This is a genomic window from Rhodanobacter spathiphylli B39, assembly GCF_000264295.1.
Classification (GTDB): domain Bacteria; phylum Pseudomonadota; class Gammaproteobacteria; order Xanthomonadales; family Rhodanobacteraceae; genus Rhodanobacter; species Rhodanobacter spathiphylli.
Genome location: NZ_AJXT01000036.1, coordinates 1 through 42,443, shown reverse-complemented (window position 1 = coordinate 42,443; position 42,443 = coordinate 1). Strand labels below are relative to the sequence as shown.

At 68.0% G+C, this 42,443-nt stretch carries 40 protein-coding genes; 13 read left to right on the top strand and 27 right to left on the bottom strand.

Features of this window, described 5'->3' with window-relative positions:
• The coding region (locus UU7_RS11825) for an Lhr family helicase (protein ID WP_083845980.1) at positions 1–658 on the top strand (658 nt) is incomplete at its 5' end.
• A gap of 4 nt (positions 659–662) precedes the next feature.
• Entirely contained in the window at positions 663–821 is a 159-nt protein-coding gene (locus tag UU7_RS18835; protein ID WP_193385073.1) for a hypothetical protein, read from the top strand.
• On the opposite strand, the gene UU7_RS18995 is transcribed toward UU7_RS18835, so the two are convergent.
• From UU7_RS18995 to UU7_RS11805, 4 genes are all read right to left on the bottom strand, one after another.
• Positions 818–1,033, bottom strand: coding sequence for a hypothetical protein (locus UU7_RS18995; RefSeq protein WP_040673353.1), 216 nt, complete (start codon positions 1,031–1,033; stop codon positions 818–820). The two genes, UU7_RS18835 and UU7_RS18995, sit on opposite strands and share 4 nt — an antisense overlap.
• A 52-nt stretch (positions 1,034–1,085) precedes the next feature.
• Positions 1,086–3,389 carry a beta-N-acetylhexosaminidase gene (locus UU7_RS11815; RefSeq protein WP_007808558.1) on the bottom strand — a complete coding sequence of 768 codons (2,304 nt, stop codon included), beginning with the start codon at positions 3,387–3,389 and terminating at the stop codon, positions 1,086–1,088.
• 132 nt (positions 3,390–3,521) lie between these two features.
• Positions 3,522–6,224, bottom strand: a complete 2,703-nt coding sequence (locus UU7_RS11810) for a TonB-dependent receptor (RefSeq protein WP_007808556.1) — start codon at positions 6,222–6,224, stop codon at positions 3,522–3,524.
• Positions 6,225–6,335: 111 nt separating this feature from the next.
• Positions 6,336–7,433 (bottom strand): glucokinase, encoded by a 1,098-nt coding sequence (locus UU7_RS11805; protein ID WP_007808555.1) that lies wholly within the window; start codon positions 7,431–7,433, stop codon positions 6,336–6,338.
• A gap of 420 nt (positions 7,434–7,853) precedes the next feature.
• On the opposite strand from UU7_RS11805, the gene UU7_RS11800 reads away from it, so the two are divergent.
• Together UU7_RS11800 and UU7_RS11795 are read left to right on the top strand one after the other, a co-directional pair.
• Positions 7,854–9,158: a sugar MFS transporter gene (locus UU7_RS11800; RefSeq protein ID WP_007808553.1), complete on the top strand. Its 1,305-nt coding sequence runs from the start codon at positions 7,854–7,856 to the stop codon at positions 9,156–9,158.
• A 92-nt stretch (positions 9,159–9,250) separates the two neighbouring features.
• The gene (locus tag UU7_RS11795) at positions 9,251–10,330 is read left to right on the top strand and encodes a LacI family DNA-binding transcriptional regulator (protein ID WP_040673361.1); all 1,080 of its coding nucleotides are present in this window, start codon (positions 9,251–9,253) and stop codon (positions 10,328–10,330) included.
• Positions 10,331–10,408: 78 nt separating this feature from the next.
• Here UU7_RS11795 and UU7_RS11790 read toward each other — a convergent pair whose 3' ends face one another.
• Positions 10,409–11,284, bottom strand: coding sequence for an NmrA/HSCARG family protein (locus UU7_RS11790; RefSeq protein WP_007808549.1), 876 nt, complete (start codon positions 11,282–11,284; stop codon positions 10,409–10,411).
• Between the two features lie 102 nt (positions 11,285–11,386).
• Here UU7_RS11790 and UU7_RS11785 point away from each other — a divergent pair, with 102 nt between their 5' ends.
• Complete coding sequence (locus UU7_RS11785) at positions 11,387–12,289, top strand: LysR family transcriptional regulator (protein ID WP_007808547.1); 903 nt, start codon at positions 11,387–11,389, stop codon at positions 12,287–12,289.
• Between the two features lie 18 nt (positions 12,290–12,307).
• On the opposite strand, the gene UU7_RS11780 is transcribed toward UU7_RS11785, so the two are convergent.
• The 9 genes from UU7_RS11780 to UU7_RS11740 all read right to left on the bottom strand — a co-directional run bounded on the left by UU7_RS11780 (position 12,308) and on the right by UU7_RS11740 (position 21,992).
• Positions 12,308–13,165, bottom strand: coding sequence for a DMT family transporter (locus UU7_RS11780; protein ID WP_007808545.1), 858 nt, complete (start codon positions 13,163–13,165; stop codon positions 12,308–12,310).
• Positions 13,166–13,235: 70 nt separating this feature from the next.
• Positions 13,236–14,000: a sulfite exporter TauE/SafE family protein gene (locus tag UU7_RS11775; protein ID WP_040673360.1), complete on the bottom strand. Its 765-nt coding sequence runs from the start codon at positions 13,998–14,000 to the stop codon at positions 13,236–13,238.
• A gap of 235 nt (positions 14,001–14,235) precedes the next feature.
• A complete protein-coding gene (locus UU7_RS11770) occupies positions 14,236–14,652 on the bottom strand; it encodes a protein tyrosine phosphatase family protein (protein ID WP_007808542.1) in 417 nt (138 codons plus the stop codon).
• Between the two features lie 33 nt (positions 14,653–14,685).
• Positions 14,686–15,552: an MBL fold metallo-hydrolase gene (locus UU7_RS11765; protein ID WP_007808540.1), complete on the bottom strand. Its 867-nt coding sequence runs from the start codon at positions 15,550–15,552 to the stop codon at positions 14,686–14,688.
• A gap of 113 nt (positions 15,553–15,665) precedes the next feature.
• Positions 15,666–18,929: an efflux RND transporter permease subunit gene (locus UU7_RS11760; RefSeq protein ID WP_007808538.1), complete on the bottom strand. Its 3,264-nt coding sequence runs from the start codon at positions 18,927–18,929 to the stop codon at positions 15,666–15,668.
• Positions 18,922–20,013 carry an efflux RND transporter periplasmic adaptor subunit gene (locus tag UU7_RS11755; RefSeq protein WP_007808536.1) on the bottom strand — a complete coding sequence of 364 codons (1,092 nt, stop codon included), beginning with the start codon at positions 20,011–20,013 and terminating at the stop codon, positions 18,922–18,924. The genes UU7_RS11760 and UU7_RS11755 overlap by 8 nt, the downstream gene beginning before the upstream one ends.
• A gap of 29 nt (positions 20,014–20,042) precedes the next feature.
• Positions 20,043–20,249, bottom strand: a complete 207-nt coding sequence (locus UU7_RS11750; protein ID WP_007808534.1) for a YgaP family membrane protein — start codon at positions 20,247–20,249, stop codon at positions 20,043–20,045.
• A 46-nt stretch (positions 20,250–20,295) separates the two neighbouring features.
• Positions 20,296–20,679 (bottom strand): DUF302 domain-containing protein, encoded by a 384-nt coding sequence (locus tag UU7_RS11745; protein ID WP_007808533.1) that lies wholly within the window; start codon positions 20,677–20,679, stop codon positions 20,296–20,298.
• 23 nt (positions 20,680–20,702) lie between these two features.
• Complete coding sequence (locus UU7_RS11740; protein ID WP_040673352.1) at positions 20,703–21,992, bottom strand: NAD(P)/FAD-dependent oxidoreductase; 1,290 nt, start codon at positions 21,990–21,992, stop codon at positions 20,703–20,705.
• Between the two features lie 194 nt (positions 21,993–22,186).
• Between UU7_RS11740 and UU7_RS11735 the strand changes: the two genes are divergently transcribed.
• On the top strand, positions 22,187–22,480 hold the full coding sequence (locus UU7_RS11735; RefSeq protein ID WP_007808530.1) for an ArsR/SmtB family transcription factor: 294 nt from the start codon (positions 22,187–22,189) through the stop codon (positions 22,478–22,480).
• A 63-nt stretch (positions 22,481–22,543) separates the two neighbouring features.
• On the opposite strand, the gene UU7_RS11730 is transcribed toward UU7_RS11735, so the two are convergent.
• From UU7_RS11730 to UU7_RS11705, 6 genes are all read right to left on the bottom strand, one after another.
• Positions 22,544–23,395: an alpha/beta fold hydrolase gene (locus tag UU7_RS11730; RefSeq protein WP_007808528.1), complete on the bottom strand. Its 852-nt coding sequence runs from the start codon at positions 23,393–23,395 to the stop codon at positions 22,544–22,546.
• Between the two features lie 151 nt (positions 23,396–23,546).
• Positions 23,547–24,479: a c-type cytochrome gene (locus UU7_RS11725; RefSeq protein ID WP_007808526.1), complete on the bottom strand. Its 933-nt coding sequence runs from the start codon at positions 24,477–24,479 to the stop codon at positions 23,547–23,549.
• Positions 24,476–25,138: a c-type cytochrome gene (locus tag UU7_RS11720; protein WP_083845979.1), complete on the bottom strand. Its 663-nt coding sequence runs from the start codon at positions 25,136–25,138 to the stop codon at positions 24,476–24,478. Before UU7_RS11720 ends, UU7_RS11725 begins: the two co-directional genes overlap by 4 nt.
• Positions 25,139–25,148: 10 nt before the next feature.
• Positions 25,149–26,084, bottom strand: a complete 936-nt coding sequence (locus UU7_RS11715) for a substrate-binding domain-containing protein (RefSeq protein ID WP_007808521.1) — start codon at positions 26,082–26,084, stop codon at positions 25,149–25,151.
• 24 nt (positions 26,085–26,108) lie between these two features.
• Positions 26,109–26,654, bottom strand: coding sequence for a DsrE family protein (locus tag UU7_RS11710; RefSeq protein WP_007808519.1), 546 nt, complete (start codon positions 26,652–26,654; stop codon positions 26,109–26,111).
• Positions 26,655–26,783: 129 nt separating this feature from the next.
• Positions 26,784–27,581, bottom strand: a complete 798-nt coding sequence (locus UU7_RS11705) for an AraC family transcriptional regulator (RefSeq protein WP_007808517.1) — start codon at positions 27,579–27,581, stop codon at positions 26,784–26,786.
• Between the two features lie 151 nt (positions 27,582–27,732).
• On the opposite strand from UU7_RS11705, the gene UU7_RS11700 reads away from it, so the two are divergent.
• The 5 genes from UU7_RS11700 to UU7_RS11680 all read left to right on the top strand — a co-directional run bounded on the left by UU7_RS11700 (position 27,733) and on the right by UU7_RS11680 (position 32,937).
• Positions 27,733–28,002: a hypothetical protein gene (locus UU7_RS11700; RefSeq protein WP_007808516.1), complete on the top strand. Its 270-nt coding sequence runs from the start codon at positions 27,733–27,735 to the stop codon at positions 28,000–28,002.
• A gap of 71 nt (positions 28,003–28,073) precedes the next feature.
• Entirely contained in the window at positions 28,074–28,553 is a 480-nt protein-coding gene (locus UU7_RS11695; RefSeq protein WP_040673355.1) for a MarR family winged helix-turn-helix transcriptional regulator, read from the top strand.
• Between the two features lie 38 nt (positions 28,554–28,591).
• Positions 28,592–30,058, top strand: coding sequence for an efflux transporter outer membrane subunit (locus tag UU7_RS11690; RefSeq protein WP_007808512.1), 1,467 nt, complete (start codon positions 28,592–28,594; stop codon positions 30,056–30,058).
• A gap of 9 nt (positions 30,059–30,067) precedes the next feature.
• The gene (locus tag UU7_RS11685) at positions 30,068–31,267 is read left to right on the top strand and encodes an efflux RND transporter periplasmic adaptor subunit (protein WP_040673350.1); all 1,200 of its coding nucleotides are present in this window, start codon (positions 30,068–30,070) and stop codon (positions 31,265–31,267) included.
• Positions 31,268–31,410: 143 nt separating this feature from the next.
• Positions 31,411–32,937, top strand: coding sequence for a DHA2 family efflux MFS transporter permease subunit (locus UU7_RS11680; protein WP_007808509.1), 1,527 nt, complete (start codon positions 31,411–31,413; stop codon positions 32,935–32,937).
• 66 nt (positions 32,938–33,003) lie between these two features.
• Here UU7_RS11680 and UU7_RS11675 read toward each other — a convergent pair whose 3' ends face one another.
• The 3 genes from UU7_RS11675 to UU7_RS11665 all read right to left on the bottom strand — a co-directional run bounded on the left by UU7_RS11675 (position 33,004) and on the right by UU7_RS11665 (position 36,573).
• Positions 33,004–33,531, bottom strand: a complete 528-nt coding sequence (locus UU7_RS11675; protein ID WP_007808507.1) for an acyloxyacyl hydrolase — start codon at positions 33,529–33,531, stop codon at positions 33,004–33,006.
• A gap of 175 nt (positions 33,532–33,706) precedes the next feature.
• Positions 33,707–35,182 (bottom strand): M16 family metallopeptidase, encoded by a 1,476-nt coding sequence (locus tag UU7_RS11670; protein ID WP_007808505.1) that lies wholly within the window; start codon positions 35,180–35,182, stop codon positions 33,707–33,709.
• On the bottom strand, positions 35,179–36,573 hold the full coding sequence (locus UU7_RS11665) for a M16 family metallopeptidase (RefSeq protein WP_007808503.1): 1,395 nt from the start codon (positions 36,571–36,573) through the stop codon (positions 35,179–35,181). The genes UU7_RS11670 and UU7_RS11665 overlap by 4 nt, the downstream gene beginning before the upstream one ends.
• Positions 36,574–36,722: 149 nt before the next feature.
• Between UU7_RS11665 and UU7_RS11660 the strand changes: the two genes are divergently transcribed.
• Positions 36,723–37,310 (top strand): DUF2239 family protein, encoded by a 588-nt coding sequence (locus UU7_RS11660; protein ID WP_007808501.1) that lies wholly within the window; start codon positions 36,723–36,725, stop codon positions 37,308–37,310.
• Between the two features lie 60 nt (positions 37,311–37,370).
• Entirely contained in the window at positions 37,371–38,663 is a 1,293-nt protein-coding gene (locus tag UU7_RS11655; RefSeq protein WP_007808499.1) for an MFS transporter, read from the top strand.
• Between the two features lie 20 nt (positions 38,664–38,683).
• Here the strand turns inward: UU7_RS11655 and UU7_RS11650 are convergent, their stop codons facing one another.
• From UU7_RS11650 to olsF, 4 genes are all read right to left on the bottom strand, one after another.
• Positions 38,684–38,899, bottom strand: a complete 216-nt coding sequence (locus UU7_RS11650) for a hypothetical protein (RefSeq protein ID WP_007808498.1) — start codon at positions 38,897–38,899, stop codon at positions 38,684–38,686.
• A complete protein-coding gene (locus UU7_RS11645) occupies positions 38,896–39,321 on the bottom strand; it encodes a VOC family protein (protein WP_007808496.1) in 426 nt (141 codons plus the stop codon). The genes UU7_RS11650 and UU7_RS11645 overlap by 4 nt, the downstream gene beginning before the upstream one ends.
• A complete protein-coding gene (locus UU7_RS11640; protein ID WP_007808494.1) occupies positions 39,318–39,797 on the bottom strand; it encodes a helix-turn-helix domain-containing protein in 480 nt (159 codons plus the stop codon). The genes UU7_RS11645 and UU7_RS11640 overlap by 4 nt, the downstream gene beginning before the upstream one ends.
• Positions 39,798–40,062: 265 nt before the next feature.
• Positions 40,063–41,784 (bottom strand): bifunctional ornithine lipid synthase OlsF, encoded by a 1,722-nt coding sequence (gene olsF / locus UU7_RS11635; RefSeq protein ID WP_007808492.1) that lies wholly within the window; start codon positions 41,782–41,784, stop codon positions 40,063–40,065.
• Between the last annotated feature and the right edge of the window lie 659 nt (positions 41,785–42,443).

The window sequence follows — 42,443 nt, the reverse complement described above, 5'->3', positions numbered from 1 at the left end:
CCGGCACACCTTCGGCGGCATCGAGGATGCGGGGCGCTGGTCGCTGGCGCGCAGCACGGCGAAGAGCACCCCCCCCCAACCCTCCCCTGCTCGCAGGGGAGGGAGCACAACCGCTCCTGCTCCTCCCCCTGCAAGCAGGGGGAGGTTGGGAGGGGGTGAAGCTCTTGATCCTGACGCCATCGAACACATCGCGCGCACCCTGCTTCGTCGCTACGGCGTGGTGTTCTGGAAACTGCTGGAACGCGAGGCACCGTGGCTGCCGTCGTGGCGCGAACTGCTGCGCGTCTACCACCGGCTGGAAGCACGCGGCGAAATCCGCGGCGGCCGTTTCGTCGAAGGCCTGGTCGGCGAGCAGTTCGCCCTGCCCGAGGCGATCGCGCCGCTGCGCGCGATTCGCCAGCGCGCGGATGACGGCGAGCTGGTCTGCGTCAGCGGCAGCGATCCGCTGAACCTGGTCGGCACCGTGCTGGTCGGCGACAAGGTGCCGGCGCTGGCCGGCTCGCGCGTGCTGTACCGCGACGGCATGCCGATCGCCGCGCTGGTCGGCGGCAAGGTCGTGCCATTGATCGAGTTGTCGGCAGTCGATGCCCGGCTGGCGAAGCAGGTGTTGCTGCGCCATCCCCCCTCGCAGCCGGAAGCCGTGGCTGCGGCGCGCTGACGCGATGGGCTGCCTGCCCGTGCTGCTGCTGTTTCCGCTGGGTTTCGGGCTTGGCTATCTGGTGGGCGGCGACATCGGCGGCATCTGGGGCGGCGGCATCGGCCTGACGCTTGGCCTGGCCTTGATGATCCTGCTGGTCCGGGCGATGCGGCGGCGGCGCTAGAGCTTGAGATGGATGTGCCGGCGATCCATCGCCTGAACGATCAGCCACCACACCGCCACGAACGCTGCGGCGAACGCCAGCGACGGCAGGTACGGGCCGAAGCGCGGCTTCATCCAGCCGGCGAACCGGATGCGACTCCACGTCGCCCGGCCCAGCGCGGGCAGAGGGAGGAGGTAGCTCAGGGTCGCGCGGGCGATCAGGGGCGACCCCAACCTTCCCCTGCTTTGCAGGGGAGGGAGCGCGATGCCACCAGTCGACCGGGACTCACGGCTGCAACGCCACGCGGCCCAACGCGTACAGCGGCCCGTCGATCGGCGCGGTGTAGATCAGGCACAACGCGCGTTCACCCTGCTGCGCGGGCAGCGCCGCGTCCAGGGTGAAGTTGCGGGCGCTGTGCGCGGGATCGGGCAAGGCCATGCTGGCCAGCACCGGGCCGGCGCAGGTGTCCAGGTGCACCACCAGTTCGCCGAACGGCGTCTCGTTCGGATGCGACGCCACCAGCTTCTGCTCGTGCGCCAGCGCATAGTTGCGTTCGAGTCGCACTGCGTCGACATGGATGCGGCGCAGCCCTTCCAGCGGCGTGGCGGGATACAGCTGGCAGCTGTTGAACACGTTGATGCTGTAAACCGGCGACGCCGAGGCGGCATCGGGCAGCGGTTGCACGCGCAGGCGGAAATCGCTGCCGGGACAGTTCGGCAACGCATTGCCGTCGAGGTCGAGCAGGCTGGCCCGATCCAGCACGCGCTGGCGCGAGGTGGCCAGCACGCTGCCATCGGCGGCGAAGCTGGCCGCGCGCACGGTGGTCGGCAGGGTCACGTTGAACGGTGCGTCGTAGCGCGGCGAAGCCTGCGTGGGCGCGCTGTCGTCCAGCGTGTAGCGGATGGTGCCGAAATCCGTCTGGTTCGACAGCGTGACCGTGGCCTTGCCGGTGGCCAGGGCAAGCGTGCGATCGATGGCGACGTCCACCGCGAACGCGCTGTCGGCATAGCCGACATGCTGTGCGCGGTAACGTGCGAGCTGCGCCGGCAGCCGGGCGAGGAAGCCCGGCCAGTCGCTGCTGGCCGGCGACCACGCCACTTCGCTGAGCGCATCCAGCCGCGGGAATACGGCATGCTCCGCATGCGCGAAGGTGGGAATGTGCTCGGCCCACACGTTGGCCTGCACGCCCAGCACATGCGCGGCTTGCTTCGGGCCCAGCACGGCAGGCACCACCTGGAAGCCGTAGACGCTGCGCAGCGACTCCACGCCCATGCGGCCGGCGTATTCGTCGGCCAGATCACCTTGCACGTGATCGAAGTACAGCGCCGGCGCGGGCGACATCACCACGTCGTGGCCCATCATCGCCGCCTTGATCGCGCCGTCGGTGCCGCGCCAGGACATCACCGTGGCGTCGGCCGGCAGGTGCTCGCCTTCGAGGATCTCGTCCCAGCCGATCAGCTTGCGGCCATGCCGGTCGAGGTACTGGCCGATGCGATCGATGAACCAGCCCTGCAGCGCGTCTTCGCTGGTGATGCCCAGCGCGCGCATCTTCGCCTGCACGGCGGGCGAGGCCTGCCACTGGTCCTTGATCGCCTCGTCGCCGCCGACGTGGATGTATTTGGAGGGGAACAGCGCCAGCACTTCGTCGAGCACGTTGTCGATGAAGTCGAAGGTGGCATCGTCCACGTTGTACAGATACGGATTGACGCCCCAGTCGACCGACACGTCCGGTCGCTTTCCGGTGACGCCGAGCTGCGGATACGCGGCCACCGCGGCCTGTGCGTGACCGGGCATGTCGAGCTCCGGCACGATCGTGATGTGGCGCGCGGCGGCGTAGGCAACCACCTCGCGGATCTGCGCCTGCGTATAGAAACCGCCGTAGCGTTTCGGCTCGCCACCCTTGCCGGCGTCCGGCGGCGTGCGCCACGCACCGACGCGGGTGAGCTCGGGATAGCGTCTGATCTCGATCCGCCAGCCCTGGTCGTCGGTGAGATGCCAATGGAACACGTTGAGCTTGTGCTGGGCCATCTGGTCGAGCAGGCGCTTCACCTCGTCCACGCTCTGGAAATGGCGCACCGAATCCAGCATCAGGCCGCGCCAGGCGAAGCGCGGCCGGTCGCGGATGGTCAATGCGGGAACGGCCACGGCGCCGTGTTTCGCGTCGGGCGTCAGCAACTGGTACAGCGTCACCGCGCCGTGGAACAGGCCCGCCTCATCGCTGGCGGCGATGTGGATGCCCTGCGGCGTCACCGTCAGCACGTAGCCTCCGGCCGCAATTTGCGGGTCGCGTTGCAGCACGATGGCAGCCGCGGCCCTGGCGTTGTCGCCGACACGAAGGTGCAGGCCCCGGGTGCGGGCCAGCAGGTCGATCAGATAGCCGGCGGTCTGTTTCGTGGCGGCGCTGCGCTCGGCAAGCACGATGGGCGTGCTCGCATCCACGGTGAAACTGCCGGACTGCCGCTGAAGCTGCGCCGGCAACGGGATCAGGGAGGGTGGCGCCACCTCGGCGGCGCCGGCCACGCGCAGCGGCAGCAGGGCAAAGGCCAGCAGCAGGCAGCTGCAGCGGGACAGGATCGAACGGCGATTCATCGGTATCTCCTGCGCGGTGGTTCCGCCAGCCATCGTCGAGGACGTCCGGACAAAAAGACGGGCCCGCAGAATCCACCGGGCCCGTTCGGGGAGAGTGCAGGCCGTCCCTGGCCTGCGCGTGGTTGCCGCGGATCAGAACGAGAGGTGCGCGTTCAGATAATACTGACGACCGTTCTCGTAGAACGAGGTCGGGATGACCGAGCTCTGGTAATACTTGTAGGTCGGGTTGTTGAGGTTCAGCCCGTCCAGGCTGAAGCTCAGCCAGTCGGTGGCCTTGTAGCTGAGCGACACCGCCAGCGTGCCGAACTTGTCCTGGTAGTATGGGTTGGCACCGGACAGGCCGATCAGGAACGCCGAGCGGGCGGTGTAGCTCACCCGGGCGCCGAAGGTGTCGTTCTCGAAGTAGGCGCCCACGTTGTAGGTGTTCTTCGACGTGCCCAGCAGGTGGTTGCTGCCATCGGCCCAGGTGTGGTCGGTCGACCCATCGGCATAGGTGTAGTTGGTGGTGAAGCCGAAGTATTTGCCGATCGGCTGCTCGTAGGCCAGTTCCACGCCGGTGACCTGTGCATCGGCGTTGATCGGCATGGCGACCTGGTAGGCCTCCAGCTGATGGGTCAGCTCGCTGAACAGCATCTGCGTCTGGGTGCCGTAGGCGACGTAGTCCTTCATGTTCATCGAGTACGCCGTCGCCGATACCAGGCCGCGCGGCATGAAGTACCACTCCAGGCCGGCGTCGAAGTTGGTCGACAGCACCGGCTTGAGCAGCGGGTTGCCGCCACCGCCGGTCTTGTTCAGATCCGAGCCCCAGGAGGAGGCGCCCAGCGCGGAATAGTCCGGCAGGGTCTGGGTCTGCGACGCGGCGAAGCGGAACACCAGGTTCTCGGACATGTTGAACTTGAGGTTCGCACTGGGCAGCACGCGGTGGATCTTGTTGTTGACGTGCTTGCGATCCCAAGCGCCGAACAGGCTGCTCACATCGGGGCTGACGGTATCGGCGAAATAGGTGGCGATGTCCTGGTCGATGTTGACGTAACGCAGGCCGACATTGCCGCTCCAGTTTTCGCCCTCGAAGTTGGCCTGGAAATAGGCCGCGAGGTTCTTCTCGTCGACGGAATACTCCGCACCGTAATTGTGGCGCCCGGTGGGACCGTCGTTGTTGGACAGCCAGGTGGAGTTGTTCACGATCGCGTTCTTCAGCGCGTCCGGGGTGAAGTACCACAGGTCGCGCGGGAAGTTGCCGCCGATGCCTTCGGCAAAGCCGCCCGGGTAGTTGGCGGTGGCGCCGTTCTGCAGCGTGGACCAGATGTCACCCGGGCTGGCGCCCTCGGGCGACTGCGCCTCGCGCTTGTGCTTGGCGTAACGCAGGCCATAGTTGAACGAGCTCAGCACGCCGGCGTTGAAGTACTGGGTGAAGTCGGCCGTGCCCCAGTTTTCCTTGTCGATCGCCTTGACCTGCTGGTTGCCCCAGGTGCCGAAGCTGGTGACGCCCGCGGGGGTGATGTCGCCGCCCACGTTCCAGTCCACCGGGGAACCGTTGCCATGCGTGGTCCAGCCCGCGCCGCCACCGTTCGCCGCGGTCACCTCGGCGATGAACTGGCGTGGCGTTTCGCCCACGCCCTTGGTGGTACCGGCCTGGAACTTCGCCGAGACGGAGTCCGAGACCAGCCAGTCCGCATCCAGCGTGTAGTAGGAAGTCTTGGACGAGGCCTCGCGGTAGATCATGTCGTAGACGACGTAGTTGGTGCCCGGCACGCCGGCATAGGTGGCATGGGTCAGTACGCCGTTCTGCACGGTGTAGCCGGGATCGGGCGCCTGGCTGGTGGCGAAGTTGCCGCCCCACAACATGAAGTTGCGGTTGTAGTTGTTCGCGTCCATGTCCGAGCGGAAGCCGCTGGCGCCAAGGGTCAGCGTGTCACTGGGCTTGAACTGCACCTCGACCAGGCCACCCTTGCGGTCGCGGGTCTGCTCGAACAGGGTGGCACCCAGCAGGCCGGGAACCTTCACCCCGGCAAGGTCGGGGTTGCTCTGCGCCAGCGCGGAATCGGGGGCGATGGTGGCGAAGCCGCCGGGAATCTCCTGCGCTTCGCGGCGCAGGTGACGCTTCTGCTTGAACACCTGCACCATCACGCCGAAGGTGCCGTCGGTGTTCTTGTAGTTGAACAGGCCCGAAAGCTGCGGATCGTTCGAATCCGGCAGGCTGGAATGGACCGCGCCGAGGCTGAGGCTGGTGGTGAACTGCTTCTCGAAATCCAGCGGCTTGCGCGTGATGATGTTGACGTTGCCGGTGGTGCCGCCATCGGCGAGGCGGGCCTCGGACGACTTGTGGATCTCGACCCGGCTGACCAGCTCGGACGGCAGCAGCGTGTAGCTGACGCTGCGGCCCATGGTGCCGCCCTGGCTGAGCACGAACCAGTCGGCCGTGCCGACGCTGTGGCCGTCGATCAGGGTCTGGGTCAGGCTGGGGCTGGTGCCGCGCAGGCTGACGCGATCGGCTTCGTCGAAGCCGCCTTCGTCGGCGCTGGACGAGCTGATGTTGACGCCCGGCAGGCGCTGCAGCGTGTCGGCCACGTTGTGCGCCGGCAGCTTGCCGACGTCTTCGGCGGTGACCACCTCGAGATTGGCCGTGGCATCGCGCTTGATGTCGAGCGACTTCTCCACCGCGCCACGGATGCCGGTGACCACGACCGTGGCCAGCTCCTTGGCCTTGGCCTTCTCGGTCTGGCTGGTGCGGCTGCTGCTGTCGGTGGCCTGGGCGCTGTCCTGTGCATAGAGCACGCCGGATACGCACAGACCGGTGATGATGCTCGCGGCTAGCAATGTCTTGCGGTAATTCATGATCTCCTCCCCTCAGAGGCTGGCTTGAATCAGGACCGGCTGATGACGGTCGCGGACGTTGGTTGTGACTTGCTTGGCGCCGTGTCGCCGGATGGCGGACGGAATCTCATCTCAATCTCCCTTGTGCTCATCCAGAAACCAGCCGGCGGCGCCAATGACACCAAGCTGGCCGTGCTCGATCAGTCGAACCGGAACCTGTTGCAGCCAGGCGCGCATCACGCCCTTGTTGAAATAGCGTTCGGCAAACGTGCTGGCCAGCAGGAACGGCTGGATCTGCGGCAGGATGCCGCCGGCCAGGTACACCGCGCGGGCGCCGTACAGCAGCACCAGGTCGCCGACGAAACTGCCCAGCAGTCCGCAGAAGACCTGCAGCGCCTCCACCGCGGCGGCATCGTTGCCGGCCAGTGCGGCGGCAGTGATCTCGGCCGGGGTCAGCTGGCGCTCGGTGCAGCCACGCAACTCGCACAGCGCGCCGTAAAGCTTGAGCAGGCCGGGGCCGGACAGCGCGTCCTCGAATGACACGTGCGAACGCTCGCGGCGGAACAGGCGCAGGATCTCGATCTCGCGCTCGGTGCCCGGCGCCAGCGAGATCTGGCCCGCCTCGGTGGCCAGCACCTGGGCGCGCGGCTGGCCCGGCAGCAACACCGCCGAACCCAGGCCGGTGCCCGGGCCCATCACCAGCACCGGTCCGCGGGTGGCGGGCCGGCTGCTCTCGATGATCGACATCGCGTCGTCGGCGCCGATGAACTGGGTGGCGTAGGCGACCGCCTCGAAGTCGTTGATCACGGCCAGCTGGCGGATGCCGAGCGCGGCGCGGATCTCGCCGATCGACACCGGCCACGGCAGGTTCTCGTTGACGATGGCGTCGTCCAGCACGTAGCCGGCGCAGGCCACCGCGCAATCGCTGAGCTGGCTGCACAGCCCCGCGTGCGGTGATGCCTCGAGCTGCGCCACGAAGTCGCCGAGCATCGCGGGCAGGCCGGACCAGTCCGCGCAGCTGTAGCGGTGGTAGTGCAGCACCTTGACCGACTGCCCACCCGGCGCCGCGACCACCAGGCCGATGCGCGCGTGCGTGCCGCCCACATCGGCGGCCAGGAACGGCTGCGCCGCAACGGGGCCGGCACGACCGACGCCTGTCGACGACAGGCCGCCGCCCAGCGACGTGCCGGTTGCCGCGGATGCATGGCGCTGGTTGGCGCGTTCCCCCACTGCCCTCTCCCGTGTCTGGCCCGCTGGCGAAAGCGGTGCGATGGACGCACCCGGCCGGGGCTGATGGGGGCCGAGTCTGCTGTCAAAATGACAACGTTGTCAACAGGGTGCCCGACAGTTTTTTCAAAGCGCCCTGCGGCGTCGCAACATAGCTGTCGCGACACTCCTGCGCCGGCGTTGAACTTTGCCCGCTGCGGCCTTGCTGCACGGCGATGGCGCGAGTTGGAACCGACCTTCCGGGCGCTGACGCAACGCCACACGAGGCTTCGTTTCGGACGTCTGGACGGCCGCCCCGGAGACGCCTGGCCATGGCGTACGCCCGGCCATAATTGACAACGTTGCACTTTTCAGCGAATAAAGAGACATTCCAGCCAGCCCGATCATCCGATCGGCGCACGCGGCGACTCGGGGAAAACATCCATGGCAACGACGCTGACGGCGGCACCGTCCCAACGCGGCTATTTCGGTCCGATGCTGATCATCGGCGTGCTGTTCTTCATCTTCGGCTTCGTCACCTGGCTGAACGGCCCGCTGACGATCTTCGTGAAGCTCGCCTTCAACCTCGACGACGTCAGCGCCTTCCTGATCCCGGTGGCGTTCTACCTGTCGTACTTCTGCCTGGCCCTGCCCTCGTCGGTGGTGCTGCGACGCACCGGCATGAAGAAGGGCATGGCGCTGGGCCTGTTCGTGATGGCGATCGGCGCGGTGCTGTTCGGCGAATTCATCAACATCCGCGTCTACCACGGCGCCCTGGTCGGGCTGTTCGTGATCGGCGCGGGGCTGTCGCTGCTGCAGACCGCGTCCAATCCCTACATCAGCATCCTGGGGCCGATCGACAGCGCGGCGCAGCGGATCGCCTTCATGGGCATCTGCAACAAGGTGGCCGGCGCGCTGGCGCCGCTGGTGTTCGGCGCGCTGGTGCTCAGCGGCATCGACACGCTGGACCAGCAGGTGAAGGACGCGCCCACCGCGGCGGCGCGCGAGGCCCTGCTCAACGGTTTCGCGGCGCGCGTGTACTGGCCGTACATGGCGATGGCGGCGCTGCTGGTGCTGCTGGCGATCTGGGTGGTGCGCTCGTCGCTGCCGGAGATCAAGCCCGCCGGCGCCAACGACGAAAGGGCGATCGGCCATGCCGGCCGCAGCATCTACAGCTTTCCGCACATGTGGCTGGGCGTGCTGTGCCTGTTTCTCTACGTCGGCGTGGAGGTGATGGCGGGCGACGCGATCGGCATCTACGGCCAGGGCTTCGGCCTGCCGCTGGACGCCACCAAGCATTTCACCTCGTACACCATGCTCGGCATGCTGGCCGGCTACGTCGTGGGCCTGCTGGTGATCCCCCGCTTCATCTCGCAGCAGCGTTACCTGGCGGTGTCGGCGGTGCTGGGCGTGCTGTTCGCGATCGGCGCGTACGTCACCCGCGGCTACGTGTCGGTGGGCTTCGTCGCCGCGCTGGGCTTCGCCAACGCGATGATGTGGCCGGCGATCTTCCCGCTCGCGATCAAGGGGCTGGGCCGGCACACCGAGGCGGCCTCCGCGCTGCTGATCATGGGCATCGTCGGCGGCGCGCTGATCCCGCAGGTCTTCGTGCACCTGAAGCAGCTGATCGATTTCCAGCTGGCCTTCCTGTGCGTGATGGTGCCGTGCTACCTGTACATCCTCTACTACGGCCTGGCCGGGCACCGCATCGGCCAGGCCGCCGCCAGCAGCGCGGCACAAGGCACTTGAGCTAGGATGCATGCGCCGCCGCGCAATCCGGCGGCGCCCGCTTCGGTTCGACGGCAGCGGCGTCACCAATCACGATGCATGAGGTTCAACCGGTGCGCAGTGCCACCATCAAGGATGTCGCGGAACGGGCCGGCGTCTCGCTGAAGACCGTTTCGCGGGTGATCAACAACGAACCGTCCGTGCATGCCCGCACCCGCGAGAGGGTGCAGCGCGAGATCGACGCGCTCGGCTACCAGCCCGATCCCTCCGCGCGCAGCCTGCGCAGCACCCGCGCCTACGCGATCGGACTGGTCTACGACAACCCGAACGCGCACTACATCATCAACCTGCAGCGCGGCGTACTGTCGGTGTGCCGTTCCAGCGGCTTCGGCCTGCAGATCCACCCCTGCGATTCGGCCTCGCCGAAACTGGCCGACGAGCTGCGCACCCTGGTGCAGCGCTCGCGCCTGGCGGGCCTGGTGCTGGCGCCGCCGATGTCCGAACAGCCGGAACTGATTCGCAGCCTGGTCGAGGCGAAGATCCCGTTCATCCGGATCATCTCCGCGCGCAAGGACCCGCAGGACGGCTTTCCCTGCGTCTACGTCGACGACCGCGACGCCGCCTACGCGATCACCGAGCACCTGATCCAGCTCGGCCACCAGCGCATCGGCTTCCTGTGGGGCGGCCGCGAACACCGTTCCAGCCCCGAGCGCTACCAGGGTTACGAGGACGCGCTGAAGGACTACGGCATCCCGCTCGACCGCAAGCTGATCCTCGCCGGCGACTACACCTTCGACGACGGCTTCCGCGGCGCCCGCAAACTGCTGGCGCTGAAGGACCGCCCCACCGCGATCTTCGGTTCCAACGACGAAATCGCCGCCGGCGTGCTGGCCGCCGCCCATTCCGACGGCATCAACGTGCCGTACGAACTGTCGATCGCCGGCTTCGAGGACAGCCCGTTCTCCAAGCAGTCCTGGCCGGCATTGACCACCGCCCGCCAGGCCACCGAGGAAATCGCGCGGCACGCCGCCCAGCGCCTGATCGGCGACCTGCAGCGCGAAGCCAACGGCGAGCCGGCCCGGCACGCGAACGAGGGCTTCAGCCCGGAGCTGGTGGTGCGCGGGTCGACGGCGCCAAGGCATGTGGCGCAGGCGCCACGGGGTGGCGGTGGGCGGCGCAAGGCGGGAGTTTGAGGGCCGGCCTGAGACCGGGCTGTTCGTCTGGCGAAGTCGAAGACTTGGAATCAATTACCCTCGTCCATTCGAGTTCACTCAAGCCGCCTGCCACGCCTTCGCCAGCTCCCCGGCAAGGTCGCGATAACGGCGCGGCGGATGGCCAAGCAGGCCGGTGAGCAGCTCCACCGCATTCGATTTGCCGAGCATGCCGTCGACGTGGAAGCGCGCCAGCATCAGGCGCAGATCGTAAGCCGACCACGACGGCATGAAGCCAGCCATGACGGTCTCCCAGGCATCGAGGTCGTTGCCCGCGGGCGTCACCGGCTTGCCCAGCACGCCGGACCAGATCGTCGCCAGCGCATCGCCGGTCAGCACGTCCGGCCCGGTGATCTCGATCACCTCGCGCGGCAGCGGCGTCGCGGACCGCGCGCGGCGCAGCAGCGCAGCCACGGCAATCTCGGCGATGTCGCGCACGTCGACCATCGCCACGCCGACGTTGCCGATGGGCATGCCGTAACGCCCCTGCAGCAGGCCGTCCTTGAGCGCCGCATCGTTCTGCATGAAGTAGGACGGACGCAGCACGGTCACCGGCAGGTCGAACTGCTCGATCATCCGTTCCGCCGTGTACTTGCCGGTGAAATGCGGCACGTCGGTGTAGACATCGCTGTTGAGTACCGACAGATACACGATGCGCCGGATGCCCGCCTCGCGCGCCAGGCTCAGCGTGCCGATCGCCTGCGTCACTTCGTCGGCGACCACGGCATTGAGCAGGAACAGCGTGTCGACCTCCTTCAGCGCTGCGCGCATCGAGGGGATGTCGGTCATGTCGCCCTTGACCGCGATGACGCCTGCAGGAAACGACGCCTGATCCGGGTTGCGCGTCAACGCGTGGACGGTGGCGCCTTGGGCGGCCAGGCCGCGAACGACGAGGCTGCCGATGGTGCCGGTACTGCCGGTGACGAGAATGTTCATGGGGATCTCCTTCTGGGGTGGTGGACGGCGTCATCCTGCTGTTTCACGAGCGGTACCGATAGCTGCATAATCTGGACATCCCGTCTCACTCATGGAACACCTGTGGATCTGCTCGCGCTGGCCGATTTCAATGACGTGGCGCGACACGGCGGCTTCGGCCGCGCCGCACGGAGTACCGGCCGGCCCAAGGCCACGCTGTCGCGGCGGGTACGCCAGCTGGAGGATGCGCTGGGCGTGCGCCTGTTCGAGCGCGGCGGCCATACGCTCCGGCTGACTCCGGAAGGACGCGAACTGCAGGAACGGACGCAGTCACTGCTGGAACACATCGACGAAGTGGGCGAGGTGTTGCGCGGGGGCATCGGCACGCCACGCGGCAGGCTGCGCATCAGCGCGCCGGTGCTGTTCGGCCAGCGCGGCCTAGGCCGCATCGCCGCGGACTATGCGCTCGCCTATCCCCAGGTTCAGCTGGAAGTCGTCACCGAGGATCGCTTCGTCGATCCGGTGGATGACGATTTCGACCTGATCATCCGCGCCAATCCCGACCCCTCGACCGACCTGGCCGGCCGCTGCTTCCTGCGCGACGTGATGGTGGTCGTGGCCGCGCCGTCACTGCCGCGGCCGGCGGGAAGAAGTACCGTCGCCGTGCCCGCGATCACCCTCTCGCGCACGCCTGCCGATGCCACCTGGCAACTCACCCGCGCCCGCAGCGTGCGCCACATCGCCACGCGCACCGTGCTGCGCCTGTCGTCGATGGCGATGATCCACGATGCGGTGATCGCCGGGGTAGGCGCCGCCGCCATGCCGCGTTCGCTGGTCCAGGCCGACATCGACGCCGGCCGGCTGCTCGATTGGGGTGCATTCGCCGACCACCCCGTCGAAGTGTGGGCGCTGTATCCCTCGCATCGACATGTGAGCGCCCGAGTGGCCGCCTTCGTGAAACTGCTGCTGGACCGTTTTGAAAATGCTTCGCCAAGCGCATTCGCTCGACTCGCGAGCGGGAGATGAAGCGGCGCCGGCGATGCGTCAGCCGCGTGCCAGCACGCCGATCGCCACCACCGCCAGTGCCACGCCAGCCAGGTTGAGCCGACTCAGGCGCTCCCGGAACAGCACCAGTCCCACCACCGCACCCAGCGCCACCACGCCGATGTTCATGCTGGCGAAGACCAGCGCCGGATGCTGCGGCAGGGCGCGGTGGCCGCGCAGGTAGAACAGGATGTTGCCGAAGTTGGCCAGGCCGAGCAGCAGCCCGGCCACGGCGCTGCGGGCGGTGAAGCGGGTGCTGCGGTGGACGCGACGCCACAGCTGCATCGCGAACGCGACCAGCAGCGCCAGCGCGAACATCGCCTGCAGCGACGTGCCCAGTGGCACGCCGGCCTGCGCCACGCGCTTGAACAGGATGTCGATCACGCCGAAGCCGGCGAACACCAGCAGCGGATACAGCCAGCCGGCGGCACCTTCGGCCGTCGGTGCGTGACCGCTGCGCCAGACCATGCACGAGAGCGCCAGCAGGCCCAGCGCGATGCCGCCCAGCTTGAAGGCGGAGAGCTGCTCGCCGAACAGCACGAACGCGGCCAGCAGCGAGATCAGCAGGGACAGCCGCTGCGCCGCGTCGCTGCGCACGATGCCGGCGTGGCGCACCGCGGCCGCCAGGGCCAGGAAGATGGTCGGCAGCAGAATGCCCAGCGCGACCAGCGCCAGCCACGGCACGCCCGGTTCGCGCAGGCTGGCCGGCGCGGGTTGCAGCAGCAGCGCGGTGAGCACGCTGGCCACCAGGTAGTTCCAGGCGATCGCCTGGCCCACGTCGAGTCGGAATCGACGCGCCAGTTTCAGCAACACCGACACCAGCACGCTGCACAACACGCTCAGCAACACGAAAATCATCGGGGGATTCCAGCGCGACCAGGGCGCATTGTGCCGCAGCACCGGCCAAAGTCGTCGGCGCGGTCGGGCATCAGCCGCGCAGGCTCTTCACCAGCATCAGGATCGCCACCGCGATGATCGCCAGCGCGAAGATGATGTTGAGCGCGCCGCGGGTCTTCGCCAGCCGCTTCGCACCCATCGCGCCCAGCCAGCCGCCGACGACGCCGCCGCCGATGAACTCGGCCGCCACCGGCCAGTCGACCAGGCCGGAGATCGCGTAATTGGTCGCCGCGGTGAGGCCGAACGCGCCGACCGCGAACAGCGAGGTGCCGATCGCGTAGATGATCTCCATGCCGCTGGCGAACATCAGCCCGGGCACGATCAGGAAGCCGCCGCCGATGCCGAAGAAGCCGGCCAGGCTGCCGGTGCCCAGGCCCACCGCGCCCAGCCGCGGATACATGCCCGGCAGCGGATAGCGATCCACGCCGCCGCGCCGCCCACGCAGCATGAAGCCGGCCACCACCATCATCAGCAGCGCGAACAGCACCAGCAGGTGCTGGCCGTTGATCGCCTTGCCGATGCTGGAGCCGATGAAGGCGCCGAGCACGCCGGTGGCGGCGAAGGTGAACGCCACCTTCCAGCGCACGTGGCCGGCACGCGCATGCGGAATCAGGTTGGCGAACGCGTTGAACGACACCGCCAGCGCGCTGGTGCCGATCGCCAGGTGCGGGTCGTGCACGCCGACCACGTACAGCAGCAGCGGCACCGCGAGGATCGAGCCGCCGCCGCCGATCAGGGCCAGCGAGAAACCCACGGCCGAGCCGCAGGCGATCGCCAGCAGGGCCTGCATGGTCAGCAGATGCGTCATCGCGGTTTCCATGCTGGGTGGAGGTCAGTCGTCGACACGGAACGGCCTGAACAAGGTGGTCACCAACGCCTGCAGGTGCGGGGCGCCGATGCGGCCATGAATCGTCCGCACCTCGCACCTCGCCCCTGACCGCGCCCTCGCGAAGCAGCAGGGAATGCCGCTGCGACAGGGTGGCCGACGTGGCGATGCCGTGCGCGAGGCCTGCGGCGGGTGACGGCGGCCATCAGCGACGGCTCATTTCCAGCCAGCCGCGCAGGATCGACAAGTCGTAGCCGGCCGCCTCGGTGGTGGCCAGGATGTTGTCGACGGTGTCGTCGGACGACAGCGCCCACAGCGCACTGCAGCGCGTGCCGCTGCGGCAGAACGCCAGCACCGGGCCGGGCAGCTGCGCCATCGCCTCGCTGAAGCTGCGCACCTGGTCATCGTTGACCTTGCCCGACACCACCGGAATATGCCGCCATTCCAGGCCCGCCGCGTGCGCTGCCGCCTCCAGCGCGGCGTTGTCCGGCTGGCCCGGCTCTTCGCCGTCGGGCCGGTTGTTGACGATGCTGCGAAAGCCCTGCGCGACGATCGCCGGCATGTCCGCCGCGGCGATCTGCGGGGCGACGCTGAGCTGCTCGGTGAGTTGACGGGGTTGCATGGGTTTCCCTCCGGGGTGAAGCCGCGCCGGCGATCAGATCGCATCCAGCGGAATTTTCAGATAGCGCACGCCATTGTCTTCGGCCGGCGGCAGGTGGCCGGCGCGCATGTTCACCTGTACCGCGGGCAACAGCAACTGCGGCACTTTCAGGGTGGCGTCGCGGGCGCTGCGCATGGCCACGAAGGCGGCCTCATCGATGCCGTCGCGCACGTGGACGTTGCCCGCGCGCTGCGCCGCCACGGTGGTTTCGCAGACGAACCCGTCGCGTCCCGGCACGGGGTAGTCGTGGCACAGGAACAGCCGCGTCGCGTCCGGCAGCGCGAAGATCCTGCGGATCGAGCGGTACAGCGTGGCCGCGTCGCCGCCGGGGAAGTCGCAGCGGGCGGTGCCGTAGTCGGGCATGAACAAGGTGTCGCCGACGAAGGCGGCGTTGCCGATCACGTGCACCATGCACGCCGGCGTGTGGCCGGGCGTGTGCAGCGCCAGCGCCTCGATGCTGCCCAGCAGGTAGCGCTCGCCATCGGCGAACAGGTGATCGAACTGGCTGCCATCGCGGGCGAAGCCGCCGCCGGCGTTGAACAGCGCCCCGAAGGTCGCCTGCACCTCGCGGATGTGCTCGCCGATGGCAAGCCGGCCGCCCAGCTGTTCGCGCACGTACGGCGCCGCGGAAAGGTGATCGGCATGGGCGTGCGTCTCGATCAGCCACTCGACGTCGAGCCGCTGCGCCCGCACGAAGGCGATCACCGCGTCGGCCGACGCGTGGCCGGTGCGCCCGGAGGCCGCGTCGTAGTCGAGCACGACGTCGAACACGGCCGCCTTCATCGTGGCGGGGTCCCACGCCACGTGGCTGAAGGTATTGCTGGGTTCGTGGAAGAACGACCTGACTTCGGGACGGTGCATGGTCAACTTTCCATCAGCTCGGCTGCAGGCATGGGTCGCGTGCGCAACGCGTGTACGGATACCGCTGCGGCCAGAGTATGCGACCGCCGCCTCATCGAGTCATCCGGACGCCATCACTGGCCCGCGGCTGATGGAAGATGCCGCCCATTGCCGCGCGACAGCCACGTGTAGTACAGCAGCGGAATCACCAGCAAGGTCAGCACCGTCGACACCATCACGCCGAACACCAGCGATACCGCCAGCCCCTGGAAGATCGGGTCGGTGAGGATGAAGAACGCGCCCAGCATGGCGGCCAGCGCGGTGAGGATGATCGGCTTGGCGCGCACGGCGCCTGCCTTCACCACCGCCTGCTCCAGGCTCAGCCCCGCCGCCAGCGAGTGGTTGATGAAGTCCACCAGCAGGATCGAGTTGCGCACGATGATGCCGGCCAGCGCGATCATGCCGATCATCGACGTGGCGGTGAACTGCGCGCCAAACAGCCAGTGGCCGGGCATCACGCCGATCACGGTCAGCGGAATCGGCGCCATGATGATCAGCGGCACCACGTAGCTCCTGAACTGGCCAACCACCAGCAGGTAGATCAGCAGCAGGCCCATCGAGTAGGCGATGCCCATGTCGCGGAAGGTCTCGTAGGTGATTTCCCACTCGCCGCTCCAGCGCACGGAATAGCCCGTGTCACCGGCCGGCGGGCCGGTGAATTCCTGCGTCAGCTGCTGGCCCGCCAGGCGCGTGTCGCGGATTCTGCCGACCAGGCCGAACATGCCGTAGACCGGGCTGTCCTCCATGCCGACGTCGTCGCCGGTGACGAAGGTGTAGGGCAGCAGGTCCTTGTGGTGAACCGCGCCGGCCCACGGCTCCTCGACCACCTTCACCACCTCGGAGATCGGCACCAGCTGGCCGGCGCGGGAGCGCACGCGCAGGCTGAGAAGCGGGTCCATCGAACCGAGCATGGCCGCTGGCAGGCGCAGCATGATCGGTACCGCGTACTTTGCGTTTTCGTCGGCGACATAGCTGGCCGGGTCACCGCCCATGCCGGCGCGCAAGACGTCGACGATTTCAGCCTGGCTGACGCCGAGGGCGGCCGCCCGTGCGCGATCAATCTCGATCAACTGACGCCTGGCCCGAGCGTTTTCGACGCTGAGGTTGACGTCGGCAATGCCGGGCGTCTGCGCGAACAGCTTCTCCATCGACAAGGCCACCGCACGCTGCCCCTGATAGTCCGGGCCATAGATTTCGGCGACGATCGGCGCCATCACCGGCGGCCCCGGCGGAACCTCGGCCACCACCAGGTGCGCGTGAAAGCGCCTGGCCACCTCGGCCAGCGCCGGGCGCACCGCCATCGCCACCTCATGGCTCTGCCGCTTGCGCTCGCTCTTGTCGACCAGGTTGACCTGGATGTCGCCCTGGTACGGCTGGTTGCGCAGGTAGTACTGGCGCACCAGGCCGTTGAAGTTCATCGGCGCCGAGGTGCCTGCGTACAACTGGTAGTCGCTGACCTCGGGCACATGGTTGAGCAGCTGGCTCATGTCCACCAGCGCGCGGTTGGTCTGTTCCAGCGTCGAGCCCTCGGGCATGTCCAGCACAATCTGGAACTCGGACTTGTTGTCGAACGGCAGCATCTTCAGGATCACCAGCTTGACCCCGGCCAGGCCCGCGGCCAGCAACACCAGCATGCCCATGCCGATGAACAGGCGGCGACGATTGCGCGCAGCCCCGGGGTTGCCCAGGAACGGCGTCATCACGCGGATGAACAGGCGCTGCAGGAAGCGGTCGATCTTCGGTTCCGCGGGCGCAGCGCTGCTCGCCGCCTCGCCGCGCGGTGGCGGCATGTGACCGCGCAACAATCGATACGCCAGCCACGGGGTGACCACGAAAGCCACCGCCAGCGAGATCAGCATGCCGACCGAGGCATTGATCGGAATCGGCCGCATGTACGGCCCCATCAGGCCGCCGACGAAGGCCATCGGCAGCAGGGCGGCGATCACCGTGAAAGTGGCCAGGATGGTCGGCCCACCCACTTCGTCGACGGCCAGCGGAATCGCCTCGAGCAGGCTTTTCTCACCCGGTACCATGTGCCGGTGAATGTTCTCCACCACCACGATGGCATCGTCAACCAGGATGCCGATCGAGAAGATCAGCGCAAACAGCGATACCCGGTTGATGGTGAAACCGATCGCCCACGATGCGAACAAAGTCACCGCCAGCGTGATCAGCACGGCCACGCCAACCACCACGCCTTCGCGCCAGCCCAGTGCAAACAGCACCAGCAGCACCACTGCAAACGCGGCCAGCGCCAGGTGCAGCAGCAACTCGTCGGCCTTGTCATTGGCCGTCTGTCCGTAATCGCGGGTGATCGTGGCATGCACGCCTTCGGGAATGTCCACGCCCTGCAGCGCATCCAGTCGCTCGCGGATGCTGCTGGCGATGGTGTGCGCATTGCTGCCGGCTTTCTTGGCGATCGCCAGGGTCACCGCCGGCACCAGCCCGGTGGACGGGCCGGAGCGGCCCGGCGGGGCACCGAAGGAGGCCAGCCGCGTGGCGTGATTGGTGCCGGAAACCACCCGTGACACATCGGACAGATACACCGGGTGCCCGCCGGCCAGGCCAATCACCAGGTGCGACACGTCCTGCGCATTCATCAGCAGGCTGCCGGCCTTCACCGGCAGATCCTGGTTGCCGCCGACCTCGCTGCCGATGTCGGCGGCGACATTCGCCGCCCTCAGGCTGCGTGACAGGTCGCCCACGGTGAGCTGGTAGCTGGCCAGCCTGGCCGGATCGATCTCGACCATCACCGCGCGGTCCGGCGCGCCGAGCGTGTAGACGTCCCGCGTGCCGGGCACGCGCTTGAGGTCGGTTTCCAGCGTGTGCGCCACCTTGGCCAGCTGCTCGGGCGTGGTCTCGGGGCGGTCGGACCACAGGGTGACCGCCATCATCGGCACGTCGTCGATGCCGTAAGGCTTGACCAGGGGCTGGCCGACGCCAAGGCCTTGCGGCACCCAGTCGGCGTTGGAATAGATCTTGTCGTACAGATCGACCAGCGCATGCTGGCGCGGCACGCCGACATCGAACTCCACCGTCACCACGGCCATGCCGGCGCGGCTCATCGAGTAGACGTGCTTGACGCCCTTGATCTCGGACAGCTTCTGCTCGAGCGGAAAGCTGACCAGGTTCTCGACACTGCGCACGCTGGCGCCGGGGTACGGCACCAGCACGTTGGCCATGGTCACTTCGATCTGCGGATCTTCTTCCTTCGGCGTGATGATCGCCGCGGCGATACCCAGCAGCAGCCCCGCCACCGCCAGCAGGGGCGTGATCTGCGAAACCTGGAATGCGCGGGCGATGCGGCCGGAGATGCCCAGCCTGGACGGCTCACTCATGAGCGGCACCCGGCCTGGCATTGCGCCGGGTCAGCCAGGCCACCGCCGCCTGCGGATCGCGCGCCACGCGCTCGCCATCATCCAGCCCGGCGAGCACCTCCACCTCGTCGCCCTCGCGGTTGCCGAGGCGCACCTGCCGCAAGGTGACGTCGCGCTCGCCGATCACGTACACCGCCACCAGCTCGCCGCGCCGGACCAGCGACGTGGCCGGCACCAGCAGACGCCTGGCATCGCCCATGGCAAACGCCACCTTCACCGTCATGCCCGGATACAGGGCGGTGGTGCCGGCCGGCAGCTGCACGCGCACGTTGAAGCTGTGCGTGGCCGCATCGGCATACGGGAACACCTCGATCGAGCTGGCCGCGATCGGCTGGCCATCCGCCGGCATCACGCTGGCGGCGTGGAACTTGCGGACGGCGTCGACCGCACTCTGCGGGAGTTGCACGTTGACGCGCAAATCGTCCAGCGCCTGCAACTGGATCAGCGGCTGCGGCGACGGCGGGCCGGCCTGCACGGCCTGGCCCACATGCACGAAGCGCTGCGTGATGACGCCGGCGAACGGCGCGCGCAACACGGTGTAGTCGAGCTGCTGGCCGACCGCGCCCGACTGGGCGCGCGCCGATTCCAACGCAGCCCTGGCCGCATCGCGTGCCGCGCGCTGCTGATCCATCTGCGCCGTGGACACATAGCCCTTCGCGTACACCGCCGCGATGCGTTCGTAGGAGGCCTGCGCATCCCTGTAGGTCGCCTGTGCCGACGCGATCTGCGCCTGCGCCGCATTCCGCGCGGACTTCTGTTCCACGTCGCTGAAGCGCACCAGCACGGCCCCCTTGGCCACCACGTCGTTGACGTCGTAGGGCAGCTCGACCACCCGCGCGCTGGTCTGTGCGGTGATCGTCACCTGGTTGACCGCCTCGACCACCCCATCCCACACCTGTTCCCGGCGGGACGGCTGCCCGTGCACCACGCTGCCGGCCAGCGAAGCGGGTGGCGACGGGGCAGCCGGTACGGCAGGCCTGTCACCACAGCCGGCCAGAGCAGCCAGCGTGACGGACAGCCCGAGAAGGCGCAGCTTGAACTTCATGGATGGCGCTCGTTGCGGGCGTGAATGAATCAGGATCCGAACGCGCAGCCGGGCTTCAGGCCCAGCCGGGCGAGGATCCTGGCGAGCGGACAAAAACCGGTGAAAGCCGACTGCAGCAGGTTCGCACCAACGAACACCGACAGCAGCAGCCACCAGGGCGAGACGAAATGCCCCAGCGCCACACTCAGCAGGATCACGCTGCCGGCAAACGCGAAGACGACACGGTCGATGTTCATTGCATGGTTCTCGGTCAGGTGGGAGGCTGGTTGCGAAGTCGGGGGCTCAGCGCGCTTCGTCGATCATCTGGCGGGTGGAACGTTCAACCTCGGCGGCAATCGTCGCCAGGCGGGGGTCATCCGAAAGCCGGGCCAGCATCCGCTCCGGCTCGATCATGCCGATATGGGTGCGGCCGAGCTTCGTGTAGACCGAGATGCGGCACGGCAACGCCATGTTGAGTTGCATGTCGATCGCCAGGACCTGCGCCGCCTGCTGCGGATTGCACACCTCGAACACCTTGCACTGCTCGGCGAACGCGATGCCCTTGCTGCGCAAGGTGGCACCCAGGTCATGCACGTGCAGCACGCCAAACTGGTGGCGCCTGACGACGGCGTCCAGATCGGCGGCGGCCTGCTCGAACGACTTGTCGGTTTCGACGATGTAATACATGTGGATCTCCTTGGGTGAACTGGTCACGCCTGGTCTTGCACGTCGTGCTTCAGGCGCTCGATGCCGAACGCCTGCATCACGTACTTTTCGTACAGCGGTTCGGCCTGGCCCTTGCGCATCTTGCGCAGGAAATACTTTTCATAGGCGACCTTGGCCAGGTGCACCCACTTGCCGGTCATGGCCCTGGTCACGTTGCGCGGGGGAATCTGTGGCAAGGCGATGAACGCGAAGCCGCTGTCACCCATGTCGGCCAGACACATCGCGTTCCAGGTGGCGCGTGCCCGCGCCGGCTTGCCGGCGAGTTCGTCGTGCAGGTTCTGCGCGATCGCGGTGACCATCGACTCGATCATCAGGCCGGTCTTCGGCGCACCGGTGGGCACCGGCGTGGCTTCGACCGGAGGAATCGCCACGCACACGCCCGCCGCGAAGATGTTCGGATACTTCGGGTTGCGCTGATGCTCGTCGATCAACACGAACCCGCCGGGATTGACCAGGCCGTCGATGCCTTGCAGCGCATCCACGCCGGCGAACGAGGGCAGCAGCATGGAGAAGGCGAACGGCAGCTCGTGGGTCTGCTGCAGCTGTCCCCTGTCGTCGAGCTGTTCCACATGGACCTTGTCCGACTCGACCGAGGTCACCCTTGCATTGGTTACCCACTTGATGTGGCGCTGGCGCAGTTCCGATTCGAGCAGGCCCTTGGAATCACCCACCCCGCCCAGCCCCATGTGGCCGATGTACGGCTCGGCGGTGACAAAGGTCATCGGTACCTTGTCGCGCAGTTTGCGGCGGCGCAGGTCGGTATCCACGATCATCGCGAACTCGTAGGCCGGGCCGAAGCAGCTCGCTCCCTGCACCGCACCGATCACGATCGGGCCGGGATGCTTGAGGAATTCCTGATAGGCCAGCCAGGTGGCATGCGCGTGGGGACCCGTGCAGATCGACTGCGAATGGCCCGCGGGGCCCGAGCCGGGAACCCGCTCGAAGGCAAGGCGTGGCCCGGTCGTCACGACCAGATAGTCGTAATCCAGCTTGCGTCCGTCCTGCAGCAGGAGCCGGTTTTCGTCGGGCAGCAGCTTGTCGGCGCGCATCTCGATGAAGTGGATGCCGCGATGTTCCAGCGGCTGCCTCACATCCACCCGGATGTCCTTCTGCTCGCGCCAGCCCACCGCGACCCACGGGTTGGACGGGGTGAAGTTGAACTGCGGCCCCTCTCCCACCACCGTGATGCCATGCTCGCTGCCGAGCAGCGCACGTACTTCGTACGCCGCCGACATCCCGCCCAACCCTGCACCCAGAATGACGATGCTTGCCATGAGCCCAGCCTCCAACCAGCGTGACCCTTGCATCGGTACTGCGTTGCCACCTTGACAGCGTGCCACCGGCGCGTGATTATGAACATGGTCTAATTTAGAAATATCTTATATATATGCCTGCCAGGAAGTCAACTCGCGCGCCTGCCCCAACGGGTGCGGCCAACCGTCGCAAGCACGCACCGGCGCTTCCGGACATGGGCGCCATGCAGGGCCGTGCCGAAGAGGCTTCGGACTTGCTGAAGTCACTGGCCAACTCGTACCGGCTGCGCATCCTGTGCCTGCTGGTGGATCAGGAAATGACCGTGGGACAGATCAACGAACAGCTGACCGACCTGAGCCAGTCGGCGCTGTCACAGCATCTGGCGCGGCTGCGCGAGCGGGGACTGGTCACCACGCGGCGCGAAGCGCAAACCATCTGGTACGCGCTGACTCGGGGGCCGAGCCAACGGCTGATGCTGGCGCTGCACGAAATCTATTGCAGCGCCTGACCTTCGCGGCGCTTCCCCCGGCCTGCAATGCGGGTCCTGGCAGTCCGCCCGCGCGGGCCGTCTTCAGTGGGCGGTCGATTCACCATCGAGAAATTGCAACACCGCCGCATTGAACAGCGCTGGCGCCTGCAGCGGGGCGAAGTGGCTGACGTTGGGCAGGATCATCAGGCCGGCGCCGGGAATCGCGGCGGCGACGTGTTCGGTGTGCTCGCGGCGGATGAATTCCTCATGGTCGCCATCGACGATCCACACCGGCGACGTGATCGTCTTCAGCTGCGCATCGCTCCAGTCCGGCTCGGTCGACCACATCGTGCCCATCTGCGTAGCAAGCGCCTCGAAACCCTTCGGCGTGGGCGACAACCGGGCGTAGCTGGCGCCCATGTGCTTCATCAGCAGGGGGACGATCGGATTCGTCTCTCCGGTGGTGGACATGCCGGAGGTGCTCGCATTGGCGCCGAACGCGAACAGCTTGCCGATGCGCGAGGGATGACGCATCGCCAGGTCAAGGCCGATGTTGGCGCCGTCGCTCCAGCCGACCACGTCGACCTTGTCCAGCTTCAGTGCGTCGAGCAGCGCCACCACGTCATCGGCCATCAGGTCGTAGCTGAAGGGCCGCGCATCGTGGCTGCTGCGACCCTGGCCGCGGCTGTCCATCACGATGACGGTGTGGTGCGCGGACAGCGCGCCGACCTGGTTGCCCCAATCGTCGGAACTGCCCAGTCCGCCGTGCAGCAGCAGGACCGGCGAACCCTTGCCGGTGACGGCGTAATAGAGTCGCGCACCCTGCGTTTCGACGTGGCCGTGGCGCGCCATGGCGACCGGTGCGGGTGCCGCTGGCAGCGTCTGCCAGCGCTCGACGGCAACACTGGCCGGCGATACCAGGACGAGCAGAACGAGCAGCCAGACACGAGACATGGTCATTCCTGTGGGTGGTGGCATCGCCTGCGCCGTCGGCGGAACTCTACTCCTGGCGCACGCCCGGCGAACACTCCCTGGCGCAACACGCCGGAGCATGAATCCGGTCAACCATGGCTTGCCGCCACCAGGCCGGCAGCCTCCTGGAAACTCAGTGCATGCCGGTCGGCGAGCCCAGCAGATGCCCCTGGACTTCCGTGCCGTACAGCGACATCGGCGTGTCGTGATACTTCCTGCGCGTCTCGCCGACGCTGCCGTCGAAGCGCGGGTCCTGCGGCCGCTCGTGCGCGTCCATGTACATCGCCACGTCCCATGCGTCCTGGTCGCTCAGCGTGTTGCCCCGGCTGAACGGCATGTTCGCCTTGATGAAGGCCGCGGCGTTGTCCAGCTGGTGCATGCCCGCACCCCAGTTGAACGACTGCGGCCCCCACAGCGGCGGAAACACGTTGCGCCCGGCAACCTGCCGGCCCAGGCCGTCGTCGCCGTGGCAGAGCGCGCAGTTGTTCCTGAACACGGTTTCGCCACGCGCGTAGTCCGGTGGCTGCGGCGGCTTGAAGCCGGCCTTCGGATAGCCCGCCCCGGGCAGCTTCTTCCCCACCGGCGCGCCCGTGGCCATCCACCAGGCGTAGGTCTCCAGCGCCACCATCTCGGCACTGTCCAGCGGCGGCGCCTTGCCGTTCATGCTGAAGCGGAAGCAGCCCTGCAGGCGTTCGCCGAAGGTGTTCACCTTGCCGTTCTTCTTGCGGTACTGCGGGTACACGCCATAGGCACCCCACAGCGGTGCCGAGTTCGCCTGGCGACCGGCATCGAGGTGGCAGTTGCTGCAGCTCAGCCCGTTGCCGACGTACGCCTTCGCGTGCGTGGGCGTGTCGGTGAAGATGTCGCGCCCCTGGCGGATCACGTCGCCCAGCGGGCCGGCGGGAATCGCCGACTCGGCCGGCGGCGAGAATGTCGTCGGCGCGGGCGCGGCGGCCACCGCTTTCGGCACCGGGGCGGCAGTCGCCGGTGCAGGCGCGGGCGCTGGCTTCTGGGTGCAAGCGGTCAGGCCACAGGCGAACGCGAAAGCCGCAAGCACGTACTTCATGGCGCAGTCTCCGCGACCGGAACAGGTTGGGCCGCGAACCACGCCGCCACCGACTCGATGTCCTGCGCACTGAGCGCTGCGGACAGATGCTGCATCAGCTGCAATGGATCGTTGTGTCGCGTGCCTTCCTGCCAAGCCTTCAACTGGGCCTCGATGTAGCTGGCGGGCTGGCCGGCCAGGGGCGGAAAGTTCGCACCCACGCCGCTGCCGCCCGGGCCGTGGCATTGCACGCAGCCGGGCACGCCGCGACTCCAGTCACCCCGCGTGGCCAGCACTGCACCGGCGCTGTCGGGCGCGGGCAGCGCCGTCGCCGGTTTCATCGCCAGCGGCAGCTGGCTGTAGTAGGTCGCCATCGCGTGGCGTTCGTCTTCGCTCAGCGCGGTTGCCATGGGCTGCATCACCGGGTTGCTGCGCGTGCCGCTGGCGAAGTCGTCCAGTTGCTTCCGCAGGTACGCGGCATCCAGGCCCGCCAGTCGCGGATTGTCCGCGGCCGCCTGGCCGGCGCCGTCCGCGCCGTGGCAGGCCATGCACGGCGCGGCACCGCGCCCGTTGCCGGCATGGGCGATGGCGGCGGCATCGACGGCCAGCGCAGCAGGCGGCATGCCGATGCCGGCCAGCGCGACGATCCCGAACAAACGACGTATGGCTGGCCGGAACATGGCGTGCACCTCAGTGGGCGGGAAGAAAGCCGTACTTGCGATACACCGCGGCCGCGGCCGGGCTCTGCATGAAGGCCATGAAGTCCTTCGCCGCCTGCGCGTGCGGTGCGTTCTTCATGCGCGCGGCGGTGTACGTGGCGACCGCGTTCTGCGCCTCGGGGATGGCCACGGTTTCCACCGGGCGATGCAGGATCTGCTGCTGGAAATAGGCCTCGGTCGACCACACCGGCGCCGCGTCCGATTCGCCCTGCAGCACGCGCAGCGGCGACTGGCGATGATGGATGCGGGTGAGGAAGGTGGTGCCGTCGGCCACCTTGGCCTGCATGATGGCGTGGTCGAGCGCCTCGCCACCGGCCTTGCGGTAGCTCGCCTCGATCTGCTTCGCGATGCCTTCCCAGGCCGGGTTCGGCATGCTGACCCGCACGTCGCCGCGACCCAGGTCGGCCAGCCCCGCGATGTGCTTCGGGTTGCCCCGGGCGACCAGGATCGCCAGCGGATTGCGCGCGTAGTCATGCATCTCGGCGAACCAGCCGCGCTCCTTCTGGCGGTCGGTGATGGCGCCCTTGCCGGCCGTATAGACGTCCGGACGATGGGTGATGCGCAAGTTGCCCATGACCAGCGAGCCGCTCTCGATCTGCTTGGCCAGGATGCCCGGCGGCAGGGTTTCCACGAAGATCCGCTGGTAGGCGGGATGCGCCTGCCGGAATGCGTCCATCAGGTCGTGCACCACCATGAACTGGTTGCCGGCGAAGAACACCACCAGCTGCGGATCGACGATGTCGCCGTGCAGGTCGGCGATCGCGTCGAACGGCGGCACGCTGAACTGCAGGCCGGCCGGTGGCGGATTCCACGGCGGCAGGTAGTCGGGTTGGTCGGTGGCGCTGGCGGCAGCGCTCAGCACGCATGCGGCGGCGGCCAGCAACAGCCGGGGAATCGGATGGCGCATGACGATTGGCTCCTGTGGATGGACTTACTGCGGGCTCAACGCGTAACCCTGCTGCTGCAGGTCGATCACCGTGGTCAGCCCGGACAGCGCCACGGTGACCTGCGGATCGACCCAGTCGTACTGGAAGTCGTGTTCGGCGACGGCCTGGGCGCACACGGCGACGTCCACCCCGGCCTTGCGCAGCTGGGCGATCAGCGGCAGGTTGGGATTGGCCACGCCGTACTTCTTGCGGTACTGCGCGTCGTTCAACACGATCGGCGTGGCCGGCCCGGCCGCGATCGCCACGAATTTCAGCTGCGACAGCGGCACGCCGGCGTTGACGTAGAGGTTCACCGCCCGCGCCACGTGATCCAGCGACGGGCTCACCATGGTCGGCTTGTCGCCGGCCTTGCCCAGGCTGAACACGACCTTGTAGGTGGCCTGGCGATCGGGCTGATAGGCCGCCTGCGGCATCGGATGAATCCGGCCGGCGCCGTGGATGGTCGGGGTCTGCCAGAAATCGTTGCCGGCGACGGCGCCGGTGGAAAACAGGGCCAGCGCAAGCAGCGCGGGCACGAACGAACGGATCATGATGACCTCGCTGACTTTCCGGCAGCGCGAAATGGCGCCGGGTCATGCTATGCCCGCACCGCTTCGTCGACCAAGGACGGATTTGTGATCAGGCCGATAAGCCGGGCTTATCGGTGCCCGCCAGGCCCATCACACCGGAGCGGAGCGCTGGGCGAAGTAGCGTGCCGGCGGCCGCCCGAACTGGCGCCGGAACATGGCCACGAAGGCGCTGACGCTGACGTAGCCCAGCGCATCGGCGACCTCGCCCACCTGCTCGCCGGCGGCCAGGCGCTCCAGCGCCCGGCTGAGCCGGGCCTGCTGTCGCCACTGGGCGAAGCTGCAGCCGGTTTCGCTGCGAAAGAGCCGGCTCAGGCTGCGCGCCGAAAGCCCGGCCCAGTCGGCCCAGGCCTCCAGGCTGCGGTTGTCGTGCGGCTCGGCCAGCAGCTTGCGCGAGATGCGCAGCAGGCGCCGGTCATCCGGCATCGGCAGGTGCAGCGGATGATCGGCGATCCGCGCGCGGCGCATCTCGTCCATCAGCACGTCCATGATGCGTTGCTGCCCGTCGTCCAACCGATCGCTGTCGGCCCAGGCGGAGGCGCGATGCACCAGTGCCCGCATCAGCTCGTTGGCGCCCAGCACGCTGGGCTCGTCCGGCATGCCGACGGCGGCCTGTGGCGCCACGAACACGCCCCAACCTTGGGTGCTCTGGATCACGCTGACGGTGTGTTCCTCGCCCGGCGGCATCCAGCCGACCCGATGCGGCGTCAGCGTCCACAGGCCGAGCCGGGTGCGGACGCATACCAGGCCACTTTCCACGTACATGAACTGGCCGCGCAGGTGGCGGTGCCACACGCTCTCCCGTTCCGGCGCCAGGTCCTTCACGACGAAGGCAATCAGGCCCGGGCCGTCCGCCCGCTCGATGCGCAGAAATTGTTCCTGGTGTCCCATTGGCGGGTTCTCGACACTTTTTGACTTATTCACGTTATCAGGCCAGGCGGGCGGAAAACTACACTGGTTCGACCCATCCAGCACGTCCCTCTGGCGCTCTGTCCATTCCCTGCCGGCAGAAACGTCTTCCATCTGATCCCGGAGGAAACCGATGCCCGTGAATACCCCCACCTTGCTGCGAACCCGGCCCACGCTCGACGCCAACGAGGCCTGCGTCACCTTCGTCGCCGCGGCGCAGCTGATGCTCGACCCCGCCACCCCCGAAACCCTGCGCCGCGAAGTCGAACCGCGGTTGCTGGCCCAGTTGCCCACCCTGCGGGCGCTGGGCGTGTTCGACCTGTTCGAATTGCGCGATCCCGCCTTGCGGGCCTGGCTGGCCGACGAACTGGCGGAACTGGGCGGGGGCGGCGTTCGAGCGTAATTTGCCCGTGCAAGCATCGACGCAGACATATTTGCCTTGACAACTATAGTTTTGGCAATAGAATGCGCGGCATGAAGACCGAAGCCCCGCTTTTGCACTCGACCCCAGGCGACCCGGCACACCCGCCGAGCCTGGGCATGCTGCTGAACATGGTGCGCGCCGAAATCGTGCGTGCGGTCGAGGCCGAGCTGGCCAAGCAGGATCTGGACCTGAGCTTCACCCAGTTCCTGATCCTGAAGAAGGCCCATCAGCTGGGCGCGGTGTCGGCCACCGAGCTGGCTCGGGCGGTGGAGCTCGACGGTGGCGCAATGACGCGCCAGCTCGACCAGCTCGAACGCAAGGGCCTGCTGCGCCGCACGCCGCACGCACAGGACCGCCGCGCCCTGCGCATCGAGCTGACCAGTGCCGGCAACGCGGTCTGGCAGAACTCCGCCTCGTTGTGCAGCGAGCGGGTGATGGCGGCGGCGCAGCGTTCGATGACGTCGACCGAGCAGGCCCGGTTGCATGACTACCTGGGGCGCGTGCTGAGCGCGCTTCGCGACAAGAACTGATCCCTCCCCCATCCCCCCTCCTCCCCGGACTTCCACCCATGCGTCTGCACCTACTGGCGGCTGCGACCGCCCTGACCCTGGCATTGGCCGGCTGCGCCAGCAGCGGCGGCCTGCAGCCGGACGGCACGCCCATCGACGCCACCTCGCTGAAAGCCGGGCGCAGCCTCGCGCGGCTGGACCTGACGCCGGCCGCATGGCCCGCGCAGGACTGGTGGCACGCGCTGGGCGACAGCCAGCTGGATGCACTGATCGATGAGGCGCTGCACGACAATCCCGGCCTTGGCGTGGCCGATGCGCGCGCCCGCGCGGCCCAGGCCGAGGCCGGGATTGCCGACGCGGCGCGCAAGCCGGAGATCAACGCCGGCGCCAGCGTATCCGGCGCGCGCATCCCCACCACGCTGATGCCGGCGGATGCCGGTGGCGGCCATTTCGCGCTGGCCAAGTACGCCGACGTGAGCTTCAAGTGGGGCATCGACCTGTGGGGCGGCAAGCGCGCCGCGTGGGAAGCCGCGCTGGGTTCCGCCCGCGCCGCCGAGATCGACGCCCGCGCCGCGCGCATCGAGCTGTCCGGCAACGTGGCGCGCGCGTATGCGCAGCTCGGCTATGCGTTCACCCAGCAGGATCTGGCCCGGGGCGAGCTGGAACGCGCCAACCAGGCCCGCAGGCTGACCAGCCAGCGGGTCGCCGCCGGCATCGACAACCAGATCGCGCTGAAGCAGTCCGATGGCGAAGTGGCCGTGGCGCAGCAGGATGCCGCACTGGCCGATCGCGCGGTGGACGCCGCCCGTTCCTCGCTGTCGGTGCTGCTGGGCAAGGGCCCGGATCGCGGCCTGCAGATCCACCGCCCGCACCTGCTCACCCCGGCCCAGCTCGCGGTGCCCGACAACCTGCCGCTGGACCTGCTCGGCCACCGCGCCGACCTGGTCGCCGCGCGCTGGCGGGTCGAGGCGGCCGGCAAGGACATCAAGGCCGCGAAGACCGAGTTCCTGCCCAACATCAGCCTGGGCGCGATGGCCGGCGTGATCACGCTGGGTGGCGGCAATCCGTTCACCCTGCCCGCGCGCTTCTACCAGTTCGGCCCGACGCTGAGCCTGCCGATCTTCGACGGCGGCCGCCTGCGCGCCAACCTTTCCGGCAAGGATGCGCAGTACGACCTGGCCGTGGCGCAGTACAACCAGACCCTGGTCGGCGCACTGAACGAGGTGGCCGACGAACTCTCCGCCGCGCATGCCGTGCAACTGCAGCTGGACGCGCAGCGGCGGGCGCAGACCGCGGCGCGGCAGGCCTGGCAGCTGGCCGAGCAGCGTTACCAGGCCGGCATCGGCAGCTATCTCGAAGCGCTCGTGGTGCGCCAGCAATTGCTGACGGCCAACCGCGGCGTGGCCGCGCTGGAAGCGCAGCAGGTCGACCTTTCCGTACAGCTGATCGAGGCGCTCGGCGGTGGCTTCCAGCCGCAGGCCGACGCGCCCGCTCCCTCCTCTTCTTCCCCCATCCCACGTTCCTGAGGCAGCCCCATGTCCAGCCCGACTTCCACTCCGGCCGATAGCACGGCCGCCACGACTCCCGCCGCTCCGAAAAAGAATCCGCGCGGCTTCATGCTGCGCCTGCTCGGCCTGGTGGTGCTGCTCGGCATCATCGCCTGGGCGCTGTGGTACTTCCTCGATGGCCGCTGGTACGAAGGCACCGACGACGCCTACGTCAACGGCAACGTGGTGCAGATCACCCCGCAGGTGCCCGGCACCGTGGTCAGCATCGGCGCCGACGACGGCGACCTGGTGCACGCCGGCGACGTGCTGGTGCAACTCGATCCCAGCGATGCCGACGTGGCGCTGGCCGAGGCGAAGGCCAACCTGGCCAACACCGTGCGCAAGGTGCGCGGCCTGTATTCCAGCGTGAACGGCGCCCAGGCCGACGTGGCCGCGCGCAAGACCGCGGTCGACAAGGCCCGCGCCGACTACAAGCGCCGCGTGGCGCTGGCCAAGTCCGGGGCGATCTCGGCCGAGGAACTGGCGCACGCCAGCGACGCGCTGACCACCGCGGAGAGCGCGCTGATCACTTCGCAACAGCAGTACCAGACCAGCAAGGTGCTGGTGGACGACACCGTGGTCGCCTCGCACCCGGACGTGCAGGTTGCCGCAGCCAGGTTGCGGGCGGCCTATCTGGACGACGCCCGCGCCAGCCTGGTGGCACCGGTGGACGGCTATGTGGCCAAACGCTCGGTGCAGGTCGGTCAGCGCGTGCAGCCGGGTGCCGCGCTGATGGCGGTGGTGCCGCTGCACGGCGTGTGGGTGGATGCGAACTTCAAGGAAACCCAGCTCACGAAGATGCGCATCGGCCAGCCGGTGGAGATCGAGTCGGACGTCTACGGCGGCTCGGTGAAGTACAAGGGCAAGGTGCAGAGCCTGGGCGTCGGCACCGGCAGCGCGTTCTCGCTGCTGCCGGCGCAGAACGCGACCGGCAACTGGATCAAGATCGTGCAGCGCATTCCCGTGCGCGTGGTGTTCGACGATCCGGCCACCCTGGACAAGCACCCGCTGCGACTGGGCATGTCGGTGACCGTGGACGTGAACCTGCACGACCAGAACGGCCCGACCCTGGCGCAGAAGTCGCCGACCCAGCCTGCCTTCAGCACCGACGTCTACAAACGGCAGCTGGTCACCGCGGACGCGACGATCAACCAGATCATCCACGCCAACATGGCTGGCGGAAAATGAAGCCCCCTCCCCTGCTCGCGGGGGAGGGTTGGGGTGGGGTTCGCTCTTGATCTTGAGGGAAGGTCAAGAGCGTCACCCCCTTCCAACCTCCCCCTGCCTGCAGGGGGAGGAGCAAGCAAAAGCCCCATCACTGACCGACGCCGATGACCACCCAATTCCGTCCACCCAATCTGGCACTGAGCACGATCGGCCTGTCGCTGGCGACCTTCATGCAGGTGCTGGACACCACGATCGCCAACGTGTCGTTGCCGACGATCGCCGGCAACCTCGGCGTCAGCAACAACCAGAGCACCTGGGTGATCACCTCGTTCGCGGTGAGCATGGCGATCTCGCTGCCGCTGACCGGCTTCCTCACCCGACGCTTCGGGGAAGTGCGGCTGTTCACCGCCTGCACCCTGCTGTTCGCGCTGACCTCGTTTCTCTGCGGCGTCTCGCAAAGCATGGAGATGCTGATCCTGTTCCGCGCCCTGCAGGGAGCCGTGGCCGGGCCGATGTATCCGATCACGCAGAGCCTGCTGATCGGCATCTACCCGCCGGCCAAGCGCGGCATGGCGCTGGCGCTGCTGGCGATGGTCACGGTGGTGGCGCCGATCGCCGGGCCGATCCTGGGCGGCTGGATCACCGACAACTATTCGTGGCCGTGGATCTTCTTCATCAACGTGCCGATCGGCATCTTCGCCAGCATGGTGGTGGCCAGCCAGCTGCGCGGCAAGGTCGAGAAGACCGAGCGTCCGAAGATCGACTACGTCGGCCTGATCACCCTGATCATCGGCGTCGGCGCGTTGCAGATCGTGCTGGACAAGGGCAACGACGAGGACTGGTTCAACTCCACCTTCATCATCGTCACCAGCATCGTCTCGGCGATCAGCATCGCGATCTTCCTGATCTGGGAACTGACCGACAAGGACCCGATCGTCGACCTGCGACTGTTCCGCCACCGCAATTTCACCGCGGGCACCATCGCGCTGATCCTGGCCTACGCCGCGTTCTTCTCGATCGGCCTGCTGGTGCCGCTGTGGCTGCAGCGCAACCTGGGCTATACCTCGACCTGGGCCGGTTACGCCACTGCCCCACTGGGCGTCATCCCGGTGCTGCTGACCTTCTTCGTGGGCAAGTACGCCAGCCGGATCGACCTGCGACTGCTGGCCTCGGTGGCGTTCGTGGTGATGGGCATGACCTGCTTCATGCGCTCGGACTTCTTCATCGGCATCGATTTCTACCACGTGGCGATGGTGCAGCTGTGGCAGGGCCTCGGCGTGGCGTTGTTCTTCATGCCGATCCTGACCATCCTGCTGTCGGACCTGCAGCAGAACGAGATCGCCTCCGGATCGGGCCTGGCCACCTTCCTGCGCACGCTGGGCGGCAGCTTCTCGGCCTCGATCACCACCTTGCTGTGGGAGCGCCGCGCGGTAAGCCACCACGAGCAGCTGGCCGAACACATCACCGCCTACGACCCCACTTCACAGGCAGCGATCAGCCAGCTCGGCCACGGCGACGCGCAGGGCGCCAGCAGCCTGATCAACAACATGATCACCCAGCAGGGCTACCAGATCGCGTTCAACGAGGTGTTCCATGCGCTGGGCTGGATCTTCCTGGGATTGGTGCTGGTGATCTGGCTGGCCAAGCCGCCGTTCGGTGCCAAGGCCGGACCGGCCGCCGGCGGCCACTGAGCTCACCGCGCAGGCGACCCGCAACAGCACGACGGCCCCGTTCGGGGCCGTCGTGCTTCCGTTGATTCAGATATCGAAGGCCACGCCGACCACCGCCATCGTCTCGCCGCGGTTCGGTCCGCTCAGGCCGCCGTTGGAGACATGGCGGATCGCCAGGGTGAAGTGTTTCGCCTGCCAACCCAGCGTGCTGACGAACTGGTAGTGGCTGGACAGCGCCTGGGTGGCATGGTTGGTGGCGGCCACCTGAAAGCTGGCGAACAGCGGCTGGTACCAGTCGCCCGCGTCACCGTGGTGGACGCGCACACCGGCGGCCAGCAGCGCCACCGAAGGGCGGGTGGTGTAGGAGCTGTAGTCGTAACGATGCACGTCGCGGCCATCGATCCAGCCCAGCGACACGTCGGGCGACCAGCTGTAGCGGGTGCCGCCGATCGGTTGCGCCGGGAACACCGCCTCGACGAAGGCGGCATGGCTGCCGTAGCTGTCCATGTAGCTGCGCCCGCCCTGGATCTCGATGCGGGTGGCGGCCGTGGCGGGCACGGCGGCGGCAATCAGGCCGAGGGCGAGGGCGTGACGAGCAAGAGTGCGGAGGGACATGGGAATTCCGGGGAGTGGAAGGAATTAATGTACCTTACAGTTTACCAAACGTCGCGCGCCTCCCGCCCCATCCATTCGGGTGATCTCGGCAACACGGTGTTTCACCAGGCACGAAAAACCCCGGCACGATGGCCGGGGTCGGGTGAACGCCGGGTTGAGACGGCTGTGTCGAGGGCTATTTCGCGGCGGAGCCGGGTTGCAGGGTCGGGCTGTCCAGATCCAGCGCGGTCGACTCCAGCAGCACCGCCTGTGGGTGCGTCTTGCGGATCTCCGCGGCGAATTTCGAGGCGTCGCCCACCACCACCACGGTGCCGGCATCAGCAGTGAGGTACTTGTCGGCGTACTTCTCGATCTGCTTCGGGGTCACCGCCTGCACCTGGGCGATGTACTTGCCGATCTCGTCCAGCGGCACGCCGTAGACGGCCAGGTCGCCGACTTCGTTGGCCAGCCCGGCGGTGGTTTCCAGGCTGCGGCCGTAGCCGCCGATCAGGGTGGCCTTGCGCGCGGCCAGTTCGTCGGCGGAAACCCGCGTGCCGCCGAGCCGCTTGAACTCGCCCAGCATCAGCTCCACCACCTGGGGCGCGGACGGGTTCTTGGTCTGCGCCGCGGCCAGCCACATGCCGGCGTCGTGCAGCGGCATCAGGCGGCTGTTGGCGCCGTAGGACAGGCCGCGCTTGATGCGGATCTCCTCGTTGAGGCGCGCCGAGTACGAACCACCGAGCACCGCATTGGCCACCGTGCCCACGTAGTAGCCGCGATCGGCCCGCGACGGCGCCGGATGCGCGGCGACCACGCCGGCCTGGCCGGCGCCGTGCTGGTCGATCAGCAGCACTGCGGGAAGCCGGCCGGCGTGGCTGCCGGTCGGTCGCGCTGGCAGCGGCGTGCCCGGCCTGGCCCAGTCGCCGAAGCTGGCCTGCGCCAGTTGCTGCGCCTGCGCCGGCGTGATGTCACCGGTGAGGATCAGCATCGCGTTGTCCGGGCGATACAGCGCCGCGTGCAACTGCTGCACGCTGGCCCGCGTGATGCGCGGGATCGAGCCGGGCGTGCCGCTGCGCGAATGGCCGTAGGCGCCATCGCCGTACACGCCGCGACTGGCCGCGAACGAGGCCAGCGTGGTGGGCCGGCTCAGCATCAGGTGCAGGTCATCCAGCGCCTGTGCCTTCGAGCGCTTCAGCTCGGCCTCGCTGAAGTCCGGCTGGCGCACCACTTCGGAAAGCAGTTGCAGCGCCTGCGGCACTTTCGGCGTGGTCACGGTGATGCCCACCGCGCTTTCGTCCCAGCCGGCGCTGGCGCCGAGCGAGCCGCCCAGCGCTTCAGCCGCCGCGGCAATCTGCGGCGCGGTCTTCCCGGCAGCGCCCTTGGTCAGCAGGTTGGCGGTGAGGTCAGCCAGGCCGGCCAGGGTCGGCGGGTCCATCTCGCCGCCGCTGCGCACCACCAGCTGCGCGGTGACCAGCGGCAGGCCGGCGCGGCGCACGCTGATCACCTGCAGGCCGTTGGCCAGCGTCTGCGACGACGGCGTGGGTACGCTCAGCGTGGGTGCCGGACCCGGTGCCGGCGGCGTGGCCGGGAAGTCGGCGGCGAACAGGTTGCCGCTGGCGATCAGCGCGGCGGCCAGCGCGGTCAGGCGGAAGTGCTTCATCGGACGGCTCATTTCACTGCTCCCTGTGCGGCGGCCGGCTTGGCTGCGGCAGCCTGCGGCAGGTAGTCGATGGTGACGCTGTGCGCGCCGGTGACGTATTTCTGCAACACCCGGTGCACGTCTTTCTCGCTGACCTTCTGCAAGGCATCCAGGTCGGTGTTGACGCGCTCCACGTTGCCGTCGATCAGGCTGGCCTGGCCCAGGGCGAACGCCAGGCCCTCGGCGGTCTGGCGCTGTTTCAGCGCGGAGGTGAGCAACTGGGTCTTCACCTTGTCCAGCTCGGCGTCGGGAATCGGCTGGGTCGCCAGCCAGATGATCTCTTCATGCAGCAGCTTGGCCGCCTCGGCCGGCTGGTGGCCGCTGGCGAGGATCGCGTAGGCGGTGAACAGGCCCGGGCCGACGCGGCTGTCGGCATCGGCGCCCGCTTCCTGGGCAACCTGGTGGCGATACACCAGCGACTGGTACAGGCGCGAGGATTCGCCCTGCGACAGCAGCGCCGCCGCCACTTTCAGGGCGATGCTGTCGGCGCTGTCGGACGCCGGCGGGATCAGCCAGGTGATCGCCACGCCGGGCAGCGGCGCGGTCTCGCTGGTGACGGTGTAGTGCTGGTCCTTGCTGCGCGCGGGTTCCTTCGCGGTGACCTGCGGAATCGGCGTGGCCGGTTTCGCGATCCCGCCGAAGTACTGGTCGACCCAGGCATTGAGCTGCTTCGGGTCGAAGTCGCCGGCGACGATCAGGGTGGCGTTGTCGGGACGATAGAAGGTGCCGTGGAAGTCGATCACGTTCTGCAGCGACGCCGCTTCCAGATCCTCGATGCTGCCGATGGTCGGGCGCTGGTACGGGTGCACCGTGTACGACTTCGGATCGATCGCGTTGAACAGCTTGCCGTAAGGATTGGCCAGCACGCTCTGGCGGTATTCCTCTTCCACCACGGCGCGCTCGGACTTGAAGTTCTTCTCGTCCACGTTGAGGTTGGACAACCGTTCCGCCTCGGCCCACAGCAGGGTCTGCAGGTGGTTGCTGGGCACGATCTCGAAATAGTTGGTGACGTCGTCGCCGGTGGAGGCGTTGTTCGCGCCGCCCACGTCCTCGGTCAGCCGGTCGAACTGCTCGGCGTGCATGTGCTTCGTGCTCTTGAACATCAGGTGCTCGAACAGGTGCGCGAAACCGGAGCGTCCCTGCGGGTCGTCCTTCGAGCCGACGTGGTACCACATCTGCACCGCCACGTTGGGGCTGGCGTGATCCTCCACGCTGAGCACCTGCAAGCCGTTCGGCAAGGTGCGCTGGTGGTAGGCGATCGGCGGCACGGCGAGTTCCGCGGCCGCTGACGGCAGGGGAATCGCGGTGGCGGCAAGTACACCGAGTGAAACCAGCAAGCTGGCCGTGCGCAGACGCTTGGTCATCCGTAGTCCTTTCGGGTGGAAAGCCTCAACCATACAAGGCGCACGCGGCGGGCGGGAATGCCCGGCCGCATCTCGCTTTTTACCCGGGCAGTATTGACAGGGGATTTGATCCGTATAAAATCCGCCAAACGAATTTACCCGGACAAAACATGTTGCCAACCACCTCCTGCATCGCCTTCGACGGCCCGCAGCGGATCGGCCAGGGCGCCCTGGCCGATGTCGCCCGTGCCGCCAAACAGCGCCTGGACGCGGGCGCCGCCGGACCGCTGCTGGTGTTCGACGAGCGCGACAGCCGGCCGATCGAGATCGACTTCCGCGGCAGCGTCGACGACGTGCTGGCCCGGCTGGCACCTGCCACACCCGCCGAGCCGGCCAACCGCGGACCCGGTCGCCCCAAGCTGGGCGTGGTGCCACGCGAAGTCACCCTGCTGCCACGACACTGGGACTGGCTGGGCCAGCAACCCGGCGGCGCCTCGGCGGTGCTGCGGCGACTGGTCGAGCAGTCCATCCGCCAGGGTGGCGCGAAGGAGCGCGCACGCCAGGCGATCGAATCGGTCGATCGCTTCATGCGCGTGATGGCCGGCGACGAACCGGGTTACGAGGAAGCCTCGCGCGCCTTCTACCGCGGCGACCGCGAGCGCTTCGGCGCGCTGATCGCCGCGTGGCCGGCGGACGTGAGCGCGCACCTGCAACAGCTGGCGGCGATCGCCTGGGACGAGCGCGCGGACGCCGGCTGACCCGGGCGGCAGCCCATTGCATTTTCATCCCGCTCAGCCACCCGACCTGCGAACCCACCGATGGCCACCGCCCACCGCGATTCCGTTTTCGCCAACCACAACTTCCGCCTGCTGTTCGGCGGCAGCACGATCTCGATGCTGGGCGACCAGTTCACCCTGGTGGCGCTGCCGTGGCTGGTGCTGAAGCTCACCGGCAACCCCGCCGCGCTGGGCCTGGTACTGGCGGCGATGGCGCTGCCGCGCGCGCTGTTCATGCTGATCGGCGGCGCACTGGTGGACCGGCTGTCGCCGCGCCGCGTGCTGCTGGCCGCGCGCGGGGTGAACGCGCTGCTGGTGGCGCTGCTGGCCGCGCTGGTGCTGCTGGGCGACATCCGCATGTGGCTGGTGTACCTGATCGCGCTGGGCATCGGCCTGTCCACCGCGTTCGCCTACCCGGCCGGCTCGGCAATCCTGCCGCAACTGGTGCGCAAGGATCAGCTGCAACCGGCCAACGCGCTGGTGATGGGCATGCGCCAGCTCAGCATGTTCGTCGGCCCGGCGCTGGCCGGCGTGGTGATCAGCGTGGGCACGCACGGCGCACAGCCGCAGGCCATGCAGGATGCCGAAGGGCTGGGCCTGGCATTCGCCGTCGACGCGGTCAGCTTCGCCTTCTCGCTGGCATCGCTGCTGCTGATCCGCGTGCACAGCGACTTCGATCCGAAACCCGCCGCGGGCGGCGTGCTGGCCAACGTGGCCAGCGGCGTGCGGATGATCTGGGCCGACCTGCCGCTGCGCGCGTTCATGCTCTACGCGGCGGTGGTCTCGGTGTTCGTCGGCGGCCCGCTGCAGGTGGGCTTGCCGGTGCTGGCCGATACGCGGATGGATCTGGGCGCCGCCTCGCTGGGCATCCTGATGACTGCCAACGGCGGCGGCATGCTGCTGGGCAGTTTCCTGTCCGGCCACGCCAGCCGCATCATGCGCGGCCGCCTCGGCCTGATGGTGCTGACCATCGACAGCCTCGCCGGCCTGGCCCTGGCCACGTTGGCGCTGGTGCATGCGACGGTCACCGGCGCGGTGCTGCTGGCCGCCACCGGCGTGCTCGCCGGCATCGCGCAGATCGCCATCGTCAGCTGGATCCAGCGCCGGGTGGCGCCGGAGATGATGGGCCGCGCCATGAGCGTGCTGATGTTCACCTTCATGGGCCTGGGGCCGATCTCGGCCGCGATCGCCGGCAGCCTGCTCAGGTTGATCCCGCTCACCGACCTGTTCGCCGGCGCCGGCCTGCTGCTCACCGCGATCGCCCTGACCTGCATGCGCAGCCCGGCGCTGCGCAGCATCGGGATGGAGCGACCCGCGCCGGTGGCGGCCGGCTGAAGCGACCGCGTGCTACGGCCTCACGCCTTGATACGCCGCCTCGCGACATACGGCAGCGCGAACAGGTACAGGCCGCTGAACAACTGCGCGAACAGCGGCGGCAGCGGCGAGTAGGTCAGCCACGCCGGCGGTTCGTGCGGGCTCATGCCGCGCCAGGCGAAGTTCGCGATCACGGTGAGGGTGAACACGATCGACAGCCAGCGATGGCTCTGGCGGATCCACTGGCTCGCGCTCATGCCGCCCCCTGCGCCGACGCCTTCGCCTCGATCATCTTCCAGCCATTGCCCGAGGGATCGCGGAAGCCCGCGTCGACGGTGCCGTAGCGGCTGGTGGGTTCCTGGGTGAATTCCACGCCCAGCGCCTGCAGCCGCTCGAAGGCCGCCCGGCAGTCGTCCACCACCAGCACCAGCGGCGGCATCGCGCCCTTGGCCACCATTTCGCAGAGCGTCTGCGCGGTCGCCGCGTCATGCATCGGCGGCCCCGGCCGGAACAGGCCGAGCTGGAACGAGGGCTGCTCCGGATGCCGCACGGTCAGCCAGCGATAGTCGCCGTTGCGCGCATCGGCATGGACGACAAAGCCCAGCTTCCCGACATAGAACGCGAGCGCCTCATCCTGGTCACGGACATACAGTCCGGCTACATCGACACCTTGGGTCATGGTGGAACCTCCGTGGATTGGAGTGCCTTTTTACCGGCCACCGCGCTGCGCCGCTTCTCCGAAACTGCGCTCTTGAGATCGGGCCGATGCGCGGCGCGCACGATGCACTCCGGAACACGCCCGTGCCCGTGCGGCATCGCCCGCTGGCGTGCGCGGAACTCCCCCGGGCTCTCGCCGGTGATGTCGCGGAAGATCCGCCCGAAGGTGCCGATGCTGCTCCAGCCAGTCTGCAGCGCGATCTCGGTGACGGCCATATCGGTATCGCGCAGCAACGCCGTGGCGCGCTCGATGCGCCGGGTGAGCAGATAGCGGTGCGGCGGCATGCCGAACGCACCCCGGAACGAGCGCGCAAAATGCGCTGCCGACACCGCGCTTACCTGCGCCAGCCGACGCACCGGCCACTCTTCGTGGGGTGACCCATCCATCCGGTCCTTCGCCCGCAGCAGGCGCCGCAACAGTTCGGGACTCTGGCCCATGTGCCCTCGCCAATCTCGTGAACGCAGCAGAGCCTACAACGCGGACCATGCCTGGCAAGGTGGCGGAAGCAGACCCTGAGCACGAATTGCGCAAGTCCGCGTGTCGCGCCATGCCAGTTCCCCCGGCCGGCAGCCATGGCCGCCGACCGCGAGATGGGCAGGCGCGATCAGGCGCAGATGCTGTCGGTGCGTTCCGGCCTGGCGATCCGACGCCGCCGCTATGGCAAGGACCGGGGCGTCGCGATTTCAGGGGCGGTTCCGGATGTCAGGCGGCGCCGGCCGGCTTGCCCAGATAGCGTGCCCGCTTGGCGGGCTTGAGCGCCGCCAGGTCCAGCATCACCAGTCCGTCGACGCAGCCGGAGAAACCGGGGTCTTCGCCGAAGTCCAGGAACTGCACGCCCGACGGCTCGACCAGGTCGACATACTGGCGATACAGCACCGGCAGGCTCACGCCCAGCGCATCCAGATGATGCTTCAGCTTGCCCAGGCCGGCGGGAGCGTCCAGTCCTTCCAGCGCCTGTCGCACGCCCTGGCTGACTTCCGCGGAGATCACGAACGGCTGCCTGGCCGCCGCCAGCCCCGGCGCACCGAAATAGTGCTGGTGCGCGGCGGCGATCCATTCGCGCGCCTCGCGCGGCAGGCTGACCGACATGCTCACCGGGCCGAACAGGTAACGCAGCCCGGGGTGGCGTTGCAGGTACAGGCCGATGCCCTGCCACAACTGGTCCAGCGCGCGCGAACGCCAGTACGCCGGCGCAATGAAACTGCGCCCCAGTTCCAGTCCCTGCGCCAGCCGCGATTCCAGCGCCGGCGAATAGTCGAACAGGCCGGAGGTATACAGGCCCTGCATGCCCCGTTCGGCCAGCAGCTTGCCGCCATGGCCAAACCGGTACGACCCGGCGATGCGCAACGCCTTGCCGTCCCACAACACCAGATGCTCGTAGTGCGGATCGAACGCATCCAGGTCGCGACGCGCACCCACGCCCTCGCCGACCTTGCGGAAGGTCAGCTCGCGCAGGCGGCCGATCTCGCGCAGCACCGCGCTGTCGGCACTGCCCTTGAGCAACAGCAGTTGCTTGCCATCGTTGAGTTCGGCCAGCAGCTCGGCACGCGCCAGTTCGGCCGCCACCTGCCCGGCCGGCTCCGGATGCGCCAGCGGCGCCTGGCCACCGAAGATCAGCCCACGATGCCGGCCGACCCGATACACATGCCGTCGCATCAACCTGGCCGCCTGCGTCGGCGAGCCACCGCTGCGCTGTGCAAGCTCGCTCGCCGCCACCAGCGCGCCGATGCTGAAACCGATGCGCCGGCTGCCCGGCGCCACCGCCTCGCGGGGCAGCATCGCCGTGCTCAGCGGCCTGGCCAGCATCGACATGCCGTAGAACATCGTCGAATTGCGCGCGGCCACGTGCACCGGCAACACCGGTACATTTCGCCGCAATGCCAGCCGCGCAAAACCGTCCGACCAGCGCCCGTCGCGCACGCCATCGGGGCGCATCCGCGACACCTCGCCAGCGGGAAAGATGATCAGCGCCTGGCCATCGTCGAGCGCACGGTAGATCCCGCGCAGCTGCGATGCCGCACCCTTGCCGAACACATCCACCGGCAGCAGCAGCCGACCCAGTTGCGGCACCGTCGCCAGCCAGTCGTTGCCGAGGATGCGCACGTCAGGGCGCACCGAACCGATCAGCTGCAGCAGCGCCAGTGCGTCCTGCATCCCCAGCGGATGATTGGCCACCACCAGCAGCGGACCCTCCAGCGGGATGTGTTCGCGTTCGCGCAGGTTGAGCTGACAGCTGGTGCCCAGCACATCCAGCACCCGCTCGACAAAATCGAAACCCTCGGCCGTGCCGACCCGGCTCAGCACGCGATTGAAACCGTCCTCGTCGGCCAGCCGCCCGAGCATGCCCGACACCGGGCGACGGATGGCCGGATACCGCGCGAGCCACGGCAGGCGCTCGACCAGTGACTGCTCGATACTCAGCATGGCGGTGTCCTCGAATCGACTGCCGCCATCGTGCAGGGGGATTGTGACAATCGGTCGGTGAGGCGGCCAAGCAGGCGGCGCTTGCAGCGGCGCGTCGGCGGCAGGCCCGAGCATTGCGTTCATTGCCTGGCGCAGCACGTGAAGAGCGACTGAGCTTTGCCCGCTATCGTGAACAACCCGTGGGCCGCGCTTCGTACGGCGGAACGGCGCTCTCGATGATCTGCCAGCCTTCAACCAGTCGGACCGCAAGCACCTTCGCGAAACGAGACACGGCTTGGTCCGGTGACGAAGGGGGCGTCTTCAACGCACTTATGCGCTCGACACCACCGTCCCTCCTCACCAGGGTTTCTTGATCCAAAAAAAAGCCGCCGGGGTTACCGGCGGCTCAACTCTGGGCAGCGGTGCCGGGGGTTGCCCCCCGGCGGTGTTGAATTACAGCGAGAAGTCGTAACGTACGCCCAGGCGAACAGTGCGCGGGGTCTGGTACGACAGCGTACGACCGTAGTTCGGATCGGTTTCGCCGTCAAAAAAGAGACGTGGCCAATTAAGCCGAGGCCACCCTCGGCAGAGCGCCCGCCGGCAGATCTGGTCAGCCACCTGCAGCACTATGGCGGCATGTACCCCCCAACCGATTTAATTAGCCACGTCCCCTTTAGTTC

Coding starts and splice junctions, on each gene's coding strand:
- UU7_RS11670 (WP_007808505.1), bottom strand. CDS start 35,182: ATGAGCCGTCCGATGAAGCACTTCCGCCTGACCGCGCTGGCCGCCGCG.
- UU7_RS11760 (WP_007808538.1), bottom strand. CDS start 18,929: ATGAGTGAGCCGTCCAGGCTGGGCATCTCCGGCCGCATCGCCCGCGCA.
- UU7_RS11720 (WP_083845979.1), bottom strand. CDS start 25,138: ATGTTCCGGCCAGCCATACGTCGTTTGTTCGGGATCGTCGCGCTGGCC.
- UU7_RS11750 (WP_007808534.1), bottom strand. CDS start 20,249: ATGAACATCGACCGTGTCGTCTTCGCGTTTGCCGGCAGCGTGATCCTG.
- UU7_RS11675 (WP_007808507.1), bottom strand. CDS start 33,531: ATGTCCCTCCGCACTCTTGCTCGTCACGCCCTCGCCCTCGGCCTGATT.
- UU7_RS11695 (WP_040673355.1), top strand. CDS start 28,074: ATGAAGACCGAAGCCCCGCTTTTGCACTCGACCCCAGGCGACCCGGCA.
- UU7_RS11810 (WP_007808556.1), bottom strand. CDS start 6,224: ATGAATTACCGCAAGACATTGCTAGCCGCGAGCATCATCACCGGTCTG.
- UU7_RS11725 (WP_007808526.1), bottom strand. CDS start 24,479: ATGAAGTACGTGCTTGCGGCTTTCGCGTTCGCCTGTGGCCTGACCGCT.
- UU7_RS11645 (WP_007808496.1), bottom strand. CDS start 39,321: ATGACCCAAGGTGTCGATGTAGCCGGACTGTATGTCCGTGACCAGGAT.
- UU7_RS11690 (WP_007808512.1), top strand. CDS start 28,592: ATGCGTCTGCACCTACTGGCGGCTGCGACCGCCCTGACCCTGGCATTG.
- UU7_RS11710 (WP_007808519.1), bottom strand. CDS start 26,654: ATGATCCGTTCGTTCGTGCCCGCGCTGCTTGCGCTGGCCCTGTTTTCC.
- UU7_RS11765 (WP_007808540.1), bottom strand. CDS start 15,552: ATGCACCGTCCCGAAGTCAGGTCGTTCTTCCACGAACCCAGCAATACC.
- UU7_RS11730 (WP_007808528.1), bottom strand. CDS start 23,395: ATGTCTCGTGTCTGGCTGCTCGTTCTGCTCGTCCTGGTATCGCCGGCC.
- UU7_RS11780 (WP_007808545.1), bottom strand. CDS start 13,165: ATGATTTTCGTGTTGCTGAGCGTGTTGTGCAGCGTGCTGGTGTCGGTG.
- UU7_RS11755 (WP_007808536.1), bottom strand. CDS start 20,013: ATGAAGTTCAAGCTGCGCCTTCTCGGGCTGTCCGTCACGCTGGCTGCT.
- UU7_RS11705 (WP_007808517.1), bottom strand. CDS start 27,581: ATGGGACACCAGGAACAATTTCTGCGCATCGAGCGGGCGGACGGCCCG.
- UU7_RS11790 (WP_007808549.1), bottom strand. CDS start 11,284: ATGAACATTCTCGTCACCGGCAGTACCGGCACCATCGGCAGCCTCGTC.
- UU7_RS11815 (WP_007808558.1), bottom strand. CDS start 3,389: ATGAATCGCCGTTCGATCCTGTCCCGCTGCAGCTGCCTGCTGCTGGCC.
- UU7_RS11740 (WP_040673352.1), bottom strand. CDS start 21,992: ATGGCAAGCATCGTCATTCTGGGTGCAGGGTTGGGCGGGATGTCGGCG.
- UU7_RS11650 (WP_007808498.1), bottom strand. CDS start 38,899: ATGAGCGCGAGCCAGTGGATCCGCCAGAGCCATCGCTGGCTGTCGATC.
- UU7_RS11685 (WP_040673350.1), top strand. CDS start 30,068: ATGTCCAGCCCGACTTCCACTCCGGCCGATAGCACGGCCGCCACGACT.
- olsF (WP_007808492.1), bottom strand. CDS start 41,784: ATGCTGAGTATCGAGCAGTCACTGGTCGAGCGCCTGCCGTGGCTCGCG.
- UU7_RS11640 (WP_007808494.1), bottom strand. CDS start 39,797: ATGGGCCAGAGTCCCGAACTGTTGCGGCGCCTGCTGCGGGCGAAGGAC.
- UU7_RS11735 (WP_007808530.1), top strand. CDS start 22,187: ATGGGCGCCATGCAGGGCCGTGCCGAAGAGGCTTCGGACTTGCTGAAG.
- UU7_RS11800 (WP_007808553.1), top strand. CDS start 7,854: ATGGCAACGACGCTGACGGCGGCACCGTCCCAACGCGGCTATTTCGGT.
- UU7_RS11665 (WP_007808503.1), bottom strand. CDS start 36,573: ATGACCAAGCGTCTGCGCACGGCCAGCTTGCTGGTTTCACTCGGTGTA.
- UU7_RS11680 (WP_007808509.1), top strand. CDS start 31,411: ATGACCACCCAATTCCGTCCACCCAATCTGGCACTGAGCACGATCGGC.
- UU7_RS18835 (WP_193385073.1), top strand. CDS start 663: ATGGGCTGCCTGCCCGTGCTGCTGCTGTTTCCGCTGGGTTTCGGGCTT.
- UU7_RS11660 (WP_007808501.1), top strand. CDS start 36,723: ATGTTGCCAACCACCTCCTGCATCGCCTTCGACGGCCCGCAGCGGATC.
- UU7_RS11700 (WP_007808516.1), top strand. CDS start 27,733: ATGCCCGTGAATACCCCCACCTTGCTGCGAACCCGGCCCACGCTCGAC.
- UU7_RS11770 (WP_007808542.1), bottom strand. CDS start 14,652: ATGCAACCCCGTCAACTCACCGAGCAGCTCAGCGTCGCCCCGCAGATC.
- UU7_RS11655 (WP_007808499.1), top strand. CDS start 37,371: ATGGCCACCGCCCACCGCGATTCCGTTTTCGCCAACCACAACTTCCGC.
- UU7_RS11715 (WP_007808521.1), bottom strand. CDS start 26,084: ATGCGCCATCCGATTCCCCGGCTGTTGCTGGCCGCCGCCGCATGCGTG.
- UU7_RS11745 (WP_007808533.1), bottom strand. CDS start 20,679: ATGTATTACATCGTCGAAACCGACAAGTCGTTCGAGCAGGCCGCCGCC.